Source organism: Kitasatospora sp. NPDC098652 (assembly GCF_044760155.1).
Taxonomy (GTDB): domain Bacteria; phylum Actinomycetota; class Actinomycetes; order Streptomycetales; family Streptomycetaceae; genus Kitasatospora.
The window spans coordinates 219762-277101 of record NZ_JBIWAQ010000007.1 but is presented as its reverse complement, the minus strand read 5'-3'; the positions used below and the strand labels follow the sequence as shown (position 1 = coordinate 277101).

The window sequence follows — 57340 nt, the reverse complement described above, 5'->3', positions numbered from 1 at the left end:
CGGCGGAGGCGTTGGACTTGTTGCCCAGCTTGTCCTTGAGCCGCATCAGGTGCAGCCGGTTGCGACTGCCGTCCGGGAGGACGCGCGGCAGCACGAAGCAGCTGAGCCCGCCGGGGGCCTGGGCGAGGGTCAGGAAGAGGTCGGACATCGGCGCCGAGGTGAACCACTTGTGCCCGGTGAGCCGGTAGGTGCCGTCGGACTGCGGGACAGCGGTGGTGGTGTTGGTGCGGACGTCCGAACCGCCCTGCTTCTCCGTCATCGACATGCCGGCGATCAGCCCGCGCTTGGTGTGCGGCTCGCGCAGGCCGTAGTCGTACTCGGTGGCGGCCAGCAGCGGCTCCAACTCGGCGGCCAGGACGGGGTTCTGGCGCAGGGCCGGGACGGCGGCGTAGGTCATCGAGATCGGGCAGGTGTGACCGGCCTCGACCTGGCCCCAGACGAAGAACTTGGCGGCGCGGGCGGAGTGGGCGCCGGGCCGGTCGTCCCGCCAGGGCGCGGCGTGCAGGCCGTAGGACACGGCGGTGCGCATCAGCTCGTGCCAGTAGGGGTGGAACTCGACCTCGTCGATCCGGTGGCCGAAGCGGTCGTGGGTGCGCAGCACGGGCGGGTTCTCGTTGGCCAGTCGGCCCCAGTCGGCGGCCTGCTCGGAGCCCGCGAGGCGGCCGAGTTCGCGCAGTTCGGGCTCGGCCCAGTCGGCGCCGGCCCGGTGCAGGGCGGCGAGCAGGGTCGGATCGGCGGCGGTGTCGTGTCCGTACGGCAGGGGCACCTGGTTGGTGACCTCATGCGTCGCTGTCATCGCGTCCTCCCAGGGCACGCAGGGTGAAGGAGACCAGGGCGGGGACCACCTCGGTGGTGGCCCGCTGGGGGTCGGAAGGCTGGGGGTCGGAAGGGCGGGGCTCGGAGGGCTGGGGCTCGGACGGCCGGGGGCCGGAGGGCTCGGCTGCGAGCGGGCCGGCCAGGGCCTCGCCGACCGCGCCGACCAGGGCGGCGGCGGTCAGCACCGGGTCCTGCTCGGGGAGTTCACCGGCCGCCACGGCAGCGGCGATCTCGGTGGCGATCACGTCCCGGAACGCCCGCCGGAACACCAGCCGCTCGGCGTCCACCACTGCGTCGGCGGGCTCGACCAGCAGTGCGTAGGCCAGCCGGGGGGCCCGCAGGGCGCGGGCGGCGAAGGTCTCGACCACGGCGGCGATCCGCTGCCGCGGGGTGTCCCGGAGCGCGACGGCAGCATTCACCGCGGCCATCTCGCGGGTGACCACCCGGCGGAACAGCTGCACCGACAGCTCGGCCTTGTTGGCGAAGTGCTGGTAGAGGCTGCCGGTGGCGATCCCGGCGCGGTCCGCCACGGCGGCCATGGTGCAGCCGCCGTATCCGCGCTCGGCGAGCAGGCCCACCGCCGACTGCAGCACTGCCTCGCGCTGGGCGTCCAGACGGGCTTGGACGGCGGGGGTGCGTCGGTAGGCCATGGAAGTATTGAAGCACCGATTCACTGCTTCGGGGAGGGGGCGGGCGGAGACGGAGACGGCGGCAGCGGCAGCGGCAGGAACGGGAGCGGGAGCGGGAACGACGGGAGGCCGCCCCGGGCGGGGCGGCCTCCTGGTTCTGCTTCCTGGCTACGCGGCGCTACAGCGGGCGGCGCTCCTGCTCCAGGCGCTGGCCCTCGACGTCCAGCGGCCCGAACGGCGCGCCCGGCTGCGGCGACTTGGCGAGCGAGCGGGCGGCGGCCTGGTCGCCCAGACCGGCCCACTCCAGCACCTTGGCCGTGGCCTCCGCCGACTGGTCGGCCGGCAGCTTGCCGATGTTGGAGCCGTGGTTGCCGCCGGGCACGACGTAGACGTAGCTGTCGTCACTGCCCCGGCCGAGGTGGAACGGCTTGGCGCCCCACGGGTCGTTGCCGCCGTAGACGAACATCATCCGCTCGCCCTCGCGCTTCACCCAGCGGTCGATGTCGGGCATCGCCTTCGGGTTGAAGACGGTCGGGATCTCCTTCGGCACGTAGGAGCGGGCCGAGTAGAGCTCCTTGTAGTCGTAGTGCAGCTGGTCCTTCAAGTACGAGACGTCGAAGAACGGCGCGCCCAGTTCGGTCGCGGCCTGGTAGTAGTACGCGGTGTACTTCGCCAGCGACTGGTCGCTGTTGCCGGTGATGCCCGACTGGGCGTCGTACCACGCGTACAGCTCGTCGTCGGTCGCGGTCGCGGCCACCGGGACCTTCGCGCAGTCCGACTCCAGGCTGTACTGCCAGAACCCCCAGACCACGTCGAGCACGCCGGCCTCGTAGGCGCGGTCCGGGGTGCCGAGGGTGTTGAAGGTGGAACCCGCCGTCTTGTTGTCGGCGATGTAGCGCGGCTCCAGGCGGTCACGGCGCACCAGCAGCTCGCGCTGGGCGGCGTTCAGCTTGGCGCGGCACTCCGGGGTGCCGACGTTGCGGAAGAACTCGGTGTAGGCCGCGTAGTCGTTGACGTCGGTGTTGTTCGGCGCGACGTACGCGATCGTGCCGGCCACGTCGTCCGGGTAGAAGCGGCGATAGTAGGTCGACGACATGCCGCCCTTGCTGGCGCCGGTCGAGAGCCACTCCTGGTCGTAGATCCGCTTGAGCGCGGTCACCAGCTTGTGCGAGTCGGCGGCCTGCTGGCGGATGCCCGCCTTGGACCAGTCGGCCGGCTCGGGGCGGGAGGGGGTGAAGTACCGGTACTCGATGGAGACCTGGTTGCCGTCCACCAGCCGGGTCGGCTCGGTGCGGGACGGCGTGGTGCCCAGCGTGTAGCCGTTGGTGTAGAAGACGGTCGGGCGGTCGTAGCCGCGGTGCAGCACGCTGAAACGCTGCTGGAAGGTGCCCAGCCAGGGGCGGAAGTGGTCGATCGGCTGGGTGTAGGTGGCCAGGAAGTAGCGGTGGCCGGTGGTGGTGGGCTTCTCCTCGGTGATCGTCACGCCGGGGATCGCCGCCAGGCGGTCCTTGATGTCGGCGGTCGGGTCGTCGGCGGGGCTCCGGTCGTGCGCGGCCCCGGACGCCTCGGCCCCGCGGCCGGTGTCGGCCGAGGCCGGGACGGCCAGGCCCCCGATCGCGAACATCGGTATCAGCAGGACGGATACCAGCAGCCTCTTGAGCCTGGTGGTCATCAACTCTCCATCTGGTCAACGGACATGACGTGCCTCGTCGGCACTACTCTGCGGTGCGGGTGGTGCGGCGGCCGCCCGGTGGACGGCCGAATGGGCCACCCGCCTGGTCGCGGGTGGCCCATCGGGGAAAGGTGCTGGTCAAGGGGGTTGCTGCGGTTCCGTCGACGGCCCGGAGGTCCCGCCGGCCGGCCCGCCCGCCGAGGGGGTGCGGTGCGGGCGGGCCGGGGCTTGCGGGTCGGGCCAGGGCTTACCGGGTAGGGCTTAGGGGCGGGGCTTGCAGGCGGGGCCTACGGGCGGGGCAGGGTGCAGCCGGCCAGGGTGAGGTCGAGGCGGTTGCCGGGTGCGAAGCAGGCGGGGATGCCGTAGGTCTCCTGGGCGTAGCCGATGCCCTGGTGCACCGTGACCGCGCCCGACTCGTCGACCTCGCACGGGTTGTCCAGGGTGCAGGACTCGCCGCTCTCGTTGATCGTGTTGTTCACGGCGACCAGCAGACCGGTCGAGGCGTCGACCACCGGCGAACCGGAGGTGCCGCCGATCACGTTGCAGCCCGAGGTGTAGCGGACCGAGTCCTTGAACGTCCAGTCGGCCTCGTTCAACTGGTAGGCGAAGCCGTCGATCGAGCAGGAGTAGATCTTCTTCCAGTAACCGGAGACGACCCGGATGTCCGACCCCTGGGTGGGGTGGGTGTCGGCGATGGTCAGCGGCGAGATCCCGTACTTCGACTTGATCGAGGCGTAGGTGGTGTTCAGCTGGTAGATCGACACATCGGTGTCGGTCATGGCGCCGTAGACCACCTTGCTCGCCCGCAGGGTGGCGAGGCGGCCGCCGGTCGAGCTGAGCAGGGTGAAGGTCCGGCTGGAGGGCTGGTTGAGGACGACCTCGCCGGGGCCGGGCATGCCGGACTCCAGGCAGTGGCCGTTGGAGAGCACCAGGGCCGGGTCGGTCGCGGCCGAGCCGGGCATCCGCACCAGGGAGCCGGAGCAGTTGCTGAGCGCGACCGTCCCGGCGAAGTTGACCGCGGCCGCCTTGGCCGCCGGGGCGGAGCCCTCGGCCTGGGCGGTGGCCTCCGTCGGGGCGGTGACCTGCGCCTGAGCAGCGGCCTGCGCCGGGGCGGCACCGCCGAGGGCGGTGGCGCCCGCGACCAGGAGCGTGGCGAGCATGCCTATGAGCGGCTTCTTCATGAGAGACCTCTCGGTGTGGGGGTCCCCCAAAGCTGTCGCGGACATGACTTACTGTCAAGAGTCAAAACCGGACCAAGAGAACACCCCTGGTCAGGAACCGCCCGCCCGGCGCCCACCCTGCGCCCGCCGGTGCCCGGGCGGGCGCTCAGGACCCCGCCGCGGTCAACTCCCCTGCCAGTACCGCCGGCCGAGGCTGATCAGGCGCAGCTGCGAGCGGGCCGTGGCGGCGATCCGCTGCTCGCGGGCGGGGTCCGCCTCCTGGGCCTCCAGGAAGGCGGAGGCCGTCGACACCATGTGGTCGACGTAGAACTCGGCCAGCATCCGCAGGTCCTGCTCGCTCCAGCCCGCCGAGACCGGCTGGAGCGCCAGGGCTGAGCCCACCTCGGCGGCGAAGCGGCCCAGTTCGGCGTCGATCGCCTCGCGCACCTGCCGGACCCCGCCGTGCCGCTCGCGCGACAGGAAGCGCACGTGCGGCTGGTGGTCGCGGACGTGCCGCTGGATCACGTCCACTGCCCGGTCGATCAGCTCCTCGGCCCCGCCGGCCTCGGCGAGCACCGCGCGGATCATGACGTGCAGGCTGGCCAGCGACTCCTCGACCAGGGCGACGCCGAGGGCGGCGAGGTCCGGGAAGTGCCGGTAGAAGGCGGCCGGGGACAGCCCCGCCTCCCGGGTGACCTCGCGGACGCCCAGGCTCGCCAGGTTCTGATCGGCCAGCAGGTGCAGTCCCGCGTCCAGCAAGGCCCGCCGACTCTGCTGCTTCTGGGCCTGTCTGGCCCCCACGGTGTGATTCACGCCATTCAGTAAACAGTCGTTTGCCGAACTTGGCCAGCCGGGCGTACAGTGGGCCTCGAAGTCAGTGAACACTTGTCAACCGAAATCGGCGCAGCAGCAGTCGCCGCATCCCCAGCCGAAGGAGCCAGCCGTGATCCTGTTCTCCGCACTGGTCGCCATGGGAGTCCTGATCGGCACCGCCGCCCACCTCCCCCTCCCGGTGTTCCTCGCCGCCTCCGCCGCCATCTCCGCCTGGCTGCTCGCCTTCGGCGCCCGCGAGGGCGTCGCCCGCCTGCGGCACCGCTGAGTCCGCCGCACCGTCCGCTCCCGTCGACCGCCGAGAGGACCGCCACCGCCATGAGCACCGTCACCGACCACGCCGTCACCGACCACGCCGTCACCGACCACGCCGTCACCGACCACGCCGTCACCAGCCGCGCCGCCACCGGCCGTAGCAGCTCCGAACGCACCACCGAGCGCACCACCGAGCGCACCGCCGACGAGCGTCAGGGCACCGCCGAGGCCGACAACCTGGCCGTCGCCTCCTTCCTGCTCGGCCTCCCGGGCCTGCTGCTCTTCAACCTCGTGCTGGGCCCGCTCGCCATCACCCTCGCCACCCTGGCCCTGGTCCGCGGCACCAGCCGCCGCGGCCGCGCCTTCCTCGGACTGGCCCTCGGCATCGCCTCGCTGGCCATCCTCGCCGTCACCACCGCCACCTCCCACGGCGTGCTCATCGACCTCGGCTCCTGACCGGCTTCAACTCCCGGACGCCCCGGGCCGGACAGCCGATCATGTCAACCCTGCCCACGACCCCCGCCCGCCACGTAGGGTGGCCACATCGGCCGGGTGACCACAGGGGGCAGGAGTGAGTACCGAGATCCGCAGCGACGCACAGCCGAGGCCCATCGGGGCGGGCGGGGGCGGGCGGCTGCTCGCGGTGAGCGACCTGCACATCTCCTACCAGGAGAACCGCGACCTGGTGGAGAAGCTCCGGCCCACCCACCCCGACGACTGGCTGCTCGTCGCCGGTGACGTCGCCGAACTCACCACCAGCATCGAGTGGGCGCTCGGCCTGCTCGCCGACCGCTTCGCCCGTGTGGTGTGGGCCCCCGGCAACCACGAGCTGTGGACCCACCCCGAGGACCCGGTCCAGCTCCGCGGCGTGGCCCGCTACAACCACCTGGTGGAACTGTGCCGCGCCCTCGGCGTCGTCACCCCCGAGGACCCGTACCCGCTCTGGCACGGCCCCGCCGGTCCGGTGCGGATCGCCCCGCTCTTCCTCCTGTACGACTACACCTTCCGCGCCCCGGGGACGACCACCAAGGAGGAGTCCCTGGCAGCCGCGTACGAGAGCGGCATCGTCTGCGCGGACGAGCGGATGCTCCACCCGGACCCGTTCCCGGACCGCGACTCCTGGTGCCGCGAGCGCGTCCGGCTGACGGAACAGCGGCTCGCGGCCTGCGACCCGGACGTCCCGCTGGTCCTGGTCAACCACTACCCGCTGGTCCGCCACCCCACCGAAGTCCTCTGGTACCCCGAGTTCGCCCAGTGGTGCGGCACCGAGCTGACCGCCGACTGGCACCGCCGTTTCAACACCGCGGCAATGATCTACGGGCACCTGCACATTCCGCGCAAGACCTCCTACGACGGCGTCCCGTTCGAGGAGGTCTCGCTCGGCTACCCGCGCGAGTGGCGCAAGCGCGGGCTGCCGGACCCGCTGCTGCGGGAGGTGTTCCCGCAGGTCACGGTGGGCTGATCCGCCGGACCCCGGCGGCCGGCCCCCGCCGACGCCGTGGACCTTCACGGCGTCGGCGGCCCGGGCGGCGGTGCCGCGCACGACGTTGAGGGTGGTCATGCGGCGCCACCGCCCCGGGGGCCGTCCCGCGTCGGCTCGGTGAGCACCGCCCGCTTGGCGCGGTACTCCTCGGCGTCGATGTCGCCCTCGGCGTAGCGGCGGCCCAGGACGGCCAGCGGGTGCTCCGCGCCGCCCGGGGCGCCGGCCCCGAACCCGCAGGCGCCGCGCCGCCGCCAGACCGTCCGGCGCAGCAACGCGATCACCAGGACCACCACGGCGATCCAGACCAGGGGCACCAGCAGGATCCAGGCGCCCGGCCCGTGCCAGTCCGCCAGTTGCTCCGCCAGCTGCGTGTTCATCACGGTTCATCTCCTCGCGGTCGGCTCCACGGCCCCGGGGCTTCCCGAGGTGCCTTGAGCGTCCCGCCGAGGGGCCTCATCACGCGTCCTACCAGCAGCGGCACTTGGGGTACTCCCGGGAGAGTACCCAGGCCCCGCGCCACGCCGGGCCGGAAGTAGCCGCGCGAAACGCGCCAGAAGTCCGGCCCGCCGGCCGAGGGGCCTCAGCCCAGCCAGCCCGGCCGTACCAGCCCCGACTCGTAGGCCAGCACCACCAGTTGCGCCCGGTCCCGGGCCCCGAGCTTCACCATCGCCCGGCTGACGTGCGTCTTCGCCGTCAGCGGGCTGACCACCAGCCGCCGGGCGATCTCCTCGTTGGACAGCCCCATCCCGACCAGCGCCAGCACCTCGCGCTCCCGCTCGGTCAGCGCCGAGACGTCCGAGAGCCCCTCCGGAGCCGTCTCCGGCCCCTTGGAGCGGGCCGCGAACTCGCCGATCAGCCGCCTGGTCACGCCCGGCGAGAGCAGCGCGTCCCCAGCCACCGCGACCCGGATCGCCCGCAGCAGGTCGGCCGGTTCGGTGTCCTTGACCAGGAAGCCCGACGCCCCCGAGCGCAGTGCCTCGAAGACGTACTCGTCCAGCTCGAAGGTGGTCAGCACGACCACCCGTACGGAGGACAGCGCTGGGTCCCCGGCGATCCTCCGGGTGGCCTCCAGCCCGTCCATCCGGGGCATCCGGACGTCCATCAGCACGACGTCGGGCACCAGCTCGCGGGCGAGCCGCAGCGCCGCCTCGCCGTCGTCCGCCTCGCCGACCACGGTGAGGTCGTCCTGGAGGTCCAGCAGGGCCCGGAAGCCCGCCCGGACCAGCAGTTGGTCATCCGCCAGCAGTACCCGAATCAATCGCTCTCCGCCTTCGGTGTCGGCAGCTCCGCCCGGACCCGGAAGCCGCCGCCGGGCAGCGGCCCCGCCGTGATGGTGCCACCGAACGCGGAGGCGCGTTCCCGCATCCCGACCAGCCCGCTGCCGGACCCGCCGGCGTCCGCGACCACCGCGGGCCCCGGGTCCTCGACCCGGACCACCAGGACGGCGGTGTCCCGCCAGTCCAGCACCACGACCGCCTCCCGGGCCACCGAGTGCCGGATCACGTTGGTCAGCGCCTCCTGGACGATCCGGAAGGCGGTCAGGTCGACGGTGGCGGACAGCGGGCGGCGGACGCCGTCCTCGTGCACCTCGACCGTCAGCCCCATCCGGTCGGCCTGCTCGGTGAGTTCGTCCAGCCGCCCCAGCCCGGGGGCCGGCCCGCGCGGCGCCGCGTCGGGCCCGCGCAGCGTGGCGAGCACCTGGCGGACCTCGCCGAGCGCCTCCTTGCTGGTCGACTTGATGGTGACCAGCGCCGTGCGGGCCTCCGCCGGCCGCCGGTCCAGCAGCGCCAGCGCGACCCCCGCCTGGATGTTGATCAGGGACAGGCTGTGCGCCAGGATGTCGTGCAACTCCCTTGCCATCCTGAGCCGTTCCTCGTTGGCCCGGCGCTGCTCCAGCTGCTGCCGGTAGGCCCGGTGGGCGGCGGTCCGCTCGCGCCGGAAGCGGATCAGCTCGGCGACCGCCAGCATCAGCAGCAGCCAGGCCAGCAGCCCGAGTTCCACCTGCCAGACGAATCGGGGCTTGGCGGCGCGCAGCCAGCCGTCCGGCAGGACGAAGGACACCAGGACGTGCACCAGGTACACCCCGGCGACGGCCGTCCAGGCCGCCCGGCGGTGTCCGCAGCCGATCGCGAAGCAGCAGGCGATCACCCAGCTGACGAACACCGGGCCGTACGGGTACCCGGCGGCCAGGTACCCGGCGGTCACCACCGACGTCCCCGCCACCGCGGCGACCGGACGGCGCCCGAACACCGCCAGCAGCGCCGGGCCGAGCAGCAACAGCAGGTAGCCGACGGCGTCCAGCGGGGCCCGGCCCGCCTGGTGGCGGGCGGCGACTCCCGACCCGACCACCTGGACCACGGCGGCCGCCACCGCCAGCCGCACCGGCAGGCCCGAGCGGCCCCCGCGCGCCCAGGGCGGGCGCCACGGCTCGGGCGGCGCCTCCGGGGAGGGCGGCCCCTGCGGGGAGGGCGGCCCCTGCTCCGGCGGTGGGGACGTGGGCGGCATCATGCCCGGAAGGCTAGACCCGCGCCCGGCCCCGGCGCGTCCTCCACCAGTGGCGTTCGGGCGTACTCCCGCTGGAGTACGCCCGAACCGGTCGGCCTGCCCTCACCCCGCCGCCTCACCGCTCCGCCTCACCCCTCGGCCTCCGCCTCCGCCCCCGCCTGCGCCTTCTCCTCCGCCTCCGCGAAGGTCGCCGACGGCTCCGGCCGCGCCAGCGTCACCGTCAGCTCCCCGTCCTCGACGTCCGCGATCAGCGTGTCCCCCTCCCGCACCGTCCCGTCCAGCAGCAGGTTGGAGATCCGGTTGTCCAGCTCCGACTGGATCGTCCGGCGCAGCGGCCGGGCCCCGAACTCCGGCTGGTAACCGCGGTTGACCAGGTACTCCTTGGCCGCCTCGGTGACCTCCAGCCGCACGTCCTGGGCCCGCAGCCGCCGCCGGCTGCGCTCCAGCAGCAGGTCGACCACCGACAGCAGGTCCTTCCGGGTGAGCGCGTGGAAGACGATCACCTCGTCGATCCGGTTGAGGAACTCCGGCCGGAACTGCTGGCGCAGGTCCCGCATCAGGTCGTCCCTGATCTCGTCCACGTTGCCCGAGTGGTCCAGGATCCGCTGCGAGCCGATGTTGCTGGTCATGATCACCACGGTGTTGCGGAAGTCGACCGTACGCCCCTGGGAGTCGGTGAGCCGCCCGTCGTCCAGCACCTGGAGCAGCAGGTTGAAGACGTCCGGGTGCGCCTTCTCCACCTCGTCGAAGAGCAGCACGCTGTACGGCTTGCGGCGGACCGCCTCGGTCAGCTGCCCGGCCTCCTCGTAGCCGACGTACCCGGGCGGGGAGCCGACCAGCCGGGAGACGGTGTGCTTCTCCTGGAACTCGCTCATGTCGAAGCGGATCATCCGGTCCGGGTCGCCGAACAGCAGCGCCGCCAGGGCCTTGGCCAGCTCGGTCTTGCCGACGCCGGTCGGCCCGAGGAAGAGGAAGGAGCCGGTCGGCCGGTCCGGGTCGCCCATCCCGGCGCGGCCGCGGCGCACCGCCTGGGCGACGGCGGTGACCGCCTCGTCCTGGCCGATCACCTTCTCGTGCAGGTGGTCCTCCAGCTTGAGCAGCCGCTCCTTCTCGGTCGCGTTCAGCTCCGCGACCGGGATACCCGTGCGGGAGGAGAGCACCTGGGCGATGTCGTCGGCGGTCACGTCGACGACCTCCTCGCGGGACTCGGCGATCGCCGCCAGCTCGTCCTCGGTGCGCCGCAGCTCGGACTTGAGGTTGGCGGCCCGGACGAACTCCTCGTCCGCGACCGCCTCGTCCAGCTCCCGCTTCAACTTGGTGATCCGGTCCTGCACCGAGGTCGCCTCGGTGGAGCCGCTCAGGCTGCGCAGCCGCACCCGGGCGCCGGCCTGGTCCAGCAGGTCGATCGCCTTGTCGGGCAGGAAGCGGTCGCTGACGTACCGGTCGGAGAGGGTCGCCGCCGCGTCCAGCGCCTCGTCGGTGAACCGCACCTGGTGGTGCGCCTCGTACGCGTCGCGCAGCCCCCGGAGGATCTCGATCGTCTCCTCGACGCTCGGCTCCGGCACCAGCACCGGCTGGAAGCGGCGCTCCAGCGCGGCGTCCTTCTCCACGTGCTTGCGGTACTCGTCCAGGGTGGTCGCGCCGACCACGCTCAACTCCCCGCGCGCCAGGGCCGGTTTGAGGATGTTCCCGGCGTCCATCGACCCCTCGCCGCCACCGCCCGCGCCGACCACGGTGTGCAGCTCGTCCAGGAACAGGATCACGCTCTTCTCGGCCGCCGTGACCTCGTCGATCACCTTCTTCAACCGCTCCTCGAACTCGCCCCGGTACTTGGAACCGGCCACCAGCGCGGTCAGGTCCAGGGTGACCACCCGTTTGTCCCGCAGGCTCTGCGGGACGTCCCCGGAGACGATCCGCTGGGCCAGGCCCTCGACGATCGCGGTCTTGCCGACGCCCGGCTCGCCGATCAGCACTGGGTTGTTCTTGGTCCGCCGGGAGAGGATCTCCACGGTCTGCTCGATCTCCTCGGCCCGCCCGACCACCGGGTCCAGCCGGCCCCCGCGCGCCTCCTCGGTGAGGTCCTGCCCGTACTCGTCGAGGGTCGGGGTGTCGCTCGGGTGCCCGCCCGTGCTGCTGCGCTCGCCGCCCGTGCCGCGCCCGTCCAGCACCGACTTCAACGCCTCCTGCGAGGGCGCCGCGTTGCGCAGCGCCGTCCCCGCACCGGACCGCTCCTGCTCCAGCAGCGCACCGAGGATGTGCTCCGGGCCGATGTACGAGGCGCCGGCCGCCTGCGAACGGGCGTGCGCCGCGAGCAGGGCGCGTTTGGCCGACGGGGTCAGCGCGGGCTGCCCGTCCAGCGCCTCCGGGTTGCCGGAGGGCAGCGCGTGCTCCAGGTCCCCGGAGAGCTGGTCCGGATCGATGCCCGCGCGCTCCAGCATCCGCCGGGAGGGCTCCACCCGGGTGGCCGCCCAGGCGAGGTGCGCGGTGTCCAGGTCGCTGCTGCCGTCCTCGGCCGCACGCTGTGCGGCGAGCCCCAGCAGCTCCTGGGAGGACTCGCTGAGCAGCCGCCCGATCGGCACCCGCTGCACGGCGGGCGGGGAGGCCAGCGGACTCATCCCGAAGAAACGGCTGAGCAGGTCGGAGAACGGGTCGCTCGATCCGAACGGGGGCATCGTCACGGTGGTTCACCTCTTCCAAGCGGTTTGCAGCCACAAAAACACAGGGCGCGCCGGGCCGCCTGTCGAGCCGGACCCCGCCCGGGGCCCGGTCGTCGGCCCGTGGAGCCCATCAGCTGGTGAGGCGGTCAGCTGCTGAGGCGGTCCAGCAGCACCCCGCCGCTGTACGTCACCGCCATCGCCAGCAGCCCGCCCGCCACGTTGCGCGCCACCGCCCGCCCCGGCCCCGCCCCGCCGAGCCGGGCGCTCGCCCAGCCCGAGGCCGTCAGCGCCAGCACCACCGCGGCCACCGTCACCCCCAGCCGCCAGGACTCCGGCGGCAGCAGCACCGCCAGCAGCGGCACCAGCGCACCCAGCGTGAACGCGGCCGCACTCGCCAGCGCCGCCTCCCAGGGGTTGGTCAACGCCTCGGGGTCGATGCCGAGTTCGGTCTGCGCGTGGGCCGCCAGCGCGTCCCGCTCGGTCAGCGCCGTGGCCACCTCCCGGGCCAGCCCGTCGGTCAGCCCGCTGTCCCGGTAGTAGTCGGTCAGTTCGTCGAGCTCCCCCTCCGGGTCCTCGGCCAGCTCGCGCCGCTCCTTCGCCAACGCGGCGCGCTCGGTGTCCCGTTGGGTGCTGACGGAGACGTACTCGCCGGCCGCCATCGACATCGCCCCCGCCAGCAGCCCGGCCACCCCGGCTGCGAGCAGTGCGGCGCGGGACCCGGCCGCGCCCGCCACACCGGTCACGATCCCGGCCGTCGAGACCACGCCGTCGTTGGCACCCAGCACGGCGGCCCGCAGCCAGTTCAACCGCGCCGACAGCTGCGCCCGGGTCTCCCCCGTCTCCCCCGTCCGCTCCGCCATCCGCGCCCACCGCCCTCAGGGGTCCGTACGGTCCCCCCGATCCTCGCCCGGCACCTGCGACCCCGCCACCCGCCGGCGCGCCACTCGCCGGCGAGCCACTCGCCCAGCAGACCGGCCGGGGTCTCCCGCGCCCGTCACCCCAGGAGCGGTGCCAGCGCCCGCCGCAGGTCCTCCGGGCCCCGGTAGAGCAGCCCGGTCATCCCCAGCGCCACCGCCGCGTCCACGTTCTCCTGCCGGTCGTCGACGAACAGGCACCGCTCCGGCCTCGCCCCGGCCCGCCCGGCGGCTATCTCGTAGATCCGGCGGTCCGGCTTCGCGCTGCCCACCTGGGAGCTGTTCACCACCTCGTCCGCCAGGTCCGTCAGCCCCAGGCGCGCCAGGTCCTCGTCCAGCCACACCGTCGCGTTGGTCACCAGCACCACCCGGCAGTGCTCCCGCACCCGGCGCAGCAGTTCCACCACGACCTCGTCCGCCCAGAACGGCGAGTGCGCGAACGCCTCCGCCAGGCCCCGGGCCGCCTCCTCCGACACCCGGCCGGCCAGCCCGCGCGCGATCGAGTCCACCCACTCCGCCCGGCCGATCCGCCCCAGCAGCAAGGGCAGGTCGTTCACCGGCGCGAACCCGACCGCCGCCGTGCTCCCCTCCTCCACCCCGGCGGCCCGCTCCAGCGCGGCCACCCCGGCCCCGTCGAAGAACCGGATCACACCGTCCACATCACACAGCACCGCATCGAAAGCCCTGGTAGTCACCCGTCCCTCCTACCACAGCAGGCCACCGGTCCCGGACCCCGGGGCACCCTCGAGCCGCGGCCGGACCTCACCTCAACGGCGCTGCCCACACCACGCGTTGACACCGAGGCGGACACACCGAGCGGCGCCGGGCCGTGCCGGACCCGGCAGGGGACGACGGCGGCCCGGGTCGGGAACGAGCTCCCGCCCCGGGCCGCGCGGTGCGTTCCGGCCGTCGCCGGCCGTGCTGCTCGACCCCTCGGCGAGCCCGAAGACCGAGCAGCTACTCAGCTCTCCGGCACCGGGACCGTCGCCCTGGCGGTCTCGTGCCTGGAACGGCTCCTCGTGGCAGCGGGCGACGGGGTGGCAGCCGACGACGGGGTGGTGGCGGTCGGCGCGGGCTCGGGCAGCAGGGTGGACGGGGGCGAGGGTGAGAGCGAGGACGAGAGCGAGGGCGGGCAACTCGGCGACGCCGCCGCTGTGGAGGCCGGGGAAGCGGGGGAAGAGGTGACGTCGGGGCTCGGCCGGGCCGGCGCCGGCGTCGCCGGGTGCGGGCCGCCGCCTCCCCCGGCCGCCGAAGGACCGAGGAGATTGCCCGCCGCCTCGACCGCGCCACCGCAGGCGAGCAGCACGGCGGCCAGTACGGAGAGCCCGACGGAGGCGCGCAGCGCCCGGGGCGCCGGGGTACGGGGGTCGGCGGTCATGCTCAGTCCACGTATTCCTGGGCGACCTGGACGTACTCGAAGCCCTTGACGTCGGTGGCGATCTGCATCTGACCGGTCTGCGACGAGGCGATCAGGGTGTTGAGCAGGCCGGAGATCGCCCCGCTCAGCGCCGACTCGGTGTCCGTACCGTCGGCGATGAACAGCGCCTTGGTCGCCACCTCCTGCAGCACCCCGCGCTCGGCGGCGCCGAAGCCGTAGGCGATCACGTGCGGGTAGCGCGGCCGGCTCCGGTCCACCAGCTCGCGGAAGGACTGCCGCCAGCCCGCGTCGGTCGGACCGCCGTCGGTCAGGAAGAAGACCGTCGGCCGCAACACGCTGTAGTGCTGCGCCCGCAGGCTGCTGACATCCTGCTCGATGCACTCCCGCAGCCGGTCGAAGGTCTTGCCGTAGTCCGTGCGCCCGCCGCAGATCACCTCGGGCATGTTGGGCACCTGTTCCATGTCCGACATCGGGATCACCACGTGCACGTCGGTGGAGAAGGCGACCACGCTGACCCGGGCGAACTCCGAGACGCGCGGATTGGTCGCCAGGTTGTAGTGCAGACGCGAGAGGGTCGCGTTGAGCACTGCCTCGTGCGGCTTCATCGACGAGGACGCGTCGATCACCACGTAGGTGGGCAGGCAGAGTGACATGTGTGCACCCCTGAGCTAGTGATGGGAGGCGAGGCTGATGACGATGAGCAGGATCACGGCGATGACGACCACCCAGGCCCACTGGGCGTTCCGGCTGGTCGCGGGATCCTTCTTCTGCTCGGCGGCGCCCGGGGCGCCCTTGGCGGTACCCGACTCGGCGGCGCCTGCCGTGGTGGTGACCGGCCCAACGCTGACCGAGCCAACGCCGACCGGGTCGGCGCTGACCGCGTCGGCGGCGGGCTGCGGGACCAGGTGCGTGGGCAGCGGAGGCACCGGGGGTAGCGGGCCACGGGTCGGCCGCGGCACGGCCCTGAGGTAGGGCCCGTTGTTCAGCGCCTGACTCAACTGGGCGGCGGTGGGCCGTCGTTCGCGATCGGTCGCGAACAGCATGTCCAGCAGCACCTCGGAGAGGGCGGGCTGGTCCGGCCAGGGCGACAGGGAGACGCTGTAGAAGGCGCGCGCATCGCGCTGGCCGGTCAGGCACTTGGCGACGAGCAGGCCGAGCCGGTAGCGGTCGGTGCAACGGTCCGCGTCGGAGCCCGGCGGCGTGAGCGGGTCGGCCCAGTTCGGCTGGTGGATGTCGGGCATCCTCCTCGGCCGGCAGCCGTCGACGTCGATCAGGTAGACGGAACGCCGGTCGGGGCTCCAGAAGGCGTTGGAGTACGACCAGTCCGAGTAGACCAGGCCCAGCCGCTCCAGAATCGCGGCGAGCTCGGTCAGCCGGCGACAGGCCGCCAGCCGGTCCTCGAAACCGGGACGTGGCAGGCCGACGCCCCGGATCGACTCGTCGGACTTCGCCAACCAGTCGATCTCCAGGAACCGGCGCTCGCTGAACTTCCCACGCCTCAGCTCGGCCCGGTAGTGCTCGGGCGCCATCGGGATCACGCACCCGACGACCGGACTGCCGGGCCCGTGGATCCGGGCCGCGGGCCAGCACGTCCCGGCGTACAGGGTCGCCCGCTCCGCCTCCGGCAGGGTGTCCGGCGCCGAGATCAACAGGTCGATCCGCCGGGCGTCCTCCGGGTGCTGGTCCGGCCGGTAGAGCTTGGCCAGCCAGCCCGGATGGTCCGTCAACGGCCTTACGGCGACGGCCTGACCGTTGTGCTCGGAGATCGGTTCGGCGAGCGGTCCGAGATCGTCGAGGCCCACGGCCCGCGGCAACGACCAGCCCCTCGGATCGACCGCCGGGAGGCCGCCGTCGGCGACGGGATGGAGGTCGGTCATGCCGCCCTGCCGTTCCACACCACGACGGCGGTGCGATCGTCGAGGCACTGCGGTGCGTCGAAGCAGACGTCGGCGGTGAACCGGGTGGCCGGGACCGGCGAGCGCCAGGCGTTCGCGAAGTACTCGTTGACGTTGCCCGCCCGGTCCGCCCACGCGTCGCCGATCCCGTCCGTGACCAGGGCCAGGGCGGCACCGGGGGCCAGCGTGAGGTAGCCGTCCAGGGCCAGGTGCGGCGTGTCCGGCAGCCGGCCGGCGACCTCGTTCGAGACCACCGGGCCCTCGCGGTCCTTCGCCTCGCCGGCGGAGAACTGCCACCGCGGGACACGTGGGTCGAGCAGCCAGGCCGAACTGTCACCGAGCCACCCGACCCACGCCCGGGCCGCGCCGCTCGCGTCCGGCTCGGCGATCACCGCAGTGATCAGCACGGTGGCCAGGTGCGAGGTGCCGACGCCGCGTCCGGCCGCCTGCCCGGCGACCGACTCCGCGACCCGCCCGTACAACTCCTTGACGTCGAGCCGGTCGAAGCCGCCGGCCTCGATCTGCTCGCGCAGCAGGGTGACGGCCCGGCTGGAGGCCGTGGTGGCCCCGGTGTCGGACCACGCCGCGCTGGACAGGCCGTCGGCCACGGCCACGATCGCGTACCGGCTGTCCCGGGTGCGCCCGATCCGGTAGGAGTCCTGTCGCGGCCCGGCAGGCTGATCGCACCGGTGGCCCGGCCCGACCACGGAGGCCGCGCGGATGGCGAGGGCGCCGACCGTGGCCTCGTCGGCGGCGATCCCGTTCTGCACCGTGCGCTCCGGCAGCAGCCAGGGGAAGCCCTGGGCCCGTGCACCGTCACCGAAGCGGGGAACGCTCAGGTCGGTCGGCCGCTCACGCAGGAACGGCCGGGGCTTCCCCGGCTGGGCCGTCGGCGCAATCGGCGCGGTCGGCCCGGTCGGCCCGGTCGGCGCGGTCGGCGTGGTCGGCCCCGCGACGTAGCGGCAGGCCGGCGCCGCCGGGTCGGACCGGGGCTCTCGTTCGAAGCCCCGGGGCTCCCGTTCGGGCCGACCCCGCTGCCCGGCCGGCGCCACGGCGAGCTCGGATCCCAGCGCGGCCGCCGCACCGACGACACCCATTGCCGCGAGGGCCAACACGTTCACCAACCAGCCGTAGTGCCGGTGCGGAGTGCCGACCTCGACGAGGGCCCCGACGGTGACGGCGACGAGCAGCCCCGCCCGCACCCAGCCGTCCGTCGGACCGTCCGACCGGCCGTCGCCCCCGCTCATCGCCCGTCCCCGGAGTCGCGGGACCTCGGCCCGCCGGCGAAGTGCTGGTTGCCGTGCTGCACCGCGAACACCTCACCCGAACCGGTCGCGGAGTTGACCTGGACGGCGACGTCCGGCTGGTGCGCGATCCGCAGTGAGGCAAGGGCCGTGACGTCCTGGGCGAGACCCGGGTTCCGGTCGAGCAACTGGACCAGGGCGTCGGTCCAGTAGCCCACGACCTCGCCGTCGACCACTCCCCTCGTGGTGGTCGACGGCAGCTCCAGTGCGGCGGACAGTTCCCTGCGGCGGCCTCCGTGGGCCCGGGCGATGACGCCGCTCATCAGCCGTTTCGCCTCCGTCCAGAGGTCGGTGCCCATCGCGGCGACCAGAGCGGCGGCTCCGCTCGCGGCCAGCTCGGCGAGTTCCTCGTTCATCGGCGTTTCAGCCCCGTTCGTTGGATCGGATGTGTTGGACGCCGCGGGCGACGGCGAAGACCGTGCCGTGCCCGGTGGCCCGGACGACCTGCTCCACGGTCCGCGGCTCGGCCTCCGTCGGCTGTTGCCCGGCTTCCACAGGCCGTGGCCCGGTTGCCGCGGACCGCGGCTCCGCTTCCTCCTCGGGTCGTGGCCCGACCGGGCTGCCCGGGTACCAGAGCCACGCCCGTGCGGCGTACTCCTTCACGACCACCTCGGCCGCGGTGAAGGCATCGGCTTCGAGCCCCTCGTAGCCGTGCCCGACCGTCTCCTCGTAGTAGTGCTGCGAAAGGATCGCGGCCACCGGGGCACCGTCCGGACCGGCCACGGCCGCACGCCGCAGCGGGGCCGCGTCCAGCAGCCGGGCGAGCACCTCGAACGGAGTGCCGGAGACGATGCCGTCCGGATCGAACCGGACCTCCCCCGCGTGCACCGCCACCCGCACCCGCAACCGGGTGTCCGGGCCCGCCTGCCGGTTGTGCCCGCGGATCCGTGCGCTCAGCTCTGGCAGCAGCGGGACCAGCAGTTCGGCCTTGGGCAGCCCGGCCGGAGCGACCAGCCGGCAGCCGTCACCGGTGTCCACGTACGAGACGTCCCGCCGGTCCAACTCCGCGACGTCGAGGGCACCGGACAGCACGGATCGCAGCGCACCGCGGATCTCCTGCAGCCGCTGCTGCCCGCGGCCCGCGGAACCCGCGATGTCGCACGCCAACAGCGCTCGGTATTCGTACCTCGGATTCACGTTCCCTCTGCTTCCCGCTGCGGTCACGCCAGGGGCCGGCACTCGGAGATCGATGTGCCGTCGGCGCCGAACTGGAGGCGCCGACAAGATGGTTGACGAGATCGTAGAGGAGGGGTCCTCGGGTAGAACGGCTACTAATACGGCTTGTCCGGCTTCGGCCGGACGAGGAGGAGGAGTGACCGATGAGCAACACACGGGTGCGCGGGGCCGAGGCCTACTGGCCGCCGGCCGGGCTGCTCGGCCGGGTCGGCGAGGCCGACCGCCGGATCCTGCTGGGGCTCGGCCACGGCGTGGTCTACCCGGCCGGTCAGATCACCATCCACGAGGCCGACACCTCGGACTTCGCGCTGCTCCTGCTCGGCGGCACGGTGAAGGTCACCGCGCACGCGCAGGACGGCCGGGAGGCGCTGGTTGCGGTACGGATGGCCGGGGACCTGGTCGGAGAGCTCGCCGGGATCGACGGCCAGCCGCGCAGCGGCACCGTGACCACCTGCGGCCGGGTGCTGGCCCGCTACATCCTGTCCTCCGAACTGCTGGAGTGCACGAAGCAGCACCCCGCCATCGGGCTCGCGCTCAACGCGAGCGTGGTGGCCAAGCTGCGGACGGCGACCGGCCGGATCGTCGACTTCACCGGTTGCGACGTGCTCGGACGGCTGGCCAGGATCCTGCACCACCTGGCCGTCACCTACGGCCGACCGGGTCGCAAGGAAGCCCAACTCCCTTTGTCGCAACCAGAGATGGCCACGTTGGTCGGCGCGGCGGAGTCGTCGATCCACAAGGCCCTGCGGGTGCTGCGGGACTCGGGCGCGGTCGTCACGGGCTACCGCAGGATCACGATCCTCGACCTGGACCACCTCGCCCGGATCGCCGTCGCGGCCGAGGAAGCCGGTACGGCCGTCGCGACCGTCGCGGCCGGTGCGGCCGATCCGCGGGCGATCCCGCCAAACAGCTAAAAGCGCCGGGTTCCCCCGACGGCTCGGCGCCAGCATGACCGAGAGCCGGGAGCCGAGCGTTGGAGAGGACCGGGGAAGCAGATGCCAGAGAACAACGGTGCTCCGGGCGGTAGCGGCACCCCGGGCGGTAGCGGCACTCCGGGCGGTAGCAGCACTCCCGGTGGTCACGGCACTCCGGGCAGTCCCGCGCGGATCCGGGCGCGCGACGTCTCCGGGACGATGATCGTCGGCGACCGGAACACCGTGACCAACCTGAGCGTCACCGCCGAGAGCGGTTCGTCCGTCACCGTCCACACCGGACCGCTGCCGGATCCGGTCAAACGGCAGTGGATCTCCCACCTGCCGCGGTCCGCCGCCGAGCCGCTGATCGGCCGCGAGCGGGACCTCCGGCTGGTGCAGGAGGCGCTCGGGAGAAGCCAGTTGGTGCAGATCTGGGGCACCCCCGGCGTCGGCAAGAGCGCGCTGCTGCGCCACCTCGCCCGCACCCTGCCGGGCGGCCCCGACGGCGCGGCCTACGTCGAAGCCGGCGGGCGGACGGCCGACGACCTCGCGCAGGCGATCTTCGACATCGGCTTCGAGGCGCCGAACTACAAGCCGTCGCTGGAGGTGCTCAAGGAGCACCTGAAGACCCTGCGGCTACGGATCTACCTGGACGACGCCGGACTCGACGAGAAGGACCTGCGCCGGCTGTCCGACATGGCCGAGCAGTCCGCGTTCGTCTTCACCTCGCAGCACCGCTCGGCGCTCACCGGCGTTCACGCGATCCGCCTCGACGGACTGCCGGCCCCGGCCGGGGTGACCCTGGTGCAGACCGTCCTGGCCCGCGGACTGCTGCCCGACGAAGCGCGGACCGTGGAGGCGCTGTGCGACGCCCTGCACGGCAACCCGCTCCGGCTGCGGCGCATCGCGCTGTCCGCCGCGACCGGCAACCGCCTGCCGGGCATCGCCGACCTCCCCGCCCTGCTGCCCGCGCTGCTCAACCGGCTCCGGCCACCGGAGCGCGACCTGCTGCACCTGCTCGGCTCGCTGTCCGGCGCCGAGTTGGCCGCCCCGCAGCTCGACACCCTGCTCGGCCGCCCGGACGCCGAGGCGCTCGCCGACGGCCTGGTCCGACACGGTCTGCTGCTCGCCTCGGAGACCGGCTACCGGTGTCCACCGGACGTCGCCGAGTGCGTGCTGAAGAGCCGGATGACGCAGTTCCCGGCCGGGCCGCTCTGCCGGGCGCTCACCGCGTGGGTCGAGTCGCGGGACACCACCCCGGACCAGGTGGCGGCCCACTTCCAGGCCCTGGACGTCGCGGTGCTGCGGGCGGAGCGGAGCGGACAGCCGCAGCTCGGCGCCGCGTTGGCCCGCGCCGCCTCGCCGAAGCTGGCACTGTCCCGGCAGTTCGACGCGTGGGGCAGCCTGCTCGGCGCCGGCTGGGCCGCCGCGAAGAGCGCGGGCGACAGCGCGGGCGAGGAGTTCTTCCTGCGCGAGGCACGCGCCCGCCGCAGGGCGATCGGGCGGGTGGCGCAGACGGCCACGCTGGTGCTCGAGGCGGGGGTGCTCTGGCAGGAACTCATGGCGCTGCAGGCGCAGTCGGCGGTCCATCAGGCCGTCACGGCGGTGACGGCGGCCGTGGCGCCGGTGGGGCCGGTGGGGCCCGTGGGGCCCGTCGGGCCGGTGGGGCCGGTGGGGCCGGTACACACCGTGGTCAGCCCGCCGACGGTCACCCACCCGGTCGTCCAGCCACCGACGGTCACCCACCCCGTGGTCCAACCGCCCACCGTCACCCACCCCGTGGTCCAACCACCGACCGTCACCCACCCGGTTCCCGCCTCCGGTGCTCCGGCGCCCGTGCACCCGCCGGCTCCACCGAAGGTGATCGACCTGTCCCACACCGCCCAACAGCCGGTGCCGGGCACCCACCTGCCCGGCACGCATTCCGCCTCGCAGGCGACGCCGCCGAAGGTCGACCTTTCGGGCTCGCACAGCTCCACCGCCCACTCGACGCACGGCTCCCACTCGACGCACGCAGCCCATTCGACGCACGCGGCCCATTCGGCACACACCGCGGGCGCCGCCACGACCGGCACGGGCCACACCGCACTCGCCACCGCCGGCGCGGCGACCGCCAAGGGCGGCATCGCCCTCGCCATCGCCTGCGCGGTCGGACTGGCAGCCGTGGTGGGTGTGGGGGCCGCGGTCAACGCCAACAAGGACCGCGGCTCGTCCTCGGCCGCCACGTCCGGCCCCGTCCAGGCCGGCGGCCGACCGTACCCGCCTCCGGTCGTCCCGACGAGATCCGTCGATCCCGTGTGCGCAACGGTGCTGCCGGAGCTGGACCGAGAGATCGGCCGGTTCAACACCGACGCGACCACCGCGCACGGCGCGGTCACCTCGTACAACAACGCCGTGGAGGCCTACAACTCGGGACGGACCTCCGCCGCTCCCGACCGAAGCGCGCCGAATTCCGCCATCGACACCGTCATCAAGGACCTTCGCTCCATCAAGTCCACGGCGCAGGCGGCCGCGTCGCGCGCACGGGACAGATCCGTGGCATCGGACCTCAACAGCATCCTGAGTCCCGTTCAGCAGATGGTGAGCCAGTACCAGTCCTTTCGCAACGGGCAGAGCGACACGGTCGACACGTCGACTCAGGCATCGGCAACGAACACGGCCCTGGACAGGCTGCAAACCCACTGCAGCACATGACCTCCGCACGACCGACCGAGAAAGGCCCGCCCATGCCAGCGGAATCCACCCCCGACGCCATCCGAACCGGAGACGTCTCCGGCACCTTCATCGTGGGCGACAACAACCGGGTGACCAACACGACGGATCGCCCCGAGCAGCCTCAACCCGACCCCCAACCCCGCCAGCAGAACTCGGCCGAGGACCAGGCAGTCGTCGTCGCACTGGAACACGGCACCATGCACGTCACCTACAACGCCCACGCCGAGCCCGGTACAGAGCGCTGAGAACCGCCGCGGCCCCGGTCGAACCATCGACCAGGGCCCGCGCTCCGACGTCCGCTCAATGGTGCTCGACCAGCAACTCCAGGTCCTGGGCGTTCAGCGTCGCCGTTCTCAGCAGTTCCCTGATCAGGTTGACGCTGAGCGTCGACCCGACCGGCTCGCCGACCTCGTCGCGCGTCAGTCCGCGCACGCCCCGTCGGCGCAGCCGCTCCCGCACGTCCTCGACCGTGTTGGCGACCGACTTGTAGGTCCAGGACTTGGTCGCGTACGGCGAGGCGTTGACCAGCCGGGCGGTGTCCTCCCAGGCCAGCGGGAGCGGGAAGGCCTCCTGGCCCTCCAGGTACCGGCGGGCGAGCGCGGTGAGCACCAGCCGTTCCTGTGGGGAGAGCGCGTAGACCGTCTCGGGAGCGGCGGTCTCGGCGCTGCTCGTGGCACGGGGGTGCAGGTCGTCCCCGTCCACGACCCGGACCTCCACCAGGTGGGAGCGCCGCTTGGACGAGTTGATCACCAGCGGGGTGTACCCGGGCCCGATGATCCGCTTGTGGCCGGTGAGCATCAGCACGCCGTCGGGCAGCTCGATCGGCAGGTTGCCGGTGTTGACCAGCCACCAGTCGCCGTCCGCGGCGGCGCAGCTGAAGACCCCGTGCCGACGGCTGACGGTCGGGTCGTCGACGCCGACCGGTACGTGCACGTCCTCGCGGTCGCGCCCGAACAGCAGGGTGTACCGGCGCGGCGGCACGGCGTACCCACCCTCCGGGCCGATCACGAAGATCGTCCCGGGCGGTGCCGGGGGCACCCGGTCGGAGGGGCTGCCCGGCGGCAGCATCTGGGGTGGGAAGTTTCCGTACGCCATCTCACATACCTCCGCTCACATGCCTCTGCTCACATGCCTCTGCTCACATGCCTGCGCCTCGGCTCGCGCCAGTGAGTGTACGAGCGCTCCGGGAGGACTGGTCCTCCCTCCGGCATGCGTGGGCCGCATCCGCGGAACCGTCAACTCTGTTTGCCGGGCGTGACCTTGCTCGATAGCCTGCCCGCCGTGAGCACGATCAGCCGGCGAGCCGCTGCGATCGACAGCGCCGTCGCCGAACCACTCGGCCCGGGCGATCCGCAGGAGATCGGCAGCTTCAGCGTCATCGGCCTGCTCGGCACCGGAGGCATGGGCGAGGTCTACCTCGGGGTCTCGGACCGGGGCTACGCCGCCGTCAAGCTCGTCCGGCCACGGCTGGTCTCCGGCGAGCGCTTCGAACGGGAGGTCGGTCTCCTCTACCGGGTGCCGTTCGGGGTCGCACCGCGGGTGCTGGCGAGCGACGGTACGCCGGAACGCCCGTGGTTCGCCACCGAGTACGTCCCCGGCCTCACCGTGGACGAGGCGGTGCGACTGCACGGCCCGCTGCCCGCCGAGGTGCTGTGGTTACTGCTGACCGAGACGGCCGCCCAACTGCGGGCCGTGCACGCGGCCGGGATCGCGCACCGCGACATCAAGCCCGCCAACATCATGCTGGTGCACGACGGCGTGAAGCTGATCGACTTCGGCATCGCCCGCGCCGCGGACCAGGCGCGGCTCACCAGGAGCGGTGACGGCTACGGGACGCAGGGCTTCTCGGCACCGGAACAGCAGGCCGGGGACGAGGACGTGGCAGCGCCCGCGGACGTCTACGCACTCGCGGCGCTCCTGCTCTACGCCGCCTCGGCCCGCACGCCCGACGCCGTCCGCGACCTGGAACGGCTGCGCGCCGTGGACGCCGACCTCGCCGCCGTGCTGGCGCCCTGCCTCGCCGCCGACCCCGGCGCACGCCCCACCGCCGACCAGGTCGTCCAGGCGGCCCGGGCGCACCTGCCCGCCCCTCCCCCGTCCTGGCCGACCGAAGTCCTGGCCCGTATCGACGTGCGCCGCGCCTTCGCCGAAACGCCGGTCGGCAAGCTGGAGACGGTCCCGCCACCCGACGCCGGGACCCCTCCCCCCACACCACCCGGCCGCCGCCGGCGCAAGCGCCTGTTCCTGTTACCGATCGCCGCCGTGATCGCCCTCGGCACGGTCACGGTGTACGCCCTCAGCCCCGACACATTCCCGCAGCACCACACCTCCCAGGACTCCCTCGGCACGCCGGTCACCGTCCAGCCCCTGGCCGGCACGACACCCGGTCCCTCCACCAGCAGCCCGAGCGCCACACCCTCGCCCACCGCCGACCCTTCGCCCCCGCCGTCGACCACCCCGGCCGACCCCACCCGGGCCCCCTCCCCGACCCCGCGGCCCTCGACCACCTCCGCCACTTCCACCGCCTCTACCCCCAAACTCGCCACCCCACCCACCACGGCCCCCGCCACCCCCTCGGCTGCCGCCCCCACCGTCACCTCCTCCTCGATCAGCGGCATCAACGGCAGCGACGACCCCGCCCAGGTCAAGGGCTCCGAGGCGGACACCAGCTGGTTCGGCAACGACGCCGCCTGCTCCGCCTGGCTGGACGACAACGGCACCGGCTCACTCGCGGGCGTCCTCAACACCTCCCTCAACCAGACCTGCGTCGCCGAACTCTCCCGCAGCGACGGCCTCACCTACACCTTCCGCGCCTCCTGGGGCGCCGCGAAGACGAGCTTCCTCCCCGTCACCGGCTACACCCTGCAGATCTGCGTCTGGAACGCCAACAACCGATCCACCGAACAGTGCTCCCCCCGCTTCACCATGACCGGCACCACCCCCACCCGCCAATGACCCCACCCCACCCCCCACCCCGGAAACACCGAAAGCCCCGGCCCACCAGGACGCTTCCGCCCTGTGGCCGGGGCTACGGCAAGACCGCCGGAACGACTGCGGCCCAGGTCAGGATCATGCTCCTGACCTGGGCCGCAGTGTGCGTTCCAGCTGTTCACGGGGTGGGCGCGGACGGTTTCGAACCGCCGACATCCGCTTTGTAAGAGCGGCGCTCTACCACTGAGCTACGCGCCCCCGGTCGTGGCCCTTCGGGCGTACGACGAGTGCCTAGGGTACCTGGTCCGGAGGGGTGGTGTGGTGCGGGCGGGGCGGGGTGGTGGGAGGGGGCTGCCCGTGGTGCGGGGGGATCGGGGAGAATGGGCGCGGATCAGCGGGTCGGAGCAGGGAGCGCGCAGTGGCGGTGGCCGGCGGGAGCGGGCAGCGGGGGCGGCGTCGGGCGGGGAGTGCGCTGGGCGACGCGCTGGTGTTGCCGGTGGTGCTGGCAGGTGCGTTGGGGGCGGTCGGGCTGGCGTCGGCGGGCAGCGGCGGCTGGTGGGGGCGGCGGAGTGCCGGGGACGGCGTGCGGGCGGAGGCCCGGGAGGCGCGGGCCGCGGCGCAGGAGGCGTTCTACGAGCTGGAGGAGACGCAGCGCGAGCTCCGGTTGGCGGTGGAGACCGTCCGGGCGGCCGAGGAGGGTGCGGCGGCGCAGCGGGCGTTGGCCGAGTGGCCGGCGATCTCCGGCCGGGTCGAGCAGGTCACGGTGAACTACCTGGCCGCGCTCGACGCCCATGACCTGGACCGGGAGGACCTGGACGCCGGTTCGGTGGCCCAGGCCCGGCGGCTGCTGATGGACGTGCAGGGCCAGCTCCGCTCGGCCCGCGCCGAGCTGACCGACTTCCTGCGCCGCCTCCAGCCGACCCTCCAGCACGCCGAGCAGCAGCTGATGCGGGTCACGCCGGCCGTGGAGCAGGCCAAGCGCGCGCTGCTGCAGGCGACCACCACGCTGGACGAGGTGCGCGGCGCCGGGCTCCGGGCGGACGACCTGGCGGCCCGGCTGGCCGAGCTGGCGCCGGAGCTGGGGCGGCTGAACGAGGGGGCGGCGCGGCACGGCGTGGCGGCCACCCTCCAGCGGGCCGAGGACGTGCAGCGGCGGGCGGCGGCGATCACCGCCGACGCCGCCCAACTGCCCGAGCGGGCCCGGGAGCTGGACCGCCGGGTGTCCAGCCTACGGACCCGGATCCAGGCGCTGGGGACCAAGGCGGAGACGGTCGATCCGGCACTGAGCGAGCTGCGCCGCCGGTTCAGCACGGCCTGCTGGCAGGACCTCCAGCGGGTGCCCGAGCAGGTCGCCGAGGCGGGCCGGGCCGCCGAGCGCAAGCTCGCCGAGGCCGCCCGGGCCCGGGACGAGCAGCGGTGGGCGGACGCCACGGCCGCGATCGGTACGGTCCGCGCGCTGCTGGAGACCGCGGACGGCTCGGTGCAGGCCGTGAACGACCGGCTGCGGCAGCTGAACGAGGTGCAGCACGACCCGAACCGGGAGGTGGAGCGCGCCCGCTTCGCCGTCCGGGACGCCCAGCGCCTGGCGATGGCGGGCCGCACCGCGCCGGACCCGCGGCACGCCGGCCCGCTGGACGAGGCGGTGGCCCGGCTGGACCGGGCACTGGAGACCCTCCAGGCCGCGGGCCGGCACCCCGACTACTGGCACTTCCTGACCGAACTGGCGGCGGTGCGGGAGACGGCGGCCCGGGTGATCGACATGATCCGCGGCGATCTGGGCCAGCACCGCTGAGCGCGGTCGGTACCCTGCCGGTATGCCACGCTACGACTTCCGCTGCCGCTCCTGCGGAGCCACCTTCGAGCTCCGCCGCCCGATGGCCCAGGCCAACGACCCCGCCGTCTGCCCGCAGGGCCACCCGGACACCGTGAAGCTGCTGTCGACCGTCGCCGTCACCGGCGCGGCGGGCGGCGCGCCGCAGCAGGCCCCGAGTGGGGGCGGGGGCGGCTGCTGCGGCGGCGGGTGCTGCGGCTGACCGGAGAGGACTGGCGGCTGACCGGCAGCTAGCCGGCGACCACAGTGCCGACGTGGGCGACGGGGGCGACGGTCGCAGCGGTCGCGGCCGCCAGGAACCGGCGGGCGATCTCCTCCCCCGCCGCCACCCCCACCTCCGCCAGGGCGGTGACGCCGGGGGCCGTCCAGCCGACGTCGGCCAGTTCGCCGTGCCCGGGCCGCCACCCGGCGTCGGCGGCGAGCAGCAGGTCGGCGTCCAGCAGGGAGTCGCCGGCCGCCAGGACGGTGTGCGCGCCGCTGCGCCGGACGGCCTCGGCGAGCGCGGCGCTCTTGGTGAGCGGCTGCGGCACGGCGTACACCTTGCGGCCCTGCAACGAGACCTGCCAGCCGCGTTCGGCGCACCAGCCGGTGAGCTCGGGCAGCCAGCCGTCGGGCAGCCGGTCGCGTTCGACGACCAGGTAGGCGAACTGCTCGTCGGCGACCCGCCGTTTGTGCGTCCACTCCGGGTCGGCGCTCAGGGCGAGTCGACGCACCACCTCGTCCAGCGGGGCGGCGCCGGCGGCGATCCGCGCGGTGATCTCGCGGCGCCAGTCGCGGTCCGGCTCGCCGTCCACCAGCAGCTGTCCGCCGTTCGCGCAGATCGCGTAAGTCGGCGTCGGGCCGGGCAGGTTGACCCGCCGGTACTGCTCGACGGTCCGGGTGGTGGCGGGTACGAAGCGGGCCCGGCGGCCCAGTTCGAGCAGCAGGGCGGCGGCCCGTTCGGTCAGGAAGGACAGCGGGCGCCCGTCCAGCACCTCGACGCAGAGCAGGCGCGGCGCGAGCCGGTCGGGTCCGCCCAGGGCCAGGGCCCGCTCGGAGTAGATGAGCGTACGGTCGAGGTCGCTGGCCACCAGCACGCCACCCGCGCCACCATCGGCAGCACCGCCGACACCGTCCGAACCGTCCACGCCGTCCACGGCATCCATCAGGACTCCCTCCCCGTCACGGCCCGTCCGCTCTCCCCCGTCGCCCCCCGACTGTAACGGGGGTGGATGAGGCCCACGCAGCTGTACGGCAGCCCATCCACCTCCTCGACCGGGACGCCGCGTTGGGCGGCGAGCAGCCGTACGTGGTCGAGGTCGGTGCCCGCGCCGCGCCGGGCCAGCACCCGCCAGGGCACCCGGCGCAGCAGCACCCGGGTGGTCTCGCCGACGCCGGGCTTCACCAGGTTGATGTTGTCGATGCCGTACTCGGCGCTGATCCGCTCGACGGCGGCCCAGCCGGCCCAGTCGGGCGTGCGGTCCGGGTCGGCGGCGAGCCGCTCGGCCTCCTCGACCGCGAGGGCGCGGACCTCCCCGAAGTGGTCGGCCACCGCGGTCAGGAAGGCCTCCGAGACGTCCCCGCCCGCGAGTTCGGCGTAGTGCTTGGCACCGTGGAAGTCACCGGGGCCGATCAGTCCGGCCCGCAGCACGGTGCGCGAAACCAGCCCGGACACTGTGGAGTTGAGGCAGGCGGAGGGGATCAGGAAGTCCTCCCGGGTGCCGTACGTCCGGACGCAGCGGCCCGGGTCGGCGAGCACCGCGAGGTCCGGGTCGAAGCCGGTGCCGGCCAGCGCGTCGGTGAGTTCGCGGGTGATCGCGCCCTTTCCGGTCCAGCCGTCCACGAACACCACGTCGGACGCCCGGTGGTGGGCCGCCAGGTAGCGCAGCGCGACCTGGTCGATGCCGCGGCCGCGGACGATGGACACCGCGTAGTGCGGCACGGACAGGCCGTGGGCGAAGGCCAGCCAGCGTCGGACCAGGATGCCGACCGGTGTGCCCGCCCGGGCCAGCGAGGCCAGCACCAGGCCGGGCCCGCGCTCGCGCAGCAGGGTCTCGGCGACGGTGCCGACGGCGAGCGCCATCCGGCGGGCCGAACCGCGCAGCGCCTGGTGGAACAGCTCCTGGTACTCGGGGCTGGGACGGTACTCGACCGGCAGCGACTCGGCGTAGTGGGCGCCGCCGTGCTGGACGGCCTCCTCCCGCTCCTCGGTGGGGGCCTCCAGCGGCACGTCGGAGAGGTCCTTGAGCAGCCAGGCGACCTCCTCCGGGCGGTAGGAGGAGAACTCCGGCCCGTACAGCGGAGCCGGCAGCGGAGCCGGCGGCACCGTGGACGACGCCGAGGACGGCACGGCGGGCAGCACCGGGCGGTGCGAGGGGAGTACCGCGAGGACCACCCGGTCGGTGACCTGCCGCAGCTGGCGCAGCAGCGCGTACTCCCCCTGGTGCAAGGCCGGGGTGTCGGCCACGTCGTCCACCACCAGCACCACGGCGTCGAAGCGGCGGGCACCGTCCGCACCGGGGGCGACGTTGTAGGCGTAGCGCTCGCGCGAGCCGCCGTCCTGCGGGTCGTCGTGGGCCGGGAAGACCAGCCGGGTACGGATGGCGTAGCCGGGGTCGTCCACGGCGAGGACGGGCGAGCGGGTGGTGGTGGAGTAGCGGACGCGGTCACCGCCGAGCCGCTGGGCGAGCGCCTCGGCCAGCCGCAGCGGCGCGTACATCAGCTCCTCGAAGCCGAGCACCAAAACCCGCTGCTGCTCAGAGCCAGGGCCGCCCACCGAGCCGGCACCGCCCACCGGCCCCGCGCCGTCCCCGAGCGCCTCCGCCAGCTGCCCCGCCAGTGCGGGCAGTACGGCGTCCAGCCGCTCTCGGTCCCGCGCCGTGAAGCCGTGCCGCCCACCGTCCGGCAGCCCGGCGGGCCAGTCCAGCTCGACCCGGACCAGCGGGGCGGGCTCGACGGCCGGCGGCGGGGCGGCCGGGGGGACGGCGGCGATCAGCCGCTCGGCCCGCGCCACGATGTCCTCGGGCAGCTCGACGCCACCGCTCGCGGTGGCCACCACGTCGAGCCGGGCGCCGAGTTCGGCGGCGGCCGCGGCGAGCCGGCACCGGTCCTCGGCGGAGCGCAGGTCGACCAGGGCGACCACCACGTAGTGGCCGCGCGGGTGGCGGCGGTGCAGTTCACGGATGGTGTTGAGGACGGTCCGGCCGGTCGAGAGCTCGTCGTCCACCAGCACCAACGGCCCGTCGCCCGAGAGGAGTTCGGGGTCGGCCGGGAGGAGCAGGTGGCCGGTGGCGTGGGAGTGCTCCTCCTCGAATCCGCCGAGCGGGGGCACCCCGGGGACGGGGCGGCGGGTGGAGTGCAGGCAGGGCGCGTCCAGGCCGTCGGCGACGCTGTGACCGAGGCCGGTGGCCGTCTCCGCGTAGCCGAGCACGACGGCCTGGCCGGCCGCCGCGGGGCCGAGCAACTCCCGGACCCGGCGACCGAGTTCGAGCCCGGCGCCGTGCACGACGGCGGGCCGCTGCGGGACGTGCTTGCCGAGCACGCTGGAGACCAGCAGGTGGGCCCGCCTGGGGTTGCCGGACCGCAGGGCCAGGCCGACCAGTTCGGGTAGGCGCTCCGATCCAGTCAGCGCGATCCCGGCCCGCTCGGCGACCCAGCGCCCGGTCCAGCCGCCCTCCACCGCACCCGCCGCACCCGCCGCACCCGCCCCGGCCGCCCCGGCCGTACCCGCCCCGCCCGCTACCGCCGTCACCGTCGCTGCCGCCGCTGCCGCCGCCGTCGCCGTCTCTGCTCTCTTCACTACTGGTCCCGCCTTCGGTGGTGCTGATCGATCTGTTCGCGCATGTCGTCGGGTCGAGGGGCCGGAGTCAGCCGCACAGGCAGGCCGACAGCAGCTCCGCGAAGCTCACGTCCTCCCGGGCCACTCCGAAGACCTCCGCCCGCAGTAGCACCCGCTCCGCCCAGGCGCGGTGCGGCCGGGCCTCGTTCATCTTGTTCGTGTACGCCGAGCGGAGTACCCCGCCGCCGTCCTGCTCCTGCCGCAGGATGTCGCGCGCGTCGCAGTACTCCTCGTGCGTGACCACGGACAGCGCGTGCACGGCGGGGACGTGGCTGGGGTGGATGCAGGTCTTACCCAACAGACCGTTGGCGCGGTCGAGTTCGACCTCGCGGATGAGCCCGTCCAGGTCGTGCTCGATGATCCTCCGGCGGACCTCCTCGCCGGAGGCCCGGGCGGTGCCGGCGGTCGCGGCGAACGGGGTGCGGCGCAGCTGCGGCTTGAACATCCGCTCCTGCACCGGGAAGTACTCCCAGACCGGCCCGGTCACGGTGTACCCGGTGCCGTCGGCCCGGCCGAGCACGTTGACCACGTCGCCGATCACGGCCGCGACCAGGGCCACGTCGTAGGCGGTGAGGTCGGGTGAGCGCCGCAGCCCGTAGGCGGAGCACAGGTCGGTGACGCCGAGCCGGACGGCGAGCACCCGTTCGCGGTGCTCGGCGAGCAGCTCGGCGATGCCGAAGAGCTGCTCGCGCCTGGTCTCCAGGTGGGCGAGTTCGGGCGATTCCAGGACGGGCATGGCGAACAGCCGCCGCCCGGTGGCGGCCTCGGCGGCGGCGAGCGCGGCCAGGTAGGCGCCGCCGACCTGCGGGGTGAACTTGGGCAGGACGAAGCCGCTCAGCAGTCCGACGGCCGGACCGAGTCGCTCGGCCAGGTCGAGGATCTGCTCAGCAGTGCGAACCCTGATGAAGAGAAGCGGGTGATCCTGTGCGCAGTCGGTGAAATCATTGACCAGGTCCGACAACTGCTCGACCAGGTTGCGCTCGCCCGCGCCCACCTCGTGGTCGGCGATCGAGTCCTCCAGGCAGAGCACCATCGACACCACGCCCTGTCCGGCCAGCTTGCGGATGTCGGCGGCCAGTGCGGGCCTGGTCGCGGGGCTGTAGAGGGTGCCGCCGAGGGCGGTGGCGAGCACCGCGGGCTCGCTCGCCGCGGTGAACGTCCGCGGCTGCTCCAGGAACAGCCGGGCACGGACGTCGTCGACGAGGTGGCCGAAATGGCGCACGGTGCTCTCCTCGGGGCTGGACGGCGGGCTGACCGACCGGACGGACGGCCTCCGGCCAGCGGTTTCCCGCCTGGACGCACCACCGGCGGACTCCCCCCACCGGCCTCCGGGGGCCTGTTCGAAGGCCCATCGTACGGACGGGTTCCGGCCGTTCCCGGCGTCCGGGCACTGAACTCCCGGAACATCCGGCGGGCGCCAGGCCCCGCCCGGGGCGATCGCCCCACGGACGACCGGCCACCCGCCGCCCGGCGGCACCCAGCCCCCGCCCGACTCCGACCGGCCACCCGCCACCCACCGGAAGGCCCGCCGCAAACCTCGGTCCGACGCAAGTCTTGGCAAAGTCCGCCCCCACGCCGACCGTCCCGGTCACGTTGTCCGAAGGGGTGGCGAACGGGCAGGATGGTCCGCTATGACGCACGTGATGGCCAAGGGCGCCAACATCGCACTGCCGGCGGCGGCGGTCCGCGCCGTGCTGCGCTGGAGCGCCACGCCCGGTGCGCCGGACGTGGACGCGTCCGCGCTGCTGCTCGGCACCAACGGCAAGGTCCGTTCGGACGCCGACTTCGTCTTCTACAACCAGCCCCGCCACCCCTCCGGCCTGGTCCGCCACCTGCCCAAGCAGCACACCGCGGGCGGCGCCGAGATCATCGACACGGTCGAGGTCGAACTGGCCAAGCTGCCCGTGGAGGTGGACCGGGTGGTGCTGGCCGGTTCCTCCGAGGGCGGCTCGTTCCGTGCCGTCCCGGGGCTGCGGCTGCTGCTGTTCGACGCCGCCACGGGTGACGGCGCGGTTCCGCTCGCCGAGTTCGCGATCGTGGACGCCGAGAACGTGTCCGCGCTGGTCGCGGGCGAACTGTACCGGCGCAACGGCTCCTGGAAGTTCCGGGCGATCGGCCAGGGGTACACCTCGGGACTGATCGGCCTGGCCACCGACTTCGGCATCACGGTCGACGACGAGGCGGAGGCCGCCGCTGCGGCGGCGGCCGCGGCCGCTGCCCAGCCGACCCCGGCGCCCGCCTCCACCGCCACCCCCACTGGCGCGGTCGACCCACGGGCCACCCCGCTGCCCGACCCGCGCTCCGAGGCTCGGCCCGAGCCCGGCACCTTCACCCTGAGCCCGGCCGTCCCGCAGTCCCCGGCGCAGCCTCCGGCCCGGCCCCCGGTCGCTCCGGCCACCCCGGCCCCGGTTGCCGCCGCCGCGAACGGCCCGGCGACCCCGCCGTCCGCCGCGCCGGCCACCCCGCCCCCGCCGGTGGCCCCGCCCACCGTGCCCCCGAGCATCCCGCCGGCCCCGCCCGCGCCGCCGACCCACCAGCCGACCCACCAGCCGGGCGCCCCGTCGGGCGGCTACGGCTACCCCCAGGCCCAGCCCGGCACCGGGTACGGCTACCCGCAGCCCCAGCCCGCGACCAGCTACGGCTACCCGCAGCCCAACCAGCCGTACCCGCCCCAGCAGCCCCAGCCGGGCCCCCACCCCGGCGGCTACGGCTACCCCCAGCCCAGCACCGGGTACGGCTACCCGCAGCCCCAGCCGGGCACCGGCCAGCAGCCGCCCGTCCCGCCGCAGCCCCCGGCACCGGTACCGCCCCAGGCCCAGGCCCAGCCCGCCGAGGAGTTCGCGCTGCCCCCGCAGGGCCCGCAGTTCCAGCCCCACTGAGCCGTCCCCGCCGGGGGATCACCGCACACCGAACCGCCCCGCCGAGCCCGACGCCCGGCGGGGCCGACGCCCCCAGCACCGCACCCCCGCGGCCCCGCCGGCCTCGCCGGGGACCTCAGTCCCCGCCCCCGCTCGGCTTCTGCCCCTTGTACCCCCGCTGCCACTGCATCCCGAAGCCGTACAGCCGGTCGATGTCCGCCTGGAACCCGTTCACGTACCGCACCTCACGGCGCACGGTCAGCTGGTTGTCCCCGGCGTTCTCGATCAGCACCACCGCGCAGGAGCGCGCCGCCCGGGCCCGTTCGTCCAGCTTGATCTCGATCCGCGGCCCGGTCTGCGGCACGATCGTTATCACCGCGTGGGTCTGCTCGAAGGCCGGGGTGCCGTCGTAGATGTAGACGAAGATCAGCAGCCGCTTGAACTTGTCCTTCTTCTCCAGGTTGACGTACATCGTCTCGCCGGAGGGCGCCCCGTACTGGTCGTCACCGCTGAGCTTGATGAACGGCGGTTCCCGCAGGTCGCCGAAGAGTTCACCGAGCGGCTGCACCACGCCCCTGGTGCCGTCGGAGAGTTCGTACATGCAGGCGAGGTCGAGGTCGACGTTCAGCTGCTCGTTGCCCCCCGGCGAGTCGGGCTCCAGCGGACTGAGGATCCGCGGGCTGAAGAACCGTTTGAGGGTGTCCCGGGTGCTCGGCCGGACGGCGCCCGAGCGCATGGTCCAGTGCAGGTTGACGTAGAGGTAGCCGGTGGTGGCGGCGGAGCCGGTGATCGCGTGCTGCGGCGCCGACTTGGTGAGCGTGACCTTGTGCTGCCCGCCCGGGTTGTCGAAGGTGTAGCTCTTGTCCCCGCGCAGGTACTCCCAGATCGAGACCATCCAGTCCTCTCCCCCTGCCTCCGTGCGGCGGTCTGACGATCCGCCGGTCCATGATCGGGCATCGACCGGGCCGACGGATACCCGGACTCCTTCTTTCCCTACCCTGCCCGGCCGTTGACGCCCACCCGTGATTCCCGCCCGTGACCCGAACCGGTGGGTCGATTGGCCCGCGGAAGCCGCCCTCCCGTAACATGCCGCCCCTTCGGACGCGATATCGTCTAGCCGCACAGGTGTCCCGTCCGCCCCTGCGCGGGCGCGGTGGGCACGTCGTGCGGCGACGAACGATCCGTCAGGCGGTACCCGCCCCGCGGGACCTGACCACCTGTGTCGCGCTGTGAACCTGTCCCCTGCGGAAACCCGAGGCCCGACCCGCAATGAACCTGACCTCCATACAGCTGGTCTGGACCGTCGTCGGCGGCGCAGCCCTGCTGTTCGTCGCCATCCTGATGGCGACGCTGCGATTCAAGAGCTCGAAGAACGACGAGGCCGGCGACTCCTGGGAGCGCAGCGAGGAGCGCCGCCGCCGCAAGGAGATGATCTACGGAATCTCCTCGTACACCCTGCTGTTCTGCTGCGCCGGCGTCGCGGCCGCGCTCTCCTTCCACGGCCTGGTGGGCTTCGGCATCGAGAACCTGGGCCTGTCCAACGGCTGGGAGTACCTCGTCCCGTTCGGCCTGGACGGCGCCGCGATGTTCTGCTCGGTGCTCGCCGTCCGCGAGGCCAGCCACGGTGACGCCGCGCTCGGTTCCCGCCTGCTGGTCTGGGTGTTCGCGATCGCCTCGGCCTGGTTCAACTGGGTGCACGCCCCGCGCGGCCTGGGCCACGCCGGCGCCCCGCAGTTCTTCTCCGGCATGTCGATCTCGGCGGCGATCCTGTTCGACCGCGCGCTCAAGCAGACCCGCAAGGCCGCGCTGCGCGAGCAGGGCCTGGTGCCGCGTCCGCTGCCGCAGATCCGCATCGTCCGCTGGCTGCGCGCCCCGCGCGAGACCTACGCGGCCTGGTCGCTGATGCTGCTGGAGAACGTCCGCAGCCTGGACGAGGCGGTCGAGGAGGTCCGCGAGGAGCGCCAGGCGAAGCTGGACGCCAAGGTGCGCGCCCGTTCCGCCGACCGCCGCGAGCGGGCCGAGCTGAAGGCCATCTCCCGCCAGGGCGGCATGCTCGCCCGGGCCCGCGGCGGGCGTCAGGTGCCCGCGCTCACGGCGGCCGGAGACGGCCAGACCGCTACGGAGCCTGCCCTAGCCGCCGAGAGCGACCGCACCGCCTCGACCGCGCAGGACCCGTACACCTCCTCCGCCACCGCGCTGGACGCCGGCCGCCGGCCGCGGGCCGCCGTGGGCTCGTCCTACACCTCCTCCGCGAGCAGCTCGCTGTCGTCCTCCTCGCTGTCCTCGGCGAGCAGTTCGACCGGCAGCTCCTACTCCTCGACCGGCAGCTCCTACTCCTCCTCGACCGGCAGCTCGTACTCCTCCTCGACCACCGGTTCGACGAGCGGCTCCACCTCGTCCTACCGCAGCTCGACCGTCGACCTGACGGCCGACGACGACACCCTGTCGATGCCGAAGCTGGACTCGCTGGAGCGCAAGCTGCGCGCGATCGAGCAGCAGCTGGGCTGACCCCCGCCCCCGCCCACACATCCCCCGCAGGAACAACGCGACGGCCGCCCCCGGATCCCCGGAGGCGGCCGTCGCGTTCCCCGGCCCTACGGCCGAGGGGATGGCGGGGGGCGGCGGACTACTGCCCGCTGCCCACGAGTTCCTTCTCCCCCTCCGCCGCCTCACGCCGGTTGCGCAGCATCGAGGAGGCGAGCGCCAGCCCGATGAAGGCGACGCCGATCAGGCCGGTGACGATCTCCGGGATGTGGTACTTGATCCCGACCAGCAGGATCACCGCCAGCGCGCCGATCGCGTAGTGGGCGCCGTGCTCCAGGTAGACGTAGTCGTCCAGGGTGCCCTTGCGGACCAGGAAGACGGTCAGCGAGCGGATGTACATCGCGCCGATGCCGAGGCCCAGGGTGATCTGGAAGATGTCGTTGGAGATCGCGAAGGCGCCGACCACGCCGTCGAAGGAGAACGACGCGTCCAGGACCTCCAGGTAGAGGAAGAGGAAGAACGCGGCCTTGCCGGCCACCTGGACGACCGACTTGCCGGACTTCTCCGCCTCCTCCTCGCGCTCGGCCTCCTCCTCCAGGCCCGATTCGAAGATCGAGGAGAGGCCGCCGACGACGAGGTAGGTGATCAGGCCGAGCACACCGGCCAGCAGAACGGTTTCGGCGTGCTCCGCCGCGAAGAAGCGCGAGGCCAGCACCAGCGCGACCAGGGAGACGACGCTGGACAGGGCGTCCAGCTTGCCGACCTTCTCCAGCGGGCGCTCCAGCCAGCCGAGCCAGTTGTGCTCCTTCTCGTCGAACACGAAGTCGAGGAAGATCATCAGCAGGAAGACGCCGCCGAAGGCCGCGATGGCCGGGTTGGCCGCCTCCAGGTACTGGCCGTAGGTGAGGCCGTCGTGGGTCGCGTTGGAGTGCAGGGCGAGGTCGATCACCGTCGCGGGGTTGAGCTTCGCGGTGAGGCCGACGACCAGCAGCGGGAAGACCAGACGCATCCCGAAGACGGCGATGAGCACACCGACCGTCAGGAAGATCTTCTGCCAGTACGGGTTCATCCGCTTCAACACCGTGGCGTTGACCACCGCGTTGTCGAAGGACAGGGAGATCTCCAGGATGGAGAGGATCAGCACGATGCCGAAGCCTTGGGCCCCCCAGAGCAGTCCGGCCGCGATCAGGCCCAGGGCGGTGATCGCGAACGACCAGCCGAATGTGCGGAGGAACACGGGAGTTGGCTACCTTTCGGGTTCTGGCCGTGTCGGGGGCGGCCTGGTCCCGAGACGCCTGACCGGGCCGGGCCCGGTCAGGTCACCCCCGCACTGCCCTCTGTTCTCTTGATCGTTTGATCGTTGATCATCTGATCGTTGATCGGTGCGATAAGTCCGTTTTACGGCCTCACTGTACGTTGACGCCGAAGTCGAGCGCGATCCCGCGCAGGCCCGAGGCGTACCCCTGGCCCACCGCGCGGAACTTCCACTCACCCGCGTACCGGTACAGCTCGCCGAAGATCATCGCGGTCTCGCTGGACGCGTCCTCGGACAGGTCGTAGCGCGCGATCTCCTCGCCGTCGACGGAGTTGACGACCCGGATGTAGGCGTTGCGCACCTGTCCGAAGTTCTGCAGCCGGGCCTCGGCCTCGTAGATCGAGACCGCGAAGACCACCTTGTCCGCCTGGGCCGGGACCAGCTCCAGGTTGACCAGGATCAGCTCGTCGTCACCCGTCTCGTCGCCGCCCACGAGGTTGTCGCCCTGGTGCTCCACCGAGCCCTCGGGGCTCTTGAGGTTGTTGTAGAAGACGAAGTACTCGTCGCCGAGCACCCGTCCGCCACCGCAGAGCAGGGCGCTCGCGTCGAGGTCGAACGGTGCGCCCGTGGTCGAACGGGCGGACCAGCCGAGGCCGATCTGGACCTGCGTCAGGTTCGGCGCGGCCTTGGTGAGCGAAACGTTCCCGCCCTTGGCGAGCGTGACCACCATGGTGTTCTTCCTCCCTTGCTTCTCCCGGGGCGCCATACAGGTGTAGTCCCCCGCGGCCCCGGCCGGCCCGCTTCGGCCGGCTGAACTTCCTGAACTCACATCCTCGCAGCGCACCGGACCCCGACGAAGCCGGGCCGGTCCCGACGAAGCGGGGCGGCCCCGGACCTCGAAGGTCCGGGGCCGCCCCGGGGCCGCGCAAGAGCCTTGCGCCGCAGGAGGAATCAGACGTTGACGCCGAAGTCCTGGGCGATGCCGCGCAGGCCGGAGGCGTAACCCTGGCCGATGGCGCGGAACTTCCACTCGCCGCCGTTGCGGTAGAGCTCACCGAAGACCATCGCGGTCTCGGTGGAGGCGTCCTCGGAGAGGTCGTAGCGCGCCAGCTCGGCGTTGTTCGCCTGGTTCACCACCCGGATGAACGCGTTGCGCACCTGGCCGAAGTTCTGGCCGCGGTTCTCGGCGTCGTAGATCGACACCGGGAAGACGATCTTCTGCACGTCGGCCGGGACGGTGGCCAGGTTGACCTTGATCGCCTCGTCGTCGCCCTCGCCCTCGCCGGTCAGGTTGTCGCCGGTGTGCTCGACCGAGCCGTCCGGGCTCTTCAGGTTGTTGAAGAACACGAAGTTCCCGTCCGAAGCGACCTTGCCCTGCTCGTTGCAGAGCAGCGCGCTGGCGTCCAGGTCGAAGTCCGTCCCGGTGGTGGTCCGGACGTCCCAGCCCAGGCCGACCACGACGGCCTGGAGACCCGGCGCCTCCTTGGTGAGCGAGACGTTGCCGCCCTTGCTGAGGCTGACTCCCACGTGTCCTCCAAGAATCGGGAGGCACGGGTGGTGCCCCCGGGTGGTGCGGTTCGCGGCGCCGACCGACGAAAAAACGGACGTTCGCCGCACTCCGCCAACGGCCCGAGCGTAGTACCGGGTTCCCGTACGCACGCCCGAACGGCGGGGCCGGAGCGTCGTACGGGCCCCGTGTGGCCACCCGGGCGGCTCAGAGACCGGCCAGCACCTTGAGGTACTCCTGCTCGTCCCGGGCGTCCGGGAGGCCGTTGACGACGCTCCAGCGCACCGTGCCGGCCTTGTCGATCACGAAGGTGCCGCGCAGCGGGCAGCCCTTCCGCTCGTCCAGGACGCCGTAGGCCCGGGTGACCTCGCCGTGCGGCCAGAAGTCGGCCAGCAGCGGGAACTCCAGGCCCTCCCGGTCGGCGAGGACCCGCTGGGAGAACTGCGAGTCGCAGGAGACGCCGAGCACCTGGACCTGGTCGTTCTGGAGCCCGGCCAGCTCGCGCTGGATCGCGCCCAGCTCGCCGGTGCAGACGCCGGTGAAGGCGAACGGGTAGAAGACCAGGACGACGTGCTTGCGGCCGCGGAAGTCGGCCAGCCGGACCGTCTCCCCGTGCTGGGTGGCGAGCTCGAAGTCCGGAGCCTGGGTGCCGATCTCGATGGCCATGAGCGGGACCTTTCTGACGCGACCTGGCCGCGCGGCGGGCACGGCAGGCGACATCCTCGCATCCGTTGACCGACGTTCGGCCGAACGGATGACCCGGCCCGCCGGAAGGCCCACCCCTTCCGCCCTGAGCGAACACCCGGATCACCCGGAACGCCCGGCCGCACACGTAGCGCCGCCGGCAAGAACGCCGCAAGCAAACGCCCGCCGGCAGAAGCGCCACAGGCAAAAGCGCCGGGCCCCGACGGAGGAGATCCTCCGTCGGGGCCCGGCGCGGGGCTCAGGACCCGTTCAGCGCTGCTTGGGCTGCTTCGCCGTGGACTTGGTCGCCAGCCGGGTCGCCGCCCAGTCCTTGGCGACCGCGATCGAGCTGGTCTGGGAGAGACCGGCGGTGCGGGCCGCGTCCGCGATGTCGGACGCCTCGATGTGGCCGTCCCGGCCGGTCTTGGGCGTCAGCAGCCAGATCAGACCGCCCTCGGCCAGGTACTCCAGGGCGTCGACGAGGGAGTCGGTGAGGTCCCCGTCGTCGTCGCGGTGCCACAGCAGGACGGCGTCCGCGACGTCGTCGTAGTCCTCGTCGACGAGCTCCGTCCCGGTGATCTCCTCGATGCCCTCACGGAGATCCTGGTCAGTGTCTTCGTCGTACCCCAGCTCCTGGACGATCTGGCCCTCTTCGAAGCCGAGACGGGTCGCCGGGTTGGACTTGTCCGCGGGGTCCGCGGTCGCGCTCACGGGAATAACCTCCAGTATTCGGCCCGGCATCCATGCCGAGGCTGTGGCCGTAGTCCACACGGGCGCGGCGGTTCGCGCAAGTACCCGACCGCCGATCCCCCCCAAAGGTTGACGTGTCGCACCGGAACACGCCGGGCGACGTGTCGGGAATCACACCGATTTGCCCTTCTCTGCATGGGACAAGGATGCTTCGGGTGGTCCCGGCCCACAGGCCGTACGCGTGCCCGAGATGCGAACGGCATTCGGGGTCCGCGCGTGCGCGGGCGTAGAGTCTCCTGTTGGCCCTCACCCCGGCCGCCCGCCATCGGGCGGACGGGACACCAGGTCGGACCACCTCTTTTCGTAACACCCGGGGGTGTTCGGAGCGGACGAAGAAGCCCGCGACGCGCGCCACCAGACCGTTCCGCCCACCAGGCGGAACGGTTACCGATCGGTAGAGATGACGGATCTCCGAGCGCGGTAGCACGATGGAGGCGGCGCGACACACCTCAGTTTCGACCGACAGTGAAGGAACAGCGTGGCTTCCGGATCCGATCGCAACCCGATCATCATTGGCGGCCTTCCGAGTCAGGTCCCGGACTTCGATCCCGAGGAGACCGCGGAATGGCTGGAGTCGCTCGATGCGGCCATCGACGAGCGGGGGCGTGAGCGTGCCCGTTACCTGATGCTGCGGCTGATCGAGCGCGCCCGCGAGAAGCGTGTCGCCGTGCCCGAGATGCGCAGCACGGACTACGTGAACACCATCGCGACCAAGGACGAGCCGTTCTTCCCCGGCAACGAGGAGATCGAGCGCAAGATCCTCAACGCGACCCGCTGGAACGCGGCCGTCATGGTCTCCCGGGCGCAGCGCCCGGGCATCGGCGTCGGTGGGCACATCGCCACCTTCGCCTCCTCCGCGTCGCTGTACGACGTCGGCTTCAACTACTTCTTCCGCGGCAAGGACGCCGAGGGCGAGTCGGGCGACCAGATCTTCTTCCAGGGTCACGCCTCCCCCGGCATCTACGCCCGCGCCTTCCTGCTGGACCGACTCACCGAGCAGCAGCTCGACGCGTTCCGCCAGGAGAAGTCGAAGGCCCCGTACGGCCTGTCCAGCTACCCGCACCCGCGGCTGATGCCGGACTTCTGGGAGTTCCCGACCGTCTCGATGGGCCTCGGCCCGCTCGGTGCGATCTACCAGGCGCGGATGAACCGCTACCTGGAGCACCGGGGCATCAAGGACACCTCGGACTCGCAGGTCTACGCCTTCCTCGGCGACGGCGAGATGGACGAGCCCGAGTCGCTCGGCCAGCTCTCGCTGGCCGCCCGTGAGGGCCTGGACAACCTGACCTTCGTGGTCAACTGCAACCTGCAGCGCCTGGACGGCCCGGTCCGCGGCAACGGCAAGATCATCCAGGAGCTGGAGTCCCAGTTCCGGGGTGCCGGCTGGAACGTGATCAAGCTGGTCTGGGACCGCAGCTGGGACCCGCTGCTCGCGCAGGACCGCGACGGCGTCCTGGTCAACAAGCTGAACACCACGGTGGACGGCCAGTTCCAGACCTACGCCACCGAGACCGGCGCCTACATCCGCGAGCACTTCTTCGGCGGCGACCTGCGCCTGCGCGCCATGGTCGAGAACATGACCGACCAGCAGATCCAGCACCTGGGTCGCGGCGGCCACGACCACAAGAAGATCTACGCGGCGTTCAAGGCGGCCCGCGAGCACAAGGGCCAGCCGACGGTCATCCTGGCGCAGACGGTCAAGGGCTGGACGCTGGGCCCCAACTTCGAGGGCCGCAACGCCACCCACCAGATGAAGAAGCTGACGGTCGAGGACCTCAAGCGCTTCCGCGACCGGCTGCACCTGCCGATCACCGACAAGCAGCTCGACGAGGGCTACCCGCCCTACTACCACCCGGGCCGCGACTCGGAAGAGATCCAGTACATGCACGACCGCCGCAGCGAGCTGGGCGGCTACGTGCCGACCCGCAAGGTGCGCCCGCGCAAGCTGGAACTGCCCGGCGACGACGTGTACAAGGCGGTCAAGAAGGGCTCCGGCAACCAGACCATCGCCACCACCATGGCGTTCGTCCGGGTGCTCAAGGACCTCATGCGGGACAAGGGCATCGGCAACCGCTTCGTGCCGATCGCGCCGGACGAGTACCGCACCTTCGGCATGGACTCGCTGTTCCCGTCGGCGAAGATCTACAACCCGCTGGGCCAGACCTACGAGTCGGTCGACCGCGACCTGCTGCTGGCCTACAAGGAGTCGCCGACCGGGCAGATGCTGCACGACGGCATCTCCGAGGCCGGCTGCACCGCCTCGCTGATCGCCGCCGGTTCGTCCTACGCGACCCACGGCGAGCCGCTGATCCCGGTCTACGTCTTCTACTCGATGTTCGGGTTCCAGCGCACCGGCGACCAGTTCTGGCAGATGGCCGACCAGCTGGCCCGCGGCTTCGTGATCGGCGCCACCGCCGGCCGCACCACCCTGACCGGTGAGGGCCTGCAGCACGCCGACGGCCACTCGCACCTGCTGGCCTCGACCAACCCCGGCGTCGTCGCGTACGACCCGGCGTACGGCTTCGAGATCGCGCACATCGTCCAGGACGGTCTGCGGCGGATGTACGGCTCCAGCGCCGAGCACCCGCACGGCGAGGACGTGTTCTACTACCTCACCGTCTACAACGAGCCGATCAAGATGCCGGCCGAGCCCGAGAACGTGGACGTCGAGGGCATCCTCAAGGGTCTGCACCGGTACGCGCCGGCCACCGCCGGCCAGATCCCGGCCCAGATCCTCGCCTCCGGCGTGGCCGTGCCGTGGGCCCTGGAGGCCCAGCGCATCCTCGCCGAGGAGTGGAACGTCAAGGCCGACGTCTGGTCCGCGACCTCCTGGAACGAGCTGCGCCGCGACGCGGTGGAGGCCGAGGAGTTCAACCTGCTGCACCCCGAGGAGCAGCAGCGCGTCCCGTACGTCACCCAGAAGCTCCAGGGCGCCGAGGGCCCGTTCGTCGCGGTGTCCGACTGGATGCGCGCCGTTCCGGACCAGATCGCCCGCTGGGTGCCGGGCCAGTACCAGTCGCTGGGCGCCGACGGCTTCGGCTTCGCCGACACCCGCGGTGCGGCCCGTCGCTTCTTCCACATCGACGCGCAGTCGGTCGTCCTGGGCGTGCTCACCGAGCTCGCCAAGCAGGGCAAGATCGACCGCTCGGCGTTGAAGGACGCGATCGACCGCTACCAGCTGCTGGACGTGGCCGCGGCCGACCCGGGTGCCGCCGGCGGCGACGCCTGATCGCCCGCTAGCGCCTGAGAGGGGCCGGACTCCCGTACGGGGTCCGGCCCTTCGGCGTTCTCGCACCTGGCACCGGGGTCAGGTCCTACGCTCGACGGCATGACGAACCGGAACGCAGACCAGAGCGCGAACCAGAGCACGAACCACCACCCCGAACCCGCCGACGGCGCGGGAGAGTTCAACCGCAAGGTGATCGCCGAGTTCCGGACCGCCGAGGGGGTGGTGGGCGGCGACCTCGCCGGGATGCCGCTGCTGCTGCTCACCGTGGTCGGCGCCCGCAGCGGCGAGCCGCGCACCACCCCGCTGGTCTACCTGCCGGACGGCGAGCGGCTGGTGGTCTTCGCCTCCAACGGCGGCAGCGACACCGACCCGGTCTGGTACCGCAACCTGGTCGCCCACCCGGAGGTCACCGTCGAGCTCGGCGCCGAGCGCTACCCGGCCCAGGCGGCCGCCGTCGACCCGGCCGAGCACGACGCGCTCTGGGCCCGCCAGGTGGCCGCCCAGCCGCAGTTCGCCGACTACCGCAAGGCCGCCCGGACGGTCCCGCTGGTGGCCCTCACCCGGGTCTGAGCGGCGCCCCCGGGCAGCACGACGGCCCCGGACTCCGCCACGGAGTCCGGGGCCGCCCACCGGCCGGTCAGATGTGCACGGCCGGGCCCGCGTCGGTCTCGCCGCGGCGGGTCAGCAGGGCCAGCAGGGCGGCGCCGAACGCCACCACCGCGGCCACCACGAAGGCCAGCGACATCCCGCTGACGAAGGACTGGTGCACGGCGCCGGCCATCGCGTCCACCGCCTGCTGCGGGGTGCCGGGCGGGGCCGGCGGGGTGATGCCCAGCTGGGCGGCCTGCTTGAGGCCCGCGGCCGCCTGCGGGTCCTCGACCGCCGGCAGGCCGGCCCTGGCCCAGTTGCCGGGCAGCACGTCGCCGACCTTGGCCGCCATCAGGGCGCCCAGCACGGCGGTGCCGAGGCTGCCGCCGACCTGCATCGCGGCCTGCTGGAGGCCGCCGGCCACGCCGGACAGCTCCAGCGGGGCGTTGCCGACGATGACCTCGGTGGCGCCGACGATGACGGGGCTGATGCCGAGGCCCATCAGGACGAACCAGAGCGACATCACGCCGGTGCCGGAGCCGGTGTCCAGGGTGGACATGCCGACCATCGCACCGGTGGTGAGCAGCATCCCGACCATGATCGGGATCCGCGGGCCGAGCTTGCCGATCGCGATGCCCGCCAGCGGCGAGCCGACGATCATCATGCCGGTCATCGGCAGCAGGTGGACGCCGGCGTCGACCGGCTTCATCCCGTGCACGTTCTGGAGGTAGAAGGTCACGAAGAAGATCGCGCCGAAGAACGCGAAGGCCATCAGCACCATCAGCAGCACGCCCGCCGACAGCGGCACCGAGCGGAACAGGCTGAGCGGGATCAGCGGCTCCTTGGCCCGGCCCTGCCAGAGCGCGAAGAGCACCATCAGCAGCACCGCGCCGCCCAGGAACAGCAGCGTCCGGGCGTCGCCCCAACCCCACTCGGGGGCCTTGATGATCCCGAAGACCAGCGCGAACATCCCGACCGAGAGCAGCCCGATGCCCGGCAGGTCGAAGGACCTGGCGGCGTTCTCGGCCCGTACGTCCTTGAGGATCCACAGGCCGAGGGCGACCGCGGCCAGGCCGACCGGGATGTTGATGAAGAACACCGACTCCCAGTTGACGTGCTCGACCAGCAGGCCGCCGACGATCGGGCCGGCCGCGGTGGACGCACCGATCACCCCGCCCCAGATGCCGATCGCCATGTTGAGCTTCTCGGCCGGGAAGGCCCCGCGCAGCAGGCCGAGCGCGGCGGGCTGGAGCAGCGCGCCGAACAGGCCCTGGAGGACGCGGAAGGCGATCACGGTCTGGATGTTGCCCGCGAAGCCGATCGCGGCCGAGGTGGCGGCGAAGCCGACCGCGCCGACCAGGAAGGTGCTCTTGTGGCCGAAGCGGTCGCCGATCTTGCCGGCGGTGATCAGGAAGACCGCGAGCGCCAGCAGGTAGCCGCTGGTGACCCACTGGATCTCGGAGGGCGCGGCCTTGAGCTTCTCCTGGATCACCGGGTTGGCGATCGCGACGATCGTGCCGTCCAGCGCGACCATCATCACGCCGACCGCGACGGTCAGCAGGGTCAGCCAGGGGTGCCCCTTGAGCCCTCCCCCGGCCGGCGGCTTCGACGGCGGCGCCGCGTCCGCCTCGGAGTTCTTGACGACGGACTGACTCATCTGGGGCCCTCCGGGGGCGTGACACGGACCGGAACGTGGCGTGGCGCCGCGACGACCCACCCGTCCCCACGAGTGCCCGGCCGACGAGCGCCACTCCGGCAGATTATGTCAGCGACTGACAATCGGCAAACAGTGACTTGTGACCGGAACTGACATTTGTCAGGCGGCTAAGGTTGTGCTCCCACCCGCCACACCCGCGCCCCGGAAGGCCCCCGCCATGGCCGCTCGCACCCCCCACCCCGTCGGCACCCCGGAGGACCTCGGCCGGGCCCCCGGTCTGCGGGAACGCAAGAAGCAGCAGACCCGGGACGCCCTGGTGCAGGCCGCCCACGCGCTCTTCCTCGGCCAGGGCTTCGCCAGGACCACCGTCGACGAGATCGCCTCCGCCGTCGACGTCTCCCAGCGGACCTTCTTCCGCTACTTCGCCAACAAGGACGAGGTCGCCCTCGCCGTGATGTCCGACGCCGAGGACTACTTCATCCACTGCCTGCGCCACCGGCCGGCCGAGGAGACCCCGCTGCAGGCCCTGCGCGCCTCGATCGTCCAGGCCTGGCGCGACCTCGGGAACGCCCGGACCTCCGGACCCGGCTCCATCGGCAGCGCCCTCGAACTGCTGCGCATCATCGAGGACACCCCCGCCCTGCTCGCCGCCCACCTGCGCCGGGTCACCGAGCAGGAGCGGCTGGTGGTCCAGGTGCTCGCCGAACGCGAAGGCCTCGACCCGGCCGAGGACCTGCGCCCGGTCGTGCTCGCCGCCGTCTTCGGCAGCCTGCTGCGCGCCGCCCACCTGTCCTGGACCGCCGAGCAGGAGCCGGCCGGCCCCGAGGGCATGGTCGTGGTGATCGAGCGCTACTTCGACCAGCTCGGCCCCGCCCTGGCCGGCCACTGGCGCGACCGCCCGTAGTACCCGGGTATCACCCCGTACCCGGGTACCGCCCGGAAGTTCGCGCTCCAGTCCGACGCCCGCCGCGGGCCGGCCCTCCTAGGCTGGCCCACGATGAAGACGCTCACCGCCGCCGACGCCCGCAGGTTCGCCGCCCGTCAACTGCGCACCCTGCGGCTGCACCTGACCAGCCCCAGCGAGGACGACACCCCGCTGCTCGGGAGCTCCCGCCGACGCTGGGTGCGCCGCATCCCGTACGTCGTCGCGATCACGCTCCAGGCCACGCTGATCCCCACCGGGATCGCCAACCTGGCCAGCTTCTACGGCCTGGTGCTGCCGGTGGCCGCCGCGCTCACCGTCGCCCAGACCGCCCCGCTGATCCTCGCCATCACCCGGCCGCTGGCCGCCTGGTGGATCAGCGCCCCCACTCTGGTGCTCACCGCCGCCGTCACCGCTCGCCACCAGCAGGTGATGGGCACCTGGCCGTGGACCGCGTCGATGATCGTCTCGTACCTCTTCCTGCTGCTCGCCCTCGGGCTGCGCGAGCGCCGGGGCACCGTGCTCGCGGTCTGGGTCGCCACCGTCCTGCTCACCGTCCTCGCCACCACCCTCGGGCTGCCCCGGGCCGGCGACGGCACCACCGTGCTGCTGATCGCGCTCAGCGGCGCCGTCCTGCTGTTCGGCTGGGCCATCCGGGAACGCGCGGTCGCCCGCCGGCTGCTCACCGAGCAGGAGCAGATCAGCGAGGTGGAGCGTGAGCGGCGCACCCTGCTGGAGGAACGCGCCCGGATCGCCCGGGAGTTGCACGACGTGGTGGCCCACCACATGTCCGTGATCGCGGTGCAGGCCGCCAGCGCGCCCTACCGGATCCAGGGCGTCCCGGACGACGCCGCCGAGGAGTTCACCGCGATCGCCGGCACCGCGCGCGAGTCGCTGGCCGAGATGCGCCGGCTGCTCGGGGTGCTGCGCAGCGAGGACGCCTCCGGGGAGAAGGCCCCGCAGCCGGGCGTGGCCCAACTCGACCAGCTGGTCGAGACGGTGGGGCGGGCCGGGGTGCCCGCCGAACTGGCCGTGGACGAGGGGCTGGCCGAGCGGGTGCCGCAGGCCGTCGGCCTCTCCGTCTACCGGATCGTCCAGGAGGCGCTGGCCAACGTGGTCCGGCACGCGCCCGGCGCCCGGACCTGGGTGTCGCTGTCGGCGGACGGCCCGGAGCTGCGGCTCACCGTGGTCAACGCGCCCCCGCCGCAGCGCACCGAGTCACTGGAGGCCTCGGCCGAGGGCACCGGGCACGGCCTGGTCGGAATGCGTGAACGCGTCCGGCTGGTCGATGGCAGGCTGGACACCGGCCCGCTGCCGGACGGCGGCTTCAAGGTGGCCGCCGTACTGCCGCTCGACCCGTCCCAACGCCCAGACACCCCCGGGGAGACACCCGCATGACCATCCGCGTGATCATCGTCGACGACCAGGCCATGGTGCGGGCCGGCTTCGCCGCCCTGCTGGGCGTCCAGAGCGACATCGACGTGGTGGGGGACGCGGCGGACGGCGCCCAGGCCCTGGAGGTCAGCGGCCGCACCCACCCGGACGTGGTCCTGATGGACGTCCGGATGCCCGTCATGGACGGCCTGGAGGCCGCCCGGCGGCTGCTCGACCCCGCCGTCCCTGGTGCCCACCGGCCCAAGGTGCTGATGCTGACCACCTTCGACGTGGACGACTACGTGTACGAGGCACTGCGCGCCGGGGCCAGCGGCTTCCTGCTCAAGGACGCCCCGCCGGCCGACCTGATCGCCGCGGTCCGGGTGGTCGCGGCCGGCGAGGCCCTGCTCGCCCCCTCCGTCACCCGGCGGCTGATCGCCGACTTCGCCCGCAACCGGCCCGCCAAGCGCCGCGACCCCAAACTGCGGCTCAACGGCCTGACCCCGCGGGAGACCGAGGTGCTGGAGCAGATCGCCCGCGGCCTGTCCAACCAGGAGATCGCCGCCAAGCTGGTGCTCGCCGAACAGACCGTCAAGACCCACATCGGGCGCATCCTCGCCAAGCTCGACCTGCGCGACCGCGCCCAAGCGGTGGTGCTGGCCTACGAGTCGGGCCTGGTGACCCCCGGCGAGTAAGGGGGGTTATCCCCCTCATACCCCGGTAGCACCGGGTAGTTGGCCCCGCGGTGTGACGTCCGCGGGGCCGCCGTGTTCCTACCTTCCTCCTCGTCGAGAGCCGAAGCCGGCTGCCGAACCGACGAGGGAGAACAGGGACATGCGCAAGCTCCGTACCAAGCGGGCGCTCGTCGCCACCGCGCTGACGCTGGCGGCGGTGCTCGGCGCGGGTGGCTGGGCCGCCGACAGCCAGGCCGCCGTCACCGGCCCGCCGCCCGGCAGCGCCGCCTGGACCGCCGACACCGCGCTCGGCCTCCGCCTCCCCGACCCGGCCACCAGCACGCCCGCCCAAGTGGCCGCCTTCTTCGCCGGGTTGACGCCCGCCCAGCAGCAGGCCCTGGCCGCCCGGCACCCCCTGGTGGTCGGCAACCTGGACGGCGCCCCCGTCCCGCTCCGGTACCGGGCCAACACCCTGGCCCTCACCGCCGAACGCGACCGGGAACTCGCCCGGGCCGCCGACCCGGCCCTCACCCCGCAGGACCAGCAGGCCGCCCGCACCCGCGCCGAGCGCTACCGCACCCTGCTGGACGGCGGCCGGCAGGTCCTCGCCTTCGACCCGCGCGGCCGCGGCCTGGTCGCCGAGGTGTTCGGCGACCTCACCACCGCCCCCCGCACCGCCGTGATCGTCCCCGGCTCGGACATCGACCTGCTCACCTTCGACCGCGCCACCGAGCCGTACGGCACCCCCGCCGGCATGGCCCGCGCCCTGTACCGGGCCACCGACGGGCACACCGCCGTGATCGCCTGGGCCGGCTACACCACCCCGGTCGGCGTCGGCCTCGACGCCGCCACCGAGGACCTCGCCCGGGCCGGCGCCGACCGCCTCGACCGGTTCCTGGACGGACTCGCCGCCGGCACCTCCCCGCAGGCCCCGCCCACGGTGTTCTGCCACAGCTACGGCTCGGTGGTCTGCGGCCTGGCCCGCCCGACCCCCGCCCGGGCCTCCGCCCTGGTGGTGCTCGGCTCGCCCGGCATGGGCGTCGACTCGGCCGCCGACCTCGACCCCGGAGTGCCGCTCTGGGCCACCGCCCGCAACGGCTCGGACTGGATCGGCAAGGTGCCCAACGTCCGCTTCCTCGGCCTCGGCCACGGCGCCGACCCGACCGACCCCGGCTTCGGCGCCCGCCCGCTGCCGTCCACCGGGTCCCACGGCCACACCGGCTACTTCGCCCCCGGCACCGCCTCGCTCACCGCCTACGCCGCCATCGCCCAGGGCCGCTGAGCCCCCGTACCCCGCCAAGGAAGGAGCACCACCATGGCCCACCCCCTCACCACGCTGCGCCGCGCCGCCGCGAAGGTCGACGCGAAGACCCCCGCGAGCCGCGACCGCGCCCTGGACGGCCTGCGCGCCCTCGCCCTGCTGTCCGTCCCGATCGGCCACTGGATGCTCGGCGGCCTGACCCGCTCCGCCGACGGCGCCCTGCACAACGCCAGCCCGCTCTCCGCGCTCGGCGGCTTCGCCCCGGCCAGCTGGGTGCTCCAGATGCTCGGGGTGTTCTTCCTGGTCGGCGGCCACTCCTCGGTCCGCTCGCTGGAACGGGCCCGGGAGAAGGGCCTGACGTACGGGAGTTGGCTGCGGGCCCGGACGGTCCGGCTGCTGCGCCCGGTGCTGGGGGTGACGGCGGTGTGGGCGCTGCTGATCCCGCTGCTGCCCCGGCTCGGCGTGCCCGCGGACACCCTGCGCACCGGCGCCACGCTGGTGGTGCAGCCGCTCTGGTACATCGGGGTGTACCTGGCGCTGACCGCGCTCACCCCGCTCTGCGTGGCCTTCGGGCGGCGGCTCGGCGCGTGGTCGGCTGGGCTGCTGGTGGCCTCGGTCGCCCTGGTCGACCTGCTGCGGTACGGGCCGTGGGCCGAGGCGGTGCCGTCCTGGCTGGGGCTGCTGAACCTGCTGCCGGGCTGGATGTTCGGCTACCAGCTGGGCGTGCTGTGGGCGCAGGGCCGGCTCGGCCGGTCGGCCGCCCGGGTGCTGCTGTTCGGCGGTGCGGCGCTGTTCGCGGTCCTGCTGGTGGTGTTCCACTACCCGGCGAGCATGGTCGGGGTGCCGGGCGTCGAGCGGACCAACTCGCACCCGCCGTCCCTGCTGGTGCTGGCGCTGGCCGCGGTGCAGTGCGGCGCGGCGGTGCTGCTGCGGGAGCGGCTGGGCCGGCTGCTGACCCGCCGTCCGCTGCTGTGGCTGCCGGTGGTGGCGGTCAACCTGTCGGCGATGACGATCTTCTGCTGGCACCAGAGCGCGATGCTCGCGGTGGCGGTGCCCGGCGCGGCCGGCCTGGGCGCCGTCCCGGGGCTGACCACCGCGCCGGACTCGCTCGGCTGGGTGGCCGCCCGGCTTTCCCTGCTGCCGCTGTTCGGGGCCGCCCTGGTGGCGATCGGGTGGTTCACCCGGCGCTTCGACGGGCCGTGGACGGCCTTCTCCCGGGCCGGCAAGGCGCTGGCGGGCACGGCGGCGGCGCTGTTCGCCGCGTACGCGCTGGGCATGGTGTGACACCCCGGCGACCACGCCGGCGATCACCGCTCCAAGGGCGTGTCTGACAATTCGCGTCGGATCAGCGCGCGGCGTTGGGGTGCGTGCATCGCAAGGCGGAGGAGGGAGTCCATGCGGAGCATCGGCGACTGACGACAACGCGGCGAGGTGCGTGCCCCGGCGTCGCGCGCCCGGCGGGAATTGTCAGACACGCCCTAAGGGGCGCGCACCGAACGGTGCGCGCCCCTTCGGCCGTTCCAGCGCATCCCCGGAAGCGGGACCGCTCCAAGGGAGGTACGTCGCATGCGCACCACCACGCGCCGTGATGTTCTGTGACGGTCGGCGACCATCGCTGGACCGCGCCCGCCCACGGCCCGTCCGTCCGCATTCGCCCCCTCCCCCCGAACAGCCCTCCCTCCCCGAGGAGATCCATGCCCCCGTCCCCACTCCGCCCGCGGCCGAGGCCCCGGAGCCGCCGCCGGCTGCCGGCCACCGCCGTGGTCCTCGCGGTCACCGCCGGAAGCCTGTTGAGCGCCGCCGCCCCGGCGCTCGCCCACGGCGGGGACGACCTCGCCCCGCACGTCGACTCCCGCCGGGTCGCCGAGGAGGTGCGGCAGGACGAGGTCGCGGCCCTCGGTCAGGAACACGCCGAGGAGCACGCCCGGATGCGCGCGGCCGTCCGCGGCATCGGCGACTACCCGCAGACCACCCGCACCAACCGGTACAACGCCCTGACCGCCTCCCAGGCCCAGCACAACAAGGCCTTCGCACCGGAGACCTTCGGCGCCTTCAAGGAGTACTTCCCGTCCCCCGACTTCGGCGACCACGTCGCCCTGCTGCCCACCGGCAAGGTGCTGCTGTTCTCCTTCGAACGGATCGAGACCAACCCCGAGAAGGAACCCGCGCCGACCCAGACCACCGGCAAGGAGAACGCCGGCCGGGCCTTCCTCTGGGACCCGGCCAAGGGCACCGGCAAGGACGCCTTCAAGCAGGTCAACCCGCCGGTCTCGGACATGCCGGACGGCCTGGACGAGCCCCGCCCGGTGCCGTTCTTCTGCTCCGGGCACTCCTTCCTGCCCAACGGCATGCTCGGCGTCTTCGGCGGCAACCTGGGCGGCAACGGCGGCACCGGCGCCAAGCTCTCGCTGGTCTTCGACCCGTGGACGGAGACCTGGACCCGCAACCCCGACATGTCGGTGGGCCGTTGGTACCCCTCGGTGGTCACCGGGGCCGACGGCCGCCAGCTGATCATGTCCGGCCAGTCCGAACTCGGCTACGGCACCCCGACCCCGGTGGTCGAACGCTTCCCCGCCAAGGCCTTCCCGGTCCCGGTGAAGAAGACCGACACCCCGACGAACACCCCGGTCGAACGGTTCAAGGCCGACGCGCCGTTCAGCTTCGACTACCCCCACCTGTTCTCGCTCAACGACGGCAACGTCTACGGCTTCGGCCGCGCCGCGAACGAGCAGTGGCGCTTCGACCCGGTCGCCGAGACCCGCGCCGACCTCACCGCCCGCCCCGACGGCCGCAAGCGCAACTACGGCTCCGCCGTGATGCTGCCCGGCGGGGCGAACGGCCCGGACTCCGCGCTGATCCTCGGCGGCGACCGGGACAACCCGGGCACCCTGCGCTTCTCCAACGGCAGTTGGACCGCCGAGAAGTCCCGCGCCTTCGGCCGCACCCAGGACGACACCCTGCTGCTGCCCAACGGCCGGCTGATGACGGTCAACGGCGCCTACGACATCCGCGACTACGGCAACGGCCCGTACAACCCGAACGCCGACCTCAAGTACCGCCAGATCGAACTCCGCGACGACCAGGGCAACTGGCAGCTCGGCCCAGTCCAGCGACTGCCGCGCGGCTACCACTCCAACGCGGTGGTGCTGCCGGACGGCCGGATCATGGTGACCGGCGACGAGCTCCAGCAGATGGCCAACAACACCGACATCAACGGCACCGTCGACGGCGTCCCGGGCACCACCGGCCCGATCACCATGAACGGCACCATCGAGATCTACGAACCGCCCTACCTCCACCAGGGCGACCGGCCCGCACTCGCCAACGCGCCCACCGCGCCGGTCGGGTACGACAAGAAGTTCACCGTCACCAGCACCACCCCGGGCCTCGCCGCCAGGGCCGTCCTGCTGGCCCCGACCACCTCCACCCACTCGGTCAACACCAGCCAGCGGCACGTCGACCTGCGGCTGACCAGCCGGGCCGGCAACCGGCTGGAGTTCCAGGCCCCGCCGGACGCCAAGGCCGCCCCGCCCGGCTGGTACCTGCTCTTCCTGCTCAGCGACAAGGGCGTGCCCAGCGTCGCGCAGTGGATCCAGCTCTCCGCCTGAAACCCCCCACCCCGAAAGGAAGCCCGAGAACGATGACGACGGAACTGAGCCTGCGCGAGAGCGAGGAGATCCAGGGCGACGTCCTGGCCGGCTTCAAGAAGGACAACGTCAGCGTCCTGTTCCTCAAGTTCGAGGACGCCTCCCGCGCCCGCGACTGGCTGCGCAGACTGACCCCGCAGATCGCCACCACCCGCCAGGTCGCCGCGTTCAACGAGGCGTTCAGCGAGGCCAGGCACGCCTCCGGCGGCGACGACCCCAAGTCGCTGACCGCCACCTGGCTGGGCGTCAGCTTCACCTACGAGGGCCTGCGGATGCTGGCCGGCACCGACCCGTTCCCCACACCCCCGCCGGTCGGCGGCGGCCTGGAGGCCTTCAAGGAGGGCTCGGCCCAGCGGGCCGGCGCGCTCGGCGACACCGGCGACAACTCCCCGGAGAACTGGCTGTTCGGCAACGGGAAGAACCAGCCCGTCCACGCCCTGCTCAAGATCTCCGCGGACACCGAGCGGGACCTCCAGGCGGCCGTCGAGGCGCAGCGGATCGCCGCCGCCGAGTGCCGGGTCCTGATCGTCTACCAGCAGAACGCCCAGACCCTGCTGGGCAGTCGGCGCGGCAAGGAGCACTTCGGCTTCAAGGACGGCATCAGCGAGCCCGGCGTCAGGGGCTTCGACCGGCCGAACCCGGCCAAGCCGGAGGAGGAGGACGGCCACCCGGGCACCCGGCTGGTCCCGGCCGGCGAGTTCGTCTGCGGCCTGGAGAACGACCGGTTCAGCGGCCCGCCGTCCCAGTACCCCGAGTGGGCGCGCAACGGCTCCTTCCAGGTGGTGCGCCGGCTCGCCCAGGACGTCCCCGGCTGGTGGTCGCAGGTCTCGGTCAAGCTGCGGGAGCTCAAGCAGGCCAAGGCCGTCCCGGAGAGCGCCACCGCCGAGTGGCTGGCCGCCCGGATGGTCGGCCGCTGGCGCTCCGGCGCGCCGGTCTGCAAGCACCAGGACCGGGACGTCCCGAACAGCCCGAGTGCCGCCAACGACAACGACTTCGACTTCCGGGACGACCTGGAGGGCCTGGTCACGCCGCTCTGGTCGCACCTGCGCAAGACCAGCCCGCGGGCCGGCCTCCAGGAGAGCCCGGACAAGCCGCCGTTCGACGCCGGGATCCTGGACGGCCGGCGGATCATCCGCCGGGGCACCCCGTACGGTGCCCCGTTCGACCCGGCCTCCGAGGGCCCGGGCGGCCCGGACGACCCGCGCGGGCTGCTGTTCATCTGCTACCAGGCCGACATCCAGCGGCAGTTCGAGTTCATCCAGGCCGACTGGATGGACCAGCCGAACTTCCCGCCGAACCGGGACAGCGGCGGCGCCGTCCCGCCCGGCCACGCCGGCCCCAGGCCGGTGCCCGGCAAGGACCCGGTGACCCAGGAGGCCCCGGACGTCGACTTCGAGAGCCGGGGGCCGGACGGCCTGATCAGCCACACCCCGGTGAGCTTCCAGCAGTTCGTCCAGACCACCGGCTCGGTCTACGCCTTCATGCCCTCGCTCAGCATCCTGCGCGGGCTCTGCGAGGGCCGGCTCACCCCGGTCGGGCAGAACGGCACCCAGACGGGCACCCAGACCGGCCAGACCGGCCAGACCGGGCAGACGGGCCAGACGGGCACCCAGACCGGCGGGCAGCCCAAGCCGCAGCCCGTGAAGGCCTACCCCTGCGACGAGTTCGTCGGCGTCCCGGACCAGTATCGCAAGGGCGGCCAGAGCCGGTACTGGGCCTTCCACGGCGACCGCTGCCGGGTGATCTCGATCGCCGACGGCTCCGCCCACACCGACCGCAAGGTCGAGGACGACGCCTGGCTGACCAGCTGGACCTGCCTCCAGGGCGTCGGCCGGGTGGACTGCGTGCTGCCCGTCCCGGACCAGCAGGACCCGGGCGGCAAGAGCTGGTACTGGGTGTTCCACAGCACCGGCGGCCGCCAGCAGTACCGCCTGGTCTCGATCACCTGCGGCGGCGGCCGCTACACCACCGCGCTGGAGCGCTCGGACCGCGACCTCACCTACTGGGGCTCGCTCAGCGGCGTCGGCCAGGTCGACTGCTGGCTGCCGGTGCCGGACCAGCAGCGGGTCGGCGGCAAGAGCTGGTACTGGTGCTTCCACACCACCAGCGGCCGCCAGCAGTACCGGCTGATCTCGATCGCCGACGGCTCCTCCCACACCGACGTGCGGGAGCGCACCGACCGCGAGCTCTCCCAGTGGAGTTCGCTGAACGGGCTCAGCCGGGTGGACTGCTTCCTGCCCGTCCCGGACCGCCAACGGGTCAGCGGCAGCAGCGAGTTCTGGGTGTTCTGCGGCCAGAGCTACCGCCGGATCTCGATCGCCGACGGCAGCGGGCACCCGGACCGGCTGGTCGACGGCGACCGGACCTGCGACAACTGGGCCTCGCTCGGCTGAGCGCCGCCCGCGCCCCCGCGTCCCCGCGTCCCCGCACCCGACCGGGGGTGCGGGGGCGCGGTGCACGGGGGCCTGCTCTACCCTGCCGCCATGGTGACGTTCGACGAGTTCCGCGCGATGGCCCTGGCCCTGCCGGAGGCCGCCCAGGAACCGACCTGGGGCATCCAGACCCTGCGGGTCCGCGGCAAGGTCTTCGCGATGGGCGACCCCGACGGCGCCAGCGTCACCGTCAAGGCCACCCGCGAGGACCAGGCCGAACTGATCGCCGCCGAGCCCGAGGTGTTCTCCTTCGCGCGCTACGTCGGACGGCACGGCTGGGTGAGCGTCCGGCTGGACCTGGTCGACCCGGAGGAGCTGCGCGACGTGGTCACCGAGGCCTGGCGGCGGACGGCCCCCAAGCGGGTGGTCGGCGCGTTCGACGCCCAGCACTCCGCCTAGCACCACCGAAACGGCCACACAAGGACGCCGGGAGGACACTCCCGGTTCATGTGATCCATCCCACAGTTTGGGCGTGTCCGTCACCCTCCTGTGACCTCTACGCTTTCCCAGGGAAGTCAGCAAGTCCATTTCGCACCCTCCGGGCACCGCCCGAGAAACGGTGACGGGCCCCAAGGGAGTTGGTGCGGTGCGCAACCGTCGACGCTGGAAGCGGGTACTGATCGGGGCGTTCGCGGGTTGTGCCGTGCTCGCCGACGCGGGTGCCTCGGCAGCCGCGGCCGCGGTCTCCTCGGAGCAGCTGGCGATCTCCACGCCTCCGGCCGGCAGCGCCGCCTGGATCCAGGACCACTCCTTCGGCCGCATCCTGCCCGACCCGGCCACCACCAGCCCGGCCGACGCCGCCGCCTTCTTCGCCTCGCTCGCCCCCACCGAGCTGGACCGGCTGATCAAGGACTACCCGCTGGTCGTCGGCAACTACGACGGCGCCCCGCTGGACCTGCGCTACCGCGCCAACCGGATCGCCCTGGCGAACGAGCGCGACGCCGCCCGGGCCCGCGCCGCCGACAGGAAGCTGGACTCCGACACCCGCGCGCTGGCCGTCTCCCGCGCCAACGACGTCGAGCACCTGCTCGCCCCCGGCCGCCAGGTCCTCGCCTTCGACCCGCGCGGCCGCGGCCTGGTCACCGAGGTCTGGGGCGACCTCGCCGACGCCGAGCACGTCTCCGTCATCGTCCCC

At 73.0% G+C, this 57340-nt stretch carries 50 protein-coding genes and 1 tRNA gene (2 of these 51 only partly in view); 22 read left to right on the top strand and 29 right to left on the bottom strand.

Annotation, left to right across the window (positions count from 1 at the left end):
- From ACIQWA_RS18620 to ACIQWA_RS18600, 5 genes are all read right to left on the bottom strand, one after another.
- A protein-coding gene (locus ACIQWA_RS18620) for an acyl-CoA dehydrogenase family protein (protein ID WP_402483749.1) crosses the window boundary here: on the bottom strand, window positions 1-796 show its 5' end (the start). 839 nt of this gene lie to the left of the window's left edge; only the first 796 of its 1635 coding nucleotides appear in the window; it begins with the start codon at window positions 794-796; the stop codon falls past the left edge of the window.
- Complete coding sequence (locus ACIQWA_RS18615; protein ID WP_402483747.1) at window positions 780-1466, bottom strand: TetR/AcrR family transcriptional regulator; 687 nt, start codon at window positions 1464-1466, stop codon at window positions 780-782. The genes ACIQWA_RS18620 and ACIQWA_RS18615 overlap by 17 nt, the downstream gene beginning before the upstream one ends.
- Before the next feature lie 157 nt (window positions 1467-1623).
- Window positions 1624-3117 (bottom strand): S28 family serine protease, encoded by a 1494-nt coding sequence (locus ACIQWA_RS18610; RefSeq protein ID WP_402483745.1) that lies wholly within the window; start codon window positions 3115-3117, stop codon window positions 1624-1626.
- Between the two features lie 287 nt (window positions 3118-3404).
- Window positions 3405-4298, bottom strand: coding sequence for a trypsin-like peptidase domain-containing protein (locus ACIQWA_RS18605; protein WP_360228383.1), 894 nt, complete (start codon window positions 4296-4298; stop codon window positions 3405-3407).
- 162 nt (window positions 4299-4460) lie between these two features.
- Window positions 4461-5090 (bottom strand): TetR family transcriptional regulator, encoded by a 630-nt coding sequence (locus ACIQWA_RS18600; RefSeq protein ID WP_402483743.1) that lies wholly within the window; start codon window positions 5088-5090, stop codon window positions 4461-4463.
- A 130-nt stretch (window positions 5091-5220) separates the two neighbouring features.
- Here ACIQWA_RS18600 and ACIQWA_RS18595 point away from each other — a divergent pair, with 130 nt between their 5' ends.
- The 3 genes from ACIQWA_RS18595 (at window position 5221) to ACIQWA_RS18585 (ending at window position 6825) form a co-directional block, all read left to right on the top strand.
- Entirely contained in the window at window positions 5221-5376 is a 156-nt protein-coding gene (locus ACIQWA_RS18595) for a hypothetical protein (protein ID WP_375887834.1), read from the top strand.
- Window positions 5377-5426: 50 nt separating this feature from the next.
- Window positions 5427-5819: a hypothetical protein gene (locus ACIQWA_RS18590; RefSeq protein WP_402483742.1), complete on the top strand. Its 393-nt coding sequence runs from the start codon at window positions 5427-5429 to the stop codon at window positions 5817-5819.
- A gap of 115 nt (window positions 5820-5934) precedes the next feature.
- On the top strand, window positions 5935-6825 hold the full coding sequence (locus ACIQWA_RS18585) for a metallophosphoesterase family protein (protein ID WP_402483740.1): 891 nt from the start codon (window positions 5935-5937) through the stop codon (window positions 6823-6825).
- 95 nt (window positions 6826-6920) lie between these two features.
- Here the strand turns inward: ACIQWA_RS18585 and ACIQWA_RS18580 are convergent, their stop codons facing one another.
- From ACIQWA_RS18580 to ACIQWA_RS18525, 12 genes are all read right to left on the bottom strand, one after another.
- The gene (locus ACIQWA_RS18580; protein WP_402483739.1) at window positions 6921-7223 is read right to left on the bottom strand and encodes an SHOCT domain-containing protein; all 303 of its coding nucleotides are present in this window, start codon (window positions 7221-7223) and stop codon (window positions 6921-6923) included.
- Between the two features lie 203 nt (window positions 7224-7426).
- Entirely contained in the window at window positions 7427-8104 is a 678-nt protein-coding gene (locus ACIQWA_RS18575; protein ID WP_360228400.1) for a response regulator transcription factor, read from the bottom strand.
- A complete protein-coding gene (locus tag ACIQWA_RS18570) occupies window positions 8101-9354 on the bottom strand; it encodes a sensor histidine kinase (RefSeq protein ID WP_402483736.1) in 1254 nt (417 codons plus the stop codon). The genes ACIQWA_RS18575 and ACIQWA_RS18570 overlap by 4 nt, the downstream gene beginning before the upstream one ends.
- A 125-nt stretch (window positions 9355-9479) precedes the next feature.
- Window positions 9480-12023, bottom strand: coding sequence for an ATP-dependent Clp protease ATP-binding subunit (locus ACIQWA_RS18565; RefSeq protein WP_402483863.1), 2544 nt, complete (start codon window positions 12021-12023; stop codon window positions 9480-9482).
- Window positions 12024-12154: 131 nt separating this feature from the next.
- The gene (locus ACIQWA_RS18560; protein ID WP_360228409.1) at window positions 12155-12868 is read right to left on the bottom strand and encodes a VIT family protein; all 714 of its coding nucleotides are present in this window, start codon (window positions 12866-12868) and stop codon (window positions 12155-12157) included.
- A 134-nt stretch (window positions 12869-13002) separates the two neighbouring features.
- Window positions 13003-13617 (bottom strand): HAD family hydrolase, encoded by a 615-nt coding sequence (locus tag ACIQWA_RS18555; protein ID WP_402483734.1) that lies wholly within the window; start codon window positions 13615-13617, stop codon window positions 13003-13005.
- Between the two features lie 266 nt (window positions 13618-13883).
- On the bottom strand, window positions 13884-14300 hold the full coding sequence (locus ACIQWA_RS18550) for a hypothetical protein (protein WP_402483732.1): 417 nt from the start codon (window positions 14298-14300) through the stop codon (window positions 13884-13886).
- A 2-nt stretch (window positions 14301-14302) separates the two neighbouring features.
- Window positions 14303-14953 carry a VWA domain-containing protein gene (locus ACIQWA_RS18545; protein WP_402483731.1) on the bottom strand — a complete coding sequence of 217 codons (651 nt, stop codon included), beginning with the start codon at window positions 14951-14953 and terminating at the stop codon, window positions 14303-14305.
- Between the two features lie 15 nt (window positions 14954-14968).
- Window positions 14969-16177 carry a hypothetical protein gene (locus ACIQWA_RS18540; protein ID WP_402483729.1) on the bottom strand — a complete coding sequence of 403 codons (1209 nt, stop codon included), beginning with the start codon at window positions 16175-16177 and terminating at the stop codon, window positions 14969-14971.
- Window positions 16174-17442, bottom strand: coding sequence for a protein phosphatase 2C domain-containing protein (locus tag ACIQWA_RS18535; protein ID WP_402483727.1), 1269 nt, complete (start codon window positions 17440-17442; stop codon window positions 16174-16176). The genes ACIQWA_RS18540 and ACIQWA_RS18535 overlap by 4 nt, the downstream gene beginning before the upstream one ends.
- Window positions 17439-17855, bottom strand: a complete 417-nt coding sequence (locus ACIQWA_RS18530; RefSeq protein WP_402483726.1) for a hypothetical protein — start codon at window positions 17853-17855, stop codon at window positions 17439-17441. Before ACIQWA_RS18530 ends, ACIQWA_RS18535 begins: the two co-directional genes overlap by 4 nt.
- Before the next feature lie 7 nt (window positions 17856-17862).
- Window positions 17863-18606 (bottom strand): hypothetical protein, encoded by a 744-nt coding sequence (locus ACIQWA_RS18525; RefSeq protein ID WP_402483724.1) that lies wholly within the window; start codon window positions 18604-18606, stop codon window positions 17863-17865.
- A 212-nt stretch (window positions 18607-18818) separates the two neighbouring features.
- Here ACIQWA_RS18525 and ACIQWA_RS18520 point away from each other — a divergent pair, with 212 nt between their 5' ends.
- The 3 genes from ACIQWA_RS18520 (at window position 18819) to ACIQWA_RS18510 (ending at window position 22549) form a co-directional block, all read left to right on the top strand.
- The gene (locus ACIQWA_RS18520) at window positions 18819-19589 is read left to right on the top strand and encodes a Crp/Fnr family transcriptional regulator (protein WP_402483722.1); all 771 of its coding nucleotides are present in this window, start codon (window positions 18819-18821) and stop codon (window positions 19587-19589) included.
- A gap of 81 nt (window positions 19590-19670) precedes the next feature.
- Window positions 19671-22283, top strand: coding sequence for a hypothetical protein (locus ACIQWA_RS18515; protein WP_402483721.1), 2613 nt, complete (start codon window positions 19671-19673; stop codon window positions 22281-22283).
- A gap of 32 nt (window positions 22284-22315) precedes the next feature.
- Window positions 22316-22549, top strand: a complete 234-nt coding sequence (locus tag ACIQWA_RS18510) for a hypothetical protein (RefSeq protein WP_402483719.1) — start codon at window positions 22316-22318, stop codon at window positions 22547-22549.
- Between the two features lie 55 nt (window positions 22550-22604).
- Here ACIQWA_RS18510 and ACIQWA_RS18505 read toward each other — a convergent pair whose 3' ends face one another.
- On the bottom strand, window positions 22605-23399 hold the full coding sequence (locus tag ACIQWA_RS18505) for an FHA domain-containing protein (protein ID WP_402483717.1): 795 nt from the start codon (window positions 23397-23399) through the stop codon (window positions 22605-22607).
- Window positions 23400-23585: 186 nt separating this feature from the next.
- Between ACIQWA_RS18505 and ACIQWA_RS18500 the strand changes: the two genes are divergently transcribed.
- Window positions 23586-25259: a serine/threonine-protein kinase gene (locus tag ACIQWA_RS18500; RefSeq protein WP_402483715.1), complete on the top strand. Its 1674-nt coding sequence runs from the start codon at window positions 23586-23588 to the stop codon at window positions 25257-25259.
- A 162-nt stretch (window positions 25260-25421) separates the two neighbouring features.
- Here ACIQWA_RS18500 and ACIQWA_RS18495 read toward each other — a convergent pair.
- Window positions 25422-25493, bottom strand: a tRNA-Val gene (locus tag ACIQWA_RS18495).
- A gap of 166 nt (window positions 25494-25659) precedes the next feature.
- On the opposite strand from ACIQWA_RS18495, the gene ACIQWA_RS18490 reads away from it, so the two are divergent.
- Together ACIQWA_RS18490 and ACIQWA_RS18485 are read left to right on the top strand one after the other, a co-directional pair.
- Complete coding sequence (locus tag ACIQWA_RS18490; RefSeq protein WP_402483861.1) at window positions 25660-27027, top strand: hypothetical protein; 1368 nt, start codon at window positions 25660-25662, stop codon at window positions 27025-27027.
- A 22-nt stretch (window positions 27028-27049) separates the two neighbouring features.
- Window positions 27050-27268, top strand: a complete 219-nt coding sequence (locus ACIQWA_RS18485; protein ID WP_402483713.1) for a zinc ribbon domain-containing protein — start codon at window positions 27050-27052, stop codon at window positions 27266-27268.
- Window positions 27269-27296: 28 nt separating this feature from the next.
- Here the strand turns inward: ACIQWA_RS18485 and ACIQWA_RS18480 are convergent, their stop codons facing one another.
- The 3 genes from ACIQWA_RS18480 to ACIQWA_RS18470 form a co-directional block, all read right to left on the bottom strand.
- Complete coding sequence (locus ACIQWA_RS18480; RefSeq protein WP_402483859.1) at window positions 27297-28139, bottom strand: HAD family hydrolase; 843 nt, start codon at window positions 28137-28139, stop codon at window positions 27297-27299.
- 71 nt (window positions 28140-28210) lie between these two features.
- Complete coding sequence (locus tag ACIQWA_RS18475) at window positions 28211-30724, bottom strand: phosphoribosyltransferase (protein WP_402483857.1); 2514 nt, start codon at window positions 30722-30724, stop codon at window positions 28211-28213.
- Between the two features lie 187 nt (window positions 30725-30911).
- Window positions 30912-32105 carry an HpcH/HpaI aldolase/citrate lyase family protein gene (locus ACIQWA_RS18470; RefSeq protein WP_402483711.1) on the bottom strand — a complete coding sequence of 398 codons (1194 nt, stop codon included), beginning with the start codon at window positions 32103-32105 and terminating at the stop codon, window positions 30912-30914.
- A gap of 409 nt (window positions 32106-32514) precedes the next feature.
- Between ACIQWA_RS18470 and ACIQWA_RS18465 the strand changes: the two genes are divergently transcribed.
- Window positions 32515-33762, top strand: a complete 1248-nt coding sequence (locus ACIQWA_RS18465; protein ID WP_402483709.1) for a TerD family protein — start codon at window positions 32515-32517, stop codon at window positions 33760-33762.
- A 115-nt stretch (window positions 33763-33877) separates the two neighbouring features.
- Here the strand turns inward: ACIQWA_RS18465 and ACIQWA_RS18460 are convergent, their stop codons facing one another.
- Complete coding sequence (locus ACIQWA_RS18460; protein ID WP_402483707.1) at window positions 33878-34636, bottom strand: Tellurium resistance; 759 nt, start codon at window positions 34634-34636, stop codon at window positions 33878-33880.
- Between the two features lie 374 nt (window positions 34637-35010).
- On the opposite strand from ACIQWA_RS18460, the gene ACIQWA_RS18455 reads away from it, so the two are divergent.
- Window positions 35011-36249: a DUF2637 domain-containing protein gene (locus ACIQWA_RS18455; RefSeq protein ID WP_402483706.1), complete on the top strand. Its 1239-nt coding sequence runs from the start codon at window positions 35011-35013 to the stop codon at window positions 36247-36249.
- Window positions 36250-36367: 118 nt separating this feature from the next.
- Here the strand turns inward: ACIQWA_RS18455 and ACIQWA_RS18450 are convergent, their stop codons facing one another.
- From ACIQWA_RS18450 to ACIQWA_RS18430, 5 genes are all read right to left on the bottom strand, one after another.
- On the bottom strand, window positions 36368-37462 hold the full coding sequence (locus ACIQWA_RS18450) for a DUF475 domain-containing protein (protein WP_360228466.1): 1095 nt from the start codon (window positions 37460-37462) through the stop codon (window positions 36368-36370).
- 169 nt (window positions 37463-37631) lie between these two features.
- Window positions 37632-38210, bottom strand: a complete 579-nt coding sequence (locus ACIQWA_RS18445; protein ID WP_360228469.1) for a TerD family protein — start codon at window positions 38208-38210, stop codon at window positions 37632-37634.
- A gap of 221 nt (window positions 38211-38431) precedes the next feature.
- The gene (locus ACIQWA_RS18440; protein ID WP_360228472.1) at window positions 38432-39007 is read right to left on the bottom strand and encodes a TerD family protein; all 576 of its coding nucleotides are present in this window, start codon (window positions 39005-39007) and stop codon (window positions 38432-38434) included.
- Window positions 39008-39194: 187 nt separating this feature from the next.
- Window positions 39195-39653, bottom strand: a complete 459-nt coding sequence (locus ACIQWA_RS18435) for a peroxiredoxin (protein WP_402483704.1) — start codon at window positions 39651-39653, stop codon at window positions 39195-39197.
- 288 nt (window positions 39654-39941) lie between these two features.
- Complete coding sequence (locus ACIQWA_RS18430; protein WP_360228478.1) at window positions 39942-40382, bottom strand: DUF3052 domain-containing protein; 441 nt, start codon at window positions 40380-40382, stop codon at window positions 39942-39944.
- A 517-nt stretch (window positions 40383-40899) separates the two neighbouring features.
- On the opposite strand from ACIQWA_RS18430, the gene aceE reads away from it, so the two are divergent.
- A complete protein-coding gene (gene aceE / locus ACIQWA_RS18425) occupies window positions 40900-43650 on the top strand; it encodes a pyruvate dehydrogenase (acetyl-transferring), homodimeric type (RefSeq protein ID WP_402483702.1) in 2751 nt (916 codons plus the stop codon).
- A gap of 99 nt (window positions 43651-43749) precedes the next feature.
- Window positions 43750-44220, top strand: a complete 471-nt coding sequence (locus ACIQWA_RS18420; protein WP_402483701.1) for a nitroreductase/quinone reductase family protein — start codon at window positions 43750-43752, stop codon at window positions 44218-44220.
- Window positions 44221-44287: 67 nt separating this feature from the next.
- Here the strand turns inward: ACIQWA_RS18420 and ACIQWA_RS18415 are convergent, their stop codons facing one another.
- A complete protein-coding gene (locus ACIQWA_RS18415; protein ID WP_402483700.1) occupies window positions 44288-45895 on the bottom strand; it encodes an MFS transporter in 1608 nt (535 codons plus the stop codon).
- Window positions 45896-46112: 217 nt separating this feature from the next.
- On the opposite strand from ACIQWA_RS18415, the gene ACIQWA_RS18410 reads away from it, so the two are divergent.
- From ACIQWA_RS18410 to ACIQWA_RS18370, 9 genes are all read left to right on the top strand, one after another.
- Window positions 46113-46799: a TetR/AcrR family transcriptional regulator gene (locus tag ACIQWA_RS18410; RefSeq protein WP_402483698.1), complete on the top strand. Its 687-nt coding sequence runs from the start codon at window positions 46113-46115 to the stop codon at window positions 46797-46799.
- A 93-nt stretch (window positions 46800-46892) separates the two neighbouring features.
- The gene (locus ACIQWA_RS18405) at window positions 46893-48215 is read left to right on the top strand and encodes a sensor histidine kinase (protein ID WP_402483696.1); all 1323 of its coding nucleotides are present in this window, start codon (window positions 46893-46895) and stop codon (window positions 48213-48215) included.
- On the top strand, window positions 48212-48886 hold the full coding sequence (locus ACIQWA_RS18400; RefSeq protein ID WP_360228496.1) for a response regulator transcription factor: 675 nt from the start codon (window positions 48212-48214) through the stop codon (window positions 48884-48886). Before ACIQWA_RS18405 ends, ACIQWA_RS18400 begins: the two co-directional genes overlap by 4 nt.
- Window positions 48887-49025: 139 nt before the next feature.
- On the top strand, window positions 49026-50147 hold the full coding sequence (locus ACIQWA_RS18395) for an alpha/beta hydrolase (RefSeq protein ID WP_402483695.1): 1122 nt from the start codon (window positions 49026-49028) through the stop codon (window positions 50145-50147).
- 33 nt (window positions 50148-50180) lie between these two features.
- Window positions 50181-51410, top strand: coding sequence for an acyltransferase (locus ACIQWA_RS18390; protein WP_402483693.1), 1230 nt, complete (start codon window positions 50181-50183; stop codon window positions 51408-51410).
- 410 nt (window positions 51411-51820) lie between these two features.
- A complete protein-coding gene (locus ACIQWA_RS18385) occupies window positions 51821-53734 on the top strand; it encodes a galactose oxidase-like domain-containing protein (RefSeq protein ID WP_402483691.1) in 1914 nt (637 codons plus the stop codon).
- Between the two features lie 32 nt (window positions 53735-53766).
- Window positions 53767-56166, top strand: a complete 2400-nt coding sequence (locus ACIQWA_RS18380) for a Dyp-type peroxidase (protein ID WP_402483689.1) — start codon at window positions 53767-53769, stop codon at window positions 56164-56166.
- A gap of 90 nt (window positions 56167-56256) precedes the next feature.
- Complete coding sequence (locus ACIQWA_RS18375; protein ID WP_402483688.1) at window positions 56257-56604, top strand: MmcQ/YjbR family DNA-binding protein; 348 nt, start codon at window positions 56257-56259, stop codon at window positions 56602-56604.
- A 187-nt stretch (window positions 56605-56791) separates the two neighbouring features.
- Window positions 56792-57340, top strand: partial view of an alpha/beta hydrolase gene (locus ACIQWA_RS18370; protein WP_402483686.1) — the 5' end (the start) only. The gene runs 663 nt beyond the window's last position; only the first 549 of its 1212 coding nucleotides appear in the window; its start codon is at window positions 56792-56794; its stop codon lies off the right edge, out of view.

Coding starts and splice junctions, on each gene's coding strand:
- ACIQWA_RS18405 (WP_402483696.1), top strand. CDS start 46,893: ATGAAGACGCTCACCGCCGCCGACGCCCGCAGGTTCGCCGCCCGTCAA.
- ACIQWA_RS18550 (WP_402483732.1), bottom strand. CDS start 14,300: ATGACCGCCGACCCCCGTACCCCGGCGCCCCGGGCGCTGCGCGCCTCC.
- ACIQWA_RS18505 (WP_402483717.1), bottom strand. CDS start 23,399: ATGGCGTACGGAAACTTCCCACCCCAGATGCTGCCGCCGGGCAGCCCC.
- ACIQWA_RS18380 (WP_402483689.1), top strand. CDS start 53,767: ATGACGACGGAACTGAGCCTGCGCGAGAGCGAGGAGATCCAGGGCGAC.
- ACIQWA_RS18570 (WP_402483736.1), bottom strand. CDS start 9,354: ATGATGCCGCCCACGTCCCCACCGCCGGAGCAGGGGCCGCCCTCCCCG.
- ACIQWA_RS18530 (WP_402483726.1), bottom strand. CDS start 17,855: ATGAACGAGGAACTCGCCGAGCTGGCCGCGAGCGGAGCCGCCGCTCTG.
- ACIQWA_RS18535 (WP_402483727.1), bottom strand. CDS start 17,442: ATGAGCGGGGGCGACGGCCGGTCGGACGGTCCGACGGACGGCTGGGTG.
- ACIQWA_RS18420 (WP_402483701.1), top strand. CDS start 43,750: ATGACGAACCGGAACGCAGACCAGAGCGCGAACCAGAGCACGAACCAC.
- ACIQWA_RS18445 (WP_360228469.1), bottom strand. CDS start 38,210: ATGGTGGTCACGCTCGCCAAGGGCGGGAACGTTTCGCTCACCAAGGCC.
- ACIQWA_RS18590 (WP_402483742.1), top strand. CDS start 5,427: ATGAGCACCGTCACCGACCACGCCGTCACCGACCACGCCGTCACCGAC.
- ACIQWA_RS18375 (WP_402483688.1), top strand. CDS start 56,257: ATGGTGACGTTCGACGAGTTCCGCGCGATGGCCCTGGCCCTGCCGGAG.
- ACIQWA_RS18605 (WP_360228383.1), bottom strand. CDS start 4,298: ATGAAGAAGCCGCTCATAGGCATGCTCGCCACGCTCCTGGTCGCGGGC.
- ACIQWA_RS18415 (WP_402483700.1), bottom strand. CDS start 45,895: ATGAGTCAGTCCGTCGTCAAGAACTCCGAGGCGGACGCGGCGCCGCCG.
- ACIQWA_RS18565 (WP_402483863.1), bottom strand. CDS start 12,023: ATGCCCCCGTTCGGATCGAGCGACCCGTTCTCCGACCTGCTCAGCCGT.
- ACIQWA_RS18455 (WP_402483706.1), top strand. CDS start 35,011: ATGAACCTGACCTCCATACAGCTGGTCTGGACCGTCGTCGGCGGCGCA.
- ACIQWA_RS18385 (WP_402483691.1), top strand. CDS start 51,821: ATGCCCCCGTCCCCACTCCGCCCGCGGCCGAGGCCCCGGAGCCGCCGC.
- ACIQWA_RS18580 (WP_402483739.1), bottom strand. CDS start 7,223: ATGAACACGCAGCTGGCGGAGCAACTGGCGGACTGGCACGGGCCGGGC.
- ACIQWA_RS18485 (WP_402483713.1), top strand. CDS start 27,050: ATGCCACGCTACGACTTCCGCTGCCGCTCCTGCGGAGCCACCTTCGAG.
- ACIQWA_RS18540 (WP_402483729.1), bottom strand. CDS start 16,177: ATGACCGACCTCCATCCCGTCGCCGACGGCGGCCTCCCGGCGGTCGAT.
- ACIQWA_RS18460 (WP_402483707.1), bottom strand. CDS start 34,636: ATGGTCTCGATCTGGGAGTACCTGCGCGGGGACAAGAGCTACACCTTC.
- ACIQWA_RS18510 (WP_402483719.1), top strand. CDS start 22,316: ATGCCAGCGGAATCCACCCCCGACGCCATCCGAACCGGAGACGTCTCC.
- ACIQWA_RS18395 (WP_402483695.1), top strand. CDS start 49,026: ATGCGCAAGCTCCGTACCAAGCGGGCGCTCGTCGCCACCGCGCTGACG.
- ACIQWA_RS18615 (WP_402483747.1), bottom strand. CDS start 1,466: ATGGCCTACCGACGCACCCCCGCCGTCCAAGCCCGTCTGGACGCCCAG.
- ACIQWA_RS18560 (WP_360228409.1), bottom strand. CDS start 12,868: ATGGCGGAGCGGACGGGGGAGACGGGGGAGACCCGGGCGCAGCTGTCG.
- ACIQWA_RS18465 (WP_402483709.1), top strand. CDS start 32,515: ATGACGCACGTGATGGCCAAGGGCGCCAACATCGCACTGCCGGCGGCG.
- ACIQWA_RS18390 (WP_402483693.1), top strand. CDS start 50,181: ATGGCCCACCCCCTCACCACGCTGCGCCGCGCCGCCGCGAAGGTCGAC.
- ACIQWA_RS18515 (WP_402483721.1), top strand. CDS start 19,671: ATGCCAGAGAACAACGGTGCTCCGGGCGGTAGCGGCACCCCGGGCGGT.
- ACIQWA_RS18410 (WP_402483698.1), top strand. CDS start 46,113: ATGGCCGCTCGCACCCCCCACCCCGTCGGCACCCCGGAGGACCTCGGC.
- ACIQWA_RS18400 (WP_360228496.1), top strand. CDS start 48,212: ATGACCATCCGCGTGATCATCGTCGACGACCAGGCCATGGTGCGGGCC.
- ACIQWA_RS18435 (WP_402483704.1), bottom strand. CDS start 39,653: ATGGCCATCGAGATCGGCACCCAGGCTCCGGACTTCGAGCTCGCCACC.
- ACIQWA_RS18610 (WP_402483745.1), bottom strand. CDS start 3,117: ATGACCACCAGGCTCAAGAGGCTGCTGGTATCCGTCCTGCTGATACCG.
- ACIQWA_RS18520 (WP_402483722.1), top strand. CDS start 18,819: ATGAGCAACACACGGGTGCGCGGGGCCGAGGCCTACTGGCCGCCGGCC.
- ACIQWA_RS18545 (WP_402483731.1), bottom strand. CDS start 14,953: ATGTCACTCTGCCTGCCCACCTACGTGGTGATCGACGCGTCCTCGTCG.